The organism is Nostoc sp., from assembly GCF_036917935.1.
GTDB lineage: Bacteria > Cyanobacteriota > Cyanobacteriia > Cyanobacteriales > Nostocaceae > Nostoc.
This window is the reverse complement of the sequence record NZ_JBALEL010000003.1, coordinates 1-57,671: the sequence shown is the minus strand read 5'-3', so window position 1 is coordinate 57,671 and position 57,671 is coordinate 1. Positions and strand designations below refer to the sequence as shown.

At 41.6% G+C, this 57,671-nt stretch carries 48 protein-coding genes, 1 other RNA gene and 1 pseudogene (1 of these 50 running past the window's edge); 29 read left to right on the top strand and 21 right to left on the bottom strand.

The window, feature by feature from the left end:
- Positions 1 to 297 carry the start of a glycosyltransferase family 2 protein gene (locus V7K62_RS03070; RefSeq protein ID WP_334861577.1) on the bottom strand. It extends 651 nt beyond the left edge of the window, so only the first 297 of its 948 coding nucleotides appear in the window; its start codon is at positions 295 to 297; the stop codon falls past the left edge of the window.
- Positions 298 to 928: 631 nt separating this feature from the next.
- Between V7K62_RS03070 and V7K62_RS03065 the strand changes: the two genes are divergently transcribed.
- The 4 genes from V7K62_RS03065 (at position 929) to V7K62_RS03050 (ending at position 5,654) form a co-directional block, all read left to right on the top strand.
- Positions 929 to 2,374 carry a DHA2 family efflux MFS transporter permease subunit gene (locus V7K62_RS03065; protein WP_334861575.1) on the top strand — a complete coding sequence of 482 codons (1,446 nt, stop codon included), beginning with the start codon at positions 929 to 931 and terminating at the stop codon, positions 2,372 to 2,374.
- Between the two features lie 93 nt (positions 2,375 to 2,467).
- Positions 2,468 to 3,217: an SDR family NAD(P)-dependent oxidoreductase gene (locus tag V7K62_RS03060; protein WP_334861573.1), complete on the top strand. Its 750-nt coding sequence runs from the start codon at positions 2,468 to 2,470 to the stop codon at positions 3,215 to 3,217.
- A 63-nt stretch (positions 3,218 to 3,280) separates the two neighbouring features.
- Positions 3,281 to 4,747 (top strand): xylulokinase, encoded by a 1,467-nt coding sequence (xylB, locus tag V7K62_RS03055; protein ID WP_334861571.1) that lies wholly within the window; start codon positions 3,281 to 3,283, stop codon positions 4,745 to 4,747.
- 211 nt (positions 4,748 to 4,958) lie between these two features.
- Positions 4,959 to 5,654, top strand: coding sequence for a gamma-glutamylcyclotransferase (locus V7K62_RS03050; RefSeq protein WP_334861570.1), 696 nt, complete (start codon positions 4,959 to 4,961; stop codon positions 5,652 to 5,654).
- Positions 5,655 to 5,904: 250 nt separating this feature from the next.
- On the opposite strand, the gene V7K62_RS03045 is transcribed toward V7K62_RS03050, so the two are convergent.
- From V7K62_RS03045 to V7K62_RS03035, 3 genes are all read right to left on the bottom strand, one after another.
- The gene (locus V7K62_RS03045; protein WP_334861568.1) at positions 5,905 to 6,555 is read right to left on the bottom strand and encodes a TetR/AcrR family transcriptional regulator; all 651 of its coding nucleotides are present in this window, start codon (positions 6,553 to 6,555) and stop codon (positions 5,905 to 5,907) included.
- A 112-nt stretch (positions 6,556 to 6,667) separates the two neighbouring features.
- Positions 6,668 to 7,315 (bottom strand): GNAT family N-acetyltransferase, encoded by a 648-nt coding sequence (locus tag V7K62_RS03040; protein WP_334861566.1) that lies wholly within the window; start codon positions 7,313 to 7,315, stop codon positions 6,668 to 6,670.
- A 6-nt stretch (positions 7,316 to 7,321) separates the two neighbouring features.
- Positions 7,322 to 7,480 carry a hypothetical protein gene (locus tag V7K62_RS03035; RefSeq protein ID WP_334861564.1) on the bottom strand — a complete coding sequence of 53 codons (159 nt, stop codon included), beginning with the start codon at positions 7,478 to 7,480 and terminating at the stop codon, positions 7,322 to 7,324.
- A gap of 318 nt (positions 7,481 to 7,798) precedes the next feature.
- On the opposite strand from V7K62_RS03035, the gene V7K62_RS03030 reads away from it, so the two are divergent.
- Entirely contained in the window at positions 7,799 to 8,296 is a 498-nt protein-coding gene (locus V7K62_RS03030) for a protein tyrosine phosphatase family protein (RefSeq protein WP_334861561.1), read from the top strand.
- Between the two features lie 430 nt (positions 8,297 to 8,726).
- On the opposite strand, the gene V7K62_RS03025 is transcribed toward V7K62_RS03030, so the two are convergent.
- A complete protein-coding gene (locus V7K62_RS03025) occupies positions 8,727 to 9,050 on the bottom strand; it encodes a hypothetical protein (RefSeq protein ID WP_334861559.1) in 324 nt (107 codons plus the stop codon).
- Between the two features lie 456 nt (positions 9,051 to 9,506).
- Between V7K62_RS03025 and V7K62_RS03020 the strand changes: the two genes are divergently transcribed.
- From V7K62_RS03020 to V7K62_RS02980, 9 genes are all read left to right on the top strand, one after another.
- Positions 9,507 to 9,671 (top strand): hypothetical protein, encoded by a 165-nt coding sequence (locus V7K62_RS03020; RefSeq protein ID WP_334861557.1) that lies wholly within the window; start codon positions 9,507 to 9,509, stop codon positions 9,669 to 9,671.
- Positions 9,672 to 9,767: 96 nt separating this feature from the next.
- The gene (locus tag V7K62_RS03015) at positions 9,768 to 10,292 is read left to right on the top strand and encodes a pentapeptide repeat-containing protein (protein ID WP_334861555.1); all 525 of its coding nucleotides are present in this window, start codon (positions 9,768 to 9,770) and stop codon (positions 10,290 to 10,292) included.
- Positions 10,289 to 11,479, top strand: coding sequence for a 5-(carboxyamino)imidazole ribonucleotide synthase (locus V7K62_RS03010; RefSeq protein WP_334861653.1), 1,191 nt, complete (start codon positions 10,289 to 10,291; stop codon positions 11,477 to 11,479). The genes V7K62_RS03015 and V7K62_RS03010 overlap by 4 nt, the downstream gene beginning before the upstream one ends.
- A gap of 60 nt (positions 11,480 to 11,539) precedes the next feature.
- Positions 11,540 to 11,723, top strand: a non-coding RNA gene (ssrS, locus tag V7K62_RS03005) — 6S RNA.
- Between the two features lie 136 nt (positions 11,724 to 11,859).
- Entirely contained in the window at positions 11,860 to 17,313 is a 5,454-nt protein-coding gene (locus V7K62_RS03000) for a trifunctional serine/threonine-protein kinase/ATP-binding protein/sensor histidine kinase (protein ID WP_334861553.1), read from the top strand.
- A gap of 167 nt (positions 17,314 to 17,480) precedes the next feature.
- Positions 17,481 to 18,746: a M16 family metallopeptidase gene (locus tag V7K62_RS02995; protein ID WP_334861551.1), complete on the top strand. Its 1,266-nt coding sequence runs from the start codon at positions 17,481 to 17,483 to the stop codon at positions 18,744 to 18,746.
- 87 nt (positions 18,747 to 18,833) lie between these two features.
- Positions 18,834 to 20,105: a M16 family metallopeptidase gene (locus V7K62_RS02990; protein WP_334861549.1), complete on the top strand. Its 1,272-nt coding sequence runs from the start codon at positions 18,834 to 18,836 to the stop codon at positions 20,103 to 20,105.
- A gap of 110 nt (positions 20,106 to 20,215) precedes the next feature.
- Entirely contained in the window at positions 20,216 to 21,259 is a 1,044-nt protein-coding gene (locus tag V7K62_RS02985; RefSeq protein WP_334861547.1) for a peptidoglycan-binding domain-containing protein, read from the top strand.
- A gap of 400 nt (positions 21,260 to 21,659) precedes the next feature.
- The gene (locus V7K62_RS02980; RefSeq protein WP_334861545.1) at positions 21,660 to 22,013 is read left to right on the top strand and encodes a phage holin family protein; all 354 of its coding nucleotides are present in this window, start codon (positions 21,660 to 21,662) and stop codon (positions 22,011 to 22,013) included.
- A 335-nt stretch (positions 22,014 to 22,348) separates the two neighbouring features.
- Here V7K62_RS02980 and V7K62_RS02975 read toward each other — a convergent pair whose 3' ends face one another.
- From V7K62_RS02975 to argS, 3 genes are all read right to left on the bottom strand, one after another.
- The gene (locus tag V7K62_RS02975) at positions 22,349 to 22,849 is read right to left on the bottom strand and encodes a cobalamin biosynthesis protein (RefSeq protein ID WP_334861543.1); all 501 of its coding nucleotides are present in this window, start codon (positions 22,847 to 22,849) and stop codon (positions 22,349 to 22,351) included.
- Positions 22,850 to 22,857: 8 nt separating this feature from the next.
- Positions 22,858 to 23,421 carry a Uma2 family endonuclease gene (locus tag V7K62_RS02970; RefSeq protein ID WP_334861541.1) on the bottom strand — a complete coding sequence of 188 codons (564 nt, stop codon included), beginning with the start codon at positions 23,419 to 23,421 and terminating at the stop codon, positions 22,858 to 22,860.
- Between the two features lie 131 nt (positions 23,422 to 23,552).
- Positions 23,553 to 25,307, bottom strand: coding sequence for an arginine--tRNA ligase (gene argS / locus V7K62_RS02965; protein WP_334861539.1), 1,755 nt, complete (start codon positions 25,305 to 25,307; stop codon positions 23,553 to 23,555).
- Positions 25,308 to 26,130: 823 nt separating this feature from the next.
- Between argS and V7K62_RS02960 the strand changes: the two genes are divergently transcribed.
- A complete protein-coding gene (locus V7K62_RS02960; RefSeq protein ID WP_334861537.1) occupies positions 26,131 to 26,967 on the top strand; it encodes a DUF4114 domain-containing protein in 837 nt (278 codons plus the stop codon).
- 83 nt (positions 26,968 to 27,050) lie between these two features.
- On the opposite strand, the gene V7K62_RS02955 is transcribed toward V7K62_RS02960, so the two are convergent.
- Complete coding sequence (locus V7K62_RS02955) at positions 27,051 to 28,319, bottom strand: tetratricopeptide repeat protein (RefSeq protein ID WP_334861535.1); 1,269 nt, start codon at positions 28,317 to 28,319, stop codon at positions 27,051 to 27,053.
- 210 nt (positions 28,320 to 28,529) lie between these two features.
- Between V7K62_RS02955 and V7K62_RS31445 the strand changes: the two are divergent.
- Positions 28,530 to 28,763 (top strand): annotated as a pseudogene (locus V7K62_RS31445) (hypothetical protein); the annotation flags it as partial.
- A 63-nt stretch (positions 28,764 to 28,826) separates the two neighbouring features.
- Here V7K62_RS31445 and V7K62_RS02950 read toward each other — a convergent pair.
- Positions 28,827 to 29,495, bottom strand: coding sequence for a 2OG-Fe dioxygenase family protein (locus V7K62_RS02950; protein WP_334861534.1), 669 nt, complete (start codon positions 29,493 to 29,495; stop codon positions 28,827 to 28,829).
- A 709-nt stretch (positions 29,496 to 30,204) separates the two neighbouring features.
- Between V7K62_RS02950 and V7K62_RS02945 the strand changes: the two genes are divergently transcribed.
- Both V7K62_RS02945 and sfsA read left to right on the top strand, forming a co-directional pair.
- Entirely contained in the window at positions 30,205 to 31,290 is a 1,086-nt protein-coding gene (locus V7K62_RS02945) for a site-specific integrase (RefSeq protein ID WP_334861532.1), read from the top strand.
- A 516-nt stretch (positions 31,291 to 31,806) separates the two neighbouring features.
- On the top strand, positions 31,807 to 32,526 hold the full coding sequence (gene sfsA, locus V7K62_RS02940; protein WP_442937214.1) for a DNA/RNA nuclease SfsA: 720 nt from the start codon (positions 31,807 to 31,809) through the stop codon (positions 32,524 to 32,526).
- 192 nt (positions 32,527 to 32,718) lie between these two features.
- Here the strand turns inward: sfsA and V7K62_RS02935 are convergent, their stop codons facing one another.
- The gene (locus V7K62_RS02935) at positions 32,719 to 33,120 is read right to left on the bottom strand and encodes a fasciclin domain-containing protein (protein ID WP_334861528.1); all 402 of its coding nucleotides are present in this window, start codon (positions 33,118 to 33,120) and stop codon (positions 32,719 to 32,721) included.
- Between the two features lie 760 nt (positions 33,121 to 33,880).
- On the opposite strand from V7K62_RS02935, the gene modA reads away from it, so the two are divergent.
- The 3 genes from modA to V7K62_RS02920 all read left to right on the top strand — a co-directional run bounded on the left by modA (position 33,881) and on the right by V7K62_RS02920 (position 36,481).
- Positions 33,881 to 34,735, top strand: coding sequence for a molybdate ABC transporter substrate-binding protein (gene modA, locus V7K62_RS02930; RefSeq protein ID WP_334861526.1), 855 nt, complete (start codon positions 33,881 to 33,883; stop codon positions 34,733 to 34,735).
- Positions 34,736 to 34,800: 65 nt separating this feature from the next.
- Entirely contained in the window at positions 34,801 to 35,427 is a 627-nt protein-coding gene (locus V7K62_RS02925; protein ID WP_334861524.1) for a DUF642 domain-containing protein, read from the top strand.
- Positions 35,428 to 35,803: 376 nt separating this feature from the next.
- Complete coding sequence (locus V7K62_RS02920; protein WP_334861522.1) at positions 35,804 to 36,481, top strand: PEP-CTERM sorting domain-containing protein; 678 nt, start codon at positions 35,804 to 35,806, stop codon at positions 36,479 to 36,481.
- 51 nt (positions 36,482 to 36,532) lie between these two features.
- Here V7K62_RS02920 and V7K62_RS02915 read toward each other — a convergent pair whose 3' ends face one another.
- Positions 36,533 to 36,796 carry a hypothetical protein gene (locus V7K62_RS02915; RefSeq protein WP_334861520.1) on the bottom strand — a complete coding sequence of 88 codons (264 nt, stop codon included), beginning with the start codon at positions 36,794 to 36,796 and terminating at the stop codon, positions 36,533 to 36,535.
- Positions 36,797 to 36,905: 109 nt separating this feature from the next.
- Here V7K62_RS02915 and V7K62_RS02910 point away from each other — a divergent pair, with 109 nt between their 5' ends.
- Positions 36,906 to 37,136 carry a hypothetical protein gene (locus tag V7K62_RS02910; RefSeq protein ID WP_334861518.1) on the top strand — a complete coding sequence of 77 codons (231 nt, stop codon included), beginning with the start codon at positions 36,906 to 36,908 and terminating at the stop codon, positions 37,134 to 37,136.
- Positions 37,137 to 37,260: 124 nt separating this feature from the next.
- A complete protein-coding gene (locus V7K62_RS02905; protein WP_334861516.1) occupies positions 37,261 to 38,436 on the top strand; it encodes a homospermidine biosynthesis protein in 1,176 nt (391 codons plus the stop codon).
- A gap of 52 nt (positions 38,437 to 38,488) precedes the next feature.
- Here the strand turns inward: V7K62_RS02905 and V7K62_RS02900 are convergent, their stop codons facing one another.
- From V7K62_RS02900 to V7K62_RS02885, 4 genes are all read right to left on the bottom strand, one after another.
- Positions 38,489 to 40,828, bottom strand: coding sequence for an adenylate/guanylate cyclase domain-containing protein (locus tag V7K62_RS02900; protein ID WP_334861514.1), 2,340 nt, complete (start codon positions 40,826 to 40,828; stop codon positions 38,489 to 38,491).
- Between the two features lie 831 nt (positions 40,829 to 41,659).
- Positions 41,660 to 42,805 carry a hypothetical protein gene (locus V7K62_RS02895; RefSeq protein WP_334861651.1) on the bottom strand — a complete coding sequence of 382 codons (1,146 nt, stop codon included), beginning with the start codon at positions 42,803 to 42,805 and terminating at the stop codon, positions 41,660 to 41,662.
- A 480-nt stretch (positions 42,806 to 43,285) separates the two neighbouring features.
- On the bottom strand, positions 43,286 to 44,326 hold the full coding sequence (gene speB, locus V7K62_RS02890) for an agmatinase SpeB (RefSeq protein ID WP_334861512.1): 1,041 nt from the start codon (positions 44,324 to 44,326) through the stop codon (positions 43,286 to 43,288).
- Positions 44,327 to 44,467: 141 nt separating this feature from the next.
- The gene (locus V7K62_RS02885; RefSeq protein WP_334861510.1) at positions 44,468 to 44,770 is read right to left on the bottom strand and encodes an acylphosphatase; all 303 of its coding nucleotides are present in this window, start codon (positions 44,768 to 44,770) and stop codon (positions 44,468 to 44,470) included.
- Positions 44,771 to 45,010: 240 nt separating this feature from the next.
- Here V7K62_RS02885 and V7K62_RS02880 point away from each other — a divergent pair, with 240 nt between their 5' ends.
- From V7K62_RS02880 to V7K62_RS02860, 5 genes are all read left to right on the top strand, one after another.
- Positions 45,011 to 45,388 (top strand): DUF1823 family protein, encoded by a 378-nt coding sequence (locus tag V7K62_RS02880; RefSeq protein WP_334861508.1) that lies wholly within the window; start codon positions 45,011 to 45,013, stop codon positions 45,386 to 45,388.
- A 304-nt stretch (positions 45,389 to 45,692) separates the two neighbouring features.
- Positions 45,693 to 47,351, top strand: a complete 1,659-nt coding sequence (locus V7K62_RS02875; protein ID WP_334861506.1) for an alpha-amylase family glycosyl hydrolase — start codon at positions 45,693 to 45,695, stop codon at positions 47,349 to 47,351.
- Between the two features lie 202 nt (positions 47,352 to 47,553).
- On the top strand, positions 47,554 to 48,612 hold the full coding sequence (locus V7K62_RS02870; protein WP_334861504.1) for a 3-deoxy-7-phosphoheptulonate synthase: 1,059 nt from the start codon (positions 47,554 to 47,556) through the stop codon (positions 48,610 to 48,612).
- 1,199 nt (positions 48,613 to 49,811) lie between these two features.
- Entirely contained in the window at positions 49,812 to 52,007 is a 2,196-nt protein-coding gene (locus V7K62_RS02865; protein ID WP_334861502.1) for a lytic transglycosylase domain-containing protein, read from the top strand.
- A gap of 292 nt (positions 52,008 to 52,299) precedes the next feature.
- On the top strand, positions 52,300 to 53,682 hold the full coding sequence (locus tag V7K62_RS02860; protein ID WP_334861500.1) for an MATE family efflux transporter: 1,383 nt from the start codon (positions 52,300 to 52,302) through the stop codon (positions 53,680 to 53,682).
- A gap of 120 nt (positions 53,683 to 53,802) precedes the next feature.
- Here the strand turns inward: V7K62_RS02860 and V7K62_RS02855 are convergent, their stop codons facing one another.
- The 4 genes from V7K62_RS02855 to V7K62_RS02840 all read right to left on the bottom strand — a co-directional run bounded on the left by V7K62_RS02855 (position 53,803) and on the right by V7K62_RS02840 (position 56,903).
- On the bottom strand, positions 53,803 to 54,843 hold the full coding sequence (locus V7K62_RS02855) for a D-alanine--D-alanine ligase family protein (RefSeq protein ID WP_334861498.1): 1,041 nt from the start codon (positions 54,841 to 54,843) through the stop codon (positions 53,803 to 53,805).
- Between the two features lie 39 nt (positions 54,844 to 54,882).
- The gene (locus V7K62_RS02850; protein ID WP_334861497.1) at positions 54,883 to 55,260 is read right to left on the bottom strand and encodes an SET domain-containing protein; all 378 of its coding nucleotides are present in this window, start codon (positions 55,258 to 55,260) and stop codon (positions 54,883 to 54,885) included.
- Between the two features lie 120 nt (positions 55,261 to 55,380).
- Complete coding sequence (locus V7K62_RS02845) at positions 55,381 to 56,535, bottom strand: KamA family radical SAM protein (RefSeq protein WP_334861495.1); 1,155 nt, start codon at positions 56,533 to 56,535, stop codon at positions 55,381 to 55,383.
- A 116-nt stretch (positions 56,536 to 56,651) separates the two neighbouring features.
- Entirely contained in the window at positions 56,652 to 56,903 is a 252-nt protein-coding gene (locus V7K62_RS02840) for a hypothetical protein (RefSeq protein WP_334861493.1), read from the bottom strand.
- Between the two features lie 215 nt (positions 56,904 to 57,118).
- On the opposite strand from V7K62_RS02840, the gene V7K62_RS02835 reads away from it, so the two are divergent.
- Positions 57,119 to 57,280, top strand: coding sequence for a hypothetical protein (locus V7K62_RS02835; protein WP_334861491.1), 162 nt, complete (start codon positions 57,119 to 57,121; stop codon positions 57,278 to 57,280).
- A 115-nt stretch (positions 57,281 to 57,395) separates the two neighbouring features.
- Here V7K62_RS02835 and V7K62_RS02830 read toward each other — a convergent pair whose 3' ends face one another.
- Positions 57,396 to 57,635, bottom strand: coding sequence for a hypothetical protein (locus V7K62_RS02830; protein ID WP_334861489.1), 240 nt, complete (start codon positions 57,633 to 57,635; stop codon positions 57,396 to 57,398).
- Positions 57,636 to 57,671 lie beyond the last annotated feature (36 nt).

Here is a 57,671-nt window from a genome sequence, read left to right as displayed (position 1 = left end):
TGCGATAAAATTGGGTGTTAGCCGATCGTCATCATCAAATTTAATAAAATATTCACCACTGGCAGCATCAAAGCCAGAGCGCATATTATTACTTTTACCAATATTTTCCAGATGACGGATATATTTAATCCGGTGGTCTGTGTACTGTGATATCAACTCAGGTGTGCGATCGCTAGAACCGTCATCACAAATAATTAGCTCAAAGTCTTGCTCAGACTGATTCAGCACACTGTCAATGGCATAAGGGAGGAGATGAACACGATTAAAAGTAGGAATGCAAACAGTAATTTTAGCCATACTAGATACTAATAACTGGGCAAGAAGGAAGCTATTTTGGTTAATTGGGATGATACTAATACTATGCGCTGTTTGTCTGCATTGGCAAAACCCGTGCTGTGGTATGGCTTTTCTCAAAAATGCCCCGTGCCCTTGAGCATTCCATTAAAACACATGGCGGTGTACCAGTAATGAGAGTGTCAAAGATACTTATTTACAGTTGCAGATGTGACTTTAATAATTGACATTTCCTATTCCCTATTCCCTATTATCTCTAGAGCTTGCTTCTTAAACTTGTCTATGATAATTTGCTAACTAGGATTAAAACAGTAAATCTATCAAGTTACCGTATTTTGTTGAATACTATCGTTGATATATCGCAAGGAGCGCGGAGTTAAGAGTATCCAGGTACTCTACCAAATATATGAGAAGTAGAAAAACCAGTCTTGAGGATTGAGAAGTCGATGCCTGGAATCAACTTTAATTTTCCAAGTGAGCCAGAGCATTTGTGATGAACGAAGCGCCTGCTGCGATCGCTGTCAACAAAATCGCCAACGTTAGGGATGGAAACTGGTAGTGAGGATAGCACCCTACAATGAATATACGTATGCAAACTATTCACAACCGTAAAGTCAAAGGCGGAGGCTAAACGTTGGCACAATTCCAAGCACAACCTCTGACTTTATCAGCCTCTCAAAAAAATTGGGTCTTACTCGGTGTCGGACTTGGGGTGTTCATGTCTACCCTAGATGTGGGCATCATCAATGTTGCTTTGCCCACATTGGTGAAAGCCTTTGGCACTAGTTTCCCTAAGACCCAATGGGCTGTATTGAGTTACCAGTTGGTCAGTTCCGGTTTAGTTTTGGGAGCAACGCGTCTGGGGGATATGTGGGGTAAGAAGTCCTTATACCAAGGGGGACTGGTTCTGTTCACTTTCAGTTCGCTATTGTGTGGTTTTGCACCTAGTATTGAGTGGTTGATCGGCTTTCGGGCACTTCAAGGACTAGGTGCTGTGTTCATCTCTGGGCTTGGTTTGGCAATTATCACAGAAGTTTTTCCCTCTTGGGAACGAGGTCGGGCTGTTGGCGTCATCGGTAGTGTAGTGTCACTGGGAATTGCTTTTGGCCCTTCTGCTGGCGGACTGCTCTTAAGCTGGTCAGGCTGGCATAGTATATTCTTCGTCAATGTACCCCTGGGGATCATAGCTAGTTTCTTAGTAGCTAGGGTAGTGCCACCTTCTGTACGCATTCAGGGCAAACAGAAATTTGACTTTTTTGGAGCCATATTTGCTTTATTGACTCTGGCTAGTTTTGGGCTGGGTATGACGCTAGGGCAAAGCGAGGGCTTTAGCAGTATCAATGCATTGGTATTATTAGCGATCGCCGCCGTGAGTTTCACGACTTTTTTGGTAGTTGAAGCGATCCTAGAGCAACCACTACTAGAGCTAAAGCTGTTTCGCAATCTTCAGTTGAGTATGGGTTTGCTAAGTGGCTGGCTAGCATTCATTGTTATTGGCGGTTCGCTACTGATCGTCCCTTTCTTTCTAGAGAGCGTCAAGCATTATCCGACGGTAAAAGTAGGGCTGTTACTAGCTGTGTCACCTGTACTGAGTGGATTAATTGCCCCCCTAGCTGGAATACTTTCAGACCGCTTTGGCGCTCGACTGATCAGTTCAATTGGGCTGGGGTTGATGATTGGTGGCTGTCTGGGCATTAGCACCTTTGATGCTCAAATTACTGAGCTAGGCTATGTATCACGCTATTTTATTTACGGCATTGGTCTGGGTTTATTCCAATCGCCCAACAACAGCACTGTTATGGGAACAGTACCGAGGGAGCGGCTAGGGATTGCTTCTGGGCTGCTGTCTTTGTCACGTACTTCAGGGAACACCGTAGGAGTTTCTCTAATTGGGGCAGTATTTGGAGCGTTAATCGCTAGCATGTCTGCGGGTGCAGATGTCTCTGTTGCCCCTCCTGATGCGATCGTTGCGGGGTTCCAAGGAACTTTTCGCTTTGCAGCCCTAATACTATGTGGGGCAGCAGTTGCATCCGTTTTGAGGATCAGTAAAAGGCAGGGGGTAGGGGAGCAAGAATTTTAGATTTTGGATTTTAGATTGAAATTTAATCCAAAATCCTCAATCCAAAATCGAATTGCCCCATACCCAATTATCAATTATTAAGGAGTTAGATAAATGACAGGTAAATTAGAGGGAAAAGTAGCAATTATCACTGGAGCTTCAGCAGGAATTGGAGAAGCAACTGCGATCGCCTTGGCTTCAGTTGGAGCAACAGTAGTACTCGCTGCTAGGCGTGGCGATCGCATTCAGGCATTAGCAGAACGGATAGAATCTAGTGGTGGCAAGGCATTGCCTATTGTCACCGATGTGACTGATGAAACCCAAGTAAATAACTTGGTGGCAAAAGCAAATGCAGAATTGGGAAGGGTCGATATCCTGATCAACAATGCCGGGATTGCCTTACTCGGCACTATTGAAGCTGGAAATAGCTCAGACTGGCGGCGATCGTTTGACCTTAACGTATTAGGACTGCTATATGCTACTCATGCAGTTTTGCCTCTGTTGAAGGCGCAAAAATCGGGGCATATAGTCAATATCTCCTCAGTGGCTGGCCGGACAGCGCGGGCGGGTGTTGGTGTTTATAATGCTACCAAATGGGGTGTTAATGCTCTCTCGGAAGCATTGCGCCAAGAAGTCCACAAGGACAACATCCGCGTTACTATTATCGAACCTGGTTTGGTGGATACGGAAATTGACAACCAAATTACCGATCCCGTTGCTAAACAACGGATTCAAGAACGACGCAAGTCAATTGAACCTCTACAAAGCGAAGACATTGCTGCTGCCATCGTTTACGCCCTCACGCAACCGCCGCGCGTTAATGTCAACGAAATCCTCATCCGACCAACAGGACAAGAACATTAAAATAAAAAATGCCAAAATTTGTTTTAGGCTCAGTCCGTGATGCGCTGCGCTAAGGAGGGGAAATTGACTGACATCGTAGTTGGTTTAGACTTAGGTACAGGAGGAGTACGAGCGATCGCAGTTGATCTGCAAGGACAAATTATCGCTCAGTCAACCAGAAGCTATCCCCTGTTAACTCCACAACCCGGTTGGACGGAACAGAACTCATTGGATTGGGTCGAAGCAAGTTTGGATGCTCTCTTTGATCTTACTCAACAGCTAGACGGATACCAAGCGATTGCCCTCGGTTTGTCTGGACAAATGCATGGTATGGTTCCTGTCGATGCAGAGGGGAAAGCGATTAGACCCGCAATTTTGTGGAATGACCAGCGCACAGGTAAAGCTGTTGTTGAGATTGAAACTGCTATTCCCCGTCAGGAGTTGATTCAGCGGACTGGAAATCCGGCAATTACAGGGTTTCAACTGCCGAAGCTCTTATGGTTGCGGACTGAAGAACCGCAAGCATACACTCGGTTGTGGCAAATTCTTTTGCCCAAAGATTATCTGGGATATGTGCTAACAGGCGAACCAGTGACAGAACCATCTGATGCCTCTGGTGTTGGCTGCCTGAATCTGGTGAATCGGCAATGGGATACAGATATTCTCCATACTCTCGATATCAATCCAGCATTGTTCCCCACAGTCATCGAATCTACTGCGATCGCTGGACGGCTAAAATCAGAAATAGCCGCCCGCGTGGGTTTACCTGTGGGATTACCTGTAATCGCAGGTGGAGGTGACAATGCCGCCGCAGCCATCGGTTTGGGCATCTCATCAAGCAACCTGAATCTGGGTAGTTTGAGTATTGGCACATCAGGAGTTATCTTTGCACCGTGCCATCGCCCAATTCCCGATCCCGAAGGTCGGGTACATTTGTTTTGTCATGTAGATGGTGGCTATCATCTGTTGGGAGTGACGCTGGCAGCAGGTAGTTCTCTGCGTTGGTATCGAGATACATTTGCACCGCAGATATCTTATACCGATCTGATGGATATGGCAGAGCGATCGCAGCCTGGTGCGCGTGGTGTTCTATTTCTACCCCACCTCGCAGGAGAGCGCAGTCCTCACCTCGATCCAGATACTCGCGGTGCTTTCGTGAATTTGTCATTAGCTCATACGCAAGCAGATATAACTCGTGCTGTGCTGGAGGGGGTTGCATTCAGCTTGCGGTCAGCATTGGAAGTCATCAGCGCGATCGCTCCCCTCGATCAACTCTTAGCAACGGGTGGAGGCGCACGTTCTCACATCTGGTTACGAATTTTGGCAGATGTTTTGCAAACAAAACTCATTGCTCCCAAAGCCGAAGAAGGAGCTGCTTACGGAGCAGCTATTTTGGCAATGGTGGGGATTGGTGTTTACCTGGATTTAGAAGCTGCACTCAATATCTTCGCGCCGGATAGTAATGTAGTACAGCCGCAGTCAAATCCTTTGTATGAAGCAGGGTTTAACCGCTACAAGCTACTTTACGATACCTTGAAAGCTGTTCGTTGATCATTAAATTATCTTAAAGTTAGAGTGATATCATGTCCGCTTGATTACTTAATTAAACCCGAAGAACCCCACCCCGCCAAAGCTACGCTTCGTCTCCCCTCCCCGCTTGCGGGGAGGGGATTAAGGGGTGGGGTGCTTGGGGTTTAGTAAGTAATCAAGCGGACATGATATAAATTACTGAAGATTTACAGAAAAATAAATAATCTATATTATGTCACTCAGTCGTAGCGACCTCGAAGGCGGAAACGTACAGACGAGACTATTAGAAGCATCACACTCTGGAATCAAGCTAACTACCCTGAGTGAAGATGAGTTACAGCGATCGCTTGATGAAACACTACAACAGCAGCCACCAAATTCTGATATTTGGATATTTGCCTACGGTTCGCTGATTTGGAATCCCTTAATCACATACGTCGAGCGCCGTGCTGGGATCATTTATGGTTGGCATCGGCGCTTCTGTACATGGATGATCCTCGGTCGCGGTACTCCACAGAATCCAGGATTACTCTTAGGACTTGATCGGGGCGGTAGCTGTCGTGGCGTTATTTATCGCATTGCTGCTGCTGATGTCCCATCTGAATTACTGCTGATTTGGCGACGGGAGATGTTAGCTGGTGTCTACGTTGCTCGTTGGGTGAAGGTATTTGACGGTACGCAGAAATTCCTCGCGATCGCCTTTGTTGCTAATCGCCAACATCCCAGATACGCTGATCAGATATCATTAACAACTACTGTTAATAGCATTGCCACCGCATCGGGAAAATTGGGTTCCTGCGCTGATTATCTCATGAAAACTGTTGAGGGATTAATCACCGAAGGCATTAAAGATAGACAATTACTCTTGTTACGCAAACAAGTGCTGGCAAAACAACAAGCGCTTTTAGTTAGTGGCGATCGCTTCTAAACCTAACATAGCTATATCAATGTCTTTTTTCCCCTTGCTCTCGGCTCCCTGCCTTATCCCAACGATAATTATTTACGCCGACCTACTTAATTTGGCTCATGGCTTAGAGGATGAATGAACAAGTCCTCTTCTTGGTAGCAAATACTTTGAGATCCCCCTAAATCCCCCTTAAAGAAGGGGGACTTTGAGAGAGGTTGCCCCCCTTTTTTAAGGGGGGTTAGGGGGGATCTAGAAGTGCCTAAAATCACAGCTAACCACTTTTCAAACATCCTCTTACAGCTGCATCAACAACTGAGAGGGGAGTGGCACTGATACCGGATACAAAAATATCTACACAGGTTTCGATATAGTCTTCACAGCTATAGCTGCTTGGATTGAATTTTACACTGCGGCATAGCATTCCAGCTAACAGCATTCCTGTAAACATATCGACAGCCGGAAATGGATCAATATCTGCTCTGACGGTGCCTAGTTTCTGACTCGATTGCAGGTAAGCTACCAGTTTTTCCCCTAAGGGCTTGACAGCTTCTTGAATCACTTGTTTGGCTGCCTCTGGATGACGTTTAGCTTCTCCAATGAAGGTACGAATTAAGTCCTCCTGTGTCTCTAGCATAGTATTGTAAAGATGGGCATACTGTCTTAAATCAATTTTTAGATCCTGCGTCCACGCTTCGGGGTGTGCAAGGGCTTCTGTCTGGAGTGCCAAGGCATTTTTCATTACTGCCCCTAGAAGTTGTTCTTTGCTAGCAAAGTGACGAAATAAAGTCACCTCATTCACACCAGCAACACGAGCTATTTCACGGGTGGTTGCTCCTTGAACACCTAAACTAGCAAATACCTGCAAGGCGGCTTCTATCAAACGTGTACGGGTGAGAGTTGATGAACGGATGCTTTTATTCATTTATGCTGGCAAGTACTTACTTACATCATAGATTATGTAGAAAAAGTGGTCGTAACTTGCCGAAAAATAATCTTGATGTCGGCATTTTTAAAGTTGTTGAAAATCTTTACCCTTAAATTGATTTTGGTGCAGTAGCTAATGTTTTCCTCATTTTAGTAACTGGAACAACTATCCCACTTCTTAAATAATGAGGCGCTCTTTGGATGGCAGTAAATCCCAGCCGTAAATAAAACCCTTCAGCATAAAGGCTAGCAGTTGTAATTACCTTATCTATACCTTGATTGGTTGCTTCGTCGCAAAAATGTTGAACTAAAGCACGGCCAATTCCTTTACCTTGATATTTAGGATGGACATACAGCCCAATGAGTTCATCAACAAAAAAACTAGCAAAACCGATAACAGCATCTCCCTCGTTCGCAACCCAGAAAGATTCCACTTTCATACGCTTCAAGATATTTGAACCATCAGGTTTGTTACGGTAATTACGCCAAGCTAAAAGTTCTTTTGGGGTGTAAAAAGTTGCAGGCAGAGCTTTGATAGCAGCAGTATGAATTGCATTCAGCACCCAGGCATCTGTTTCTTGGGCAGGTCGAAGAGATATTTCGTTAGCGCTCATAGGTTCAGGGCTGGCATTCAGATTATACCTTATACCATTTTGGATTTGAGATTGTGTACTCTTAGAAGCAAGCTGTCCTTTGTTCGCAGAGAAGCGAGAAGACCGCACTGGCTCCCCGTGGGGTGCAATGACTCTAAGAATCATAACTAATTACCGCGATCGCTCCAAATTGGTTCGAGTATTTCTACCAGCAGATATAACTGCGCCTTTGGCAAAGACTTCGTATGGCGCTGTGAAATCTAACTGCTTCACATTTGAGAACAATACTATTCCAATCGATAGAGAATAAACTTGTTCGATGACAGTCATTATTTATACCATTATTCCCGAAAGTCTCGATCAATTGCTCCCCCAACTTGCCCAATAGTATAACTCTTGAAGTATAAATTACGTTAATTCTATCGACAAAAAGTATAATAAACTCTAATCAACATTAAATCTATCGACAAACCGTATACTATGGATAAAGCAATAAAATAACTTGCTTCAAAAGACAAATTTTGAAGCAATCAAGCAATATATCGTGATATTTGGCTTATTTTGCTGTGTTTATTTAAAATATCTTCTCAAAGCTTGCTTAGAGTATTTACCAAGCTGGAAGACATTAGAAACTCAAAAGGAGTGAATGTGATCAACGCCATAAAGATTAACGAAAACTTGACAACTACAGGACAAATCGTACCGAAACAGCTTGAGCAAGCTATTCAAGAAGGTTTTAAGTCCGTTCTAAATCTGCGATCGCCTGATGAACTAGGATTTTCTAAGGATGAGCAAAAATTAGCGGAAGCATTGGGGCTGTATTATCAAAATGTTCCACTTAAGGTGGATCTGAAAAATTTGAATGAAGAGGTGATTACCAAAATCCTCACGACACTCGAACAAATCCCTAAACCAGCAGTTGTACATTGTGCCGCCGGGATGCGTTCGACTGGAATTGCGCTGTTGAGTATCGCTATCCAGGAAGGATTAACACCAGAGGAAACCTTAGCAAAAGCTAGGAATCTGGGCTTTGGATTCTTTGAACATACTGGTGTTAGTCCCCGATTGAAGCAATTGTTTGTGGACTACGTTAACAAACACGCGAAGGTAGCTGTACCTGCTATCGGAATCGTAAATTGTTTTTGAAAAAATCTCAGTAGTCTTGTCGGGTGTGTTAGCGGAGCGTAACGCATCAAAAGCTTGGAATAGTGCCATACTTTTTGCGCTCACACAACGCCAGTTGCTACAACGGATAGCGCAGCGTTAGCGAGTACTCGAGCGTCGGGAACCTCCGCAACGCACTGGCTCCCCTACGTGTATTTCAAAAATCAAATATTAGTCCTATAGCTGATCTTAGGTGTTAGTGATTTCTAATTGTTATGTCCGAATAGACTAGTACTGCAAAGCGGAATTCCAAATTTCAAAACTCAAAATTCAAAATGAATACAGCGTCAGCGTTTTATTGATTTGGAATGGGTGGTTTCTAGACGGTTGCTATACAAATCATTAAATTCAAAACTGCTCTTGCTGAAAGTAGACAAGAGCAGTTTTGAATAGCAAAGCCCAAAATAAGAATTTAGGCATCTTCAAGTTCAAATTGAGCCACCGTAACGGCGTTCAAAGCGAAAGCTAAAACTAATGGCATCGGCGACTGCAACCAAAAGGTAAAAAGAACAGCTAGGATTGTGCCAATTACTGCGGACATCGACCACAATCGTTCTTCAAAAGTCAGTCCCTTTTCCGCTTTAATCAATCTAAGAGCATGAACTGGAATTGGTTCCGGCATTACCCCACCCGGAGGGAAAGCCCAAAAGTTGTTACGTCGCTCGACAAATAAATCTGTCCAGCCATTTTCTTGGCACCATGCCTCAATCCATTGAAGTGAGTAATGATTCATCATCGGGTTTCGGAGTTTGATTTGTGGAAGTTGTGTACTTGGTGAATGTAAACTCTTAGAGATTCCTGAAGCACTAACTAATCGTTATAAAATTAACGCTAACTATCGAACTTTTAAGCTTTGTTAAGCAATTGAGACGCATATAATTACGCTCAAACCTTGCTTTCATTAATTAAAAGACTAACAGTTGATCGGGACTGTTGAATTTAAAAGACAATAAACTTTACTTGAAAAATGGAAAGTCAAGAATTGTAAATAAGTCGCTGAGTATTACTGCTCAATAAAACTTTTGATATTCGGAAATTGAAATCTAAAAATGAAGAATTGTGAACAAATCAACCAGCGTTACTGGATAGCCCATCGTAGACATTGCTTTATCCAGCTAAACCATTCCTTTAGAGTTGGGAGTTTCAAGTTTAAGCTTCATCAACAGCTATAGGTTCTGCTAAAGCTTGCCTGATGTCAAAAGTAACTTCTACTCAGTTATTTACATCAGTATTTGGTAATAACTTTCTTGATATATTGAGTGCGATCGCTCTTAATATTGCCGCTCTCAAGCTCAAGGTGAGAAGCGATGTCTACGACGGGTTACGCATCTACCCTTTTTGCGTTACAAAATATTAAGCTAGAGAAATACACATCTCCCAAGTCCAGTAGTAAGACTGCGAGTCTCAATTAGGATGATCCAGTCTTGCTAATATTTAAATGCGGTAAGCTTAAATGCAGCGATTAGACACCAAATTGGCTCTCGATAGATTTTGGCGGCAAGGGTTGGCGTTCCTTTTGGGAATTATTATATGGTGTGTGGCTGCTCCCGCACTGGCAGTAGACTGGACTCATCCACTGTCATTTAGCAATGCAGAGTTATCAAGACGTGATTTTTCTGGTGAAAGTTTGCAAGCTGCGGAGTTTTCTAACGCCAATATGGAAATGGCTAACTTTACAAACGCTGACTTGCGAGGAGCAGTCATGAGTGCTTCAGTGATGACAAAAGCAAATCTCCACGGAGCGGATTTAACGAATGCAATGGTTGATCAGGTAAACTTGACTAAGGCAGATTTGAGCGATGCAGTTTTCAAAGAAGCTCTTTTGCTCCGCGCTATCTTTAATGATGTAAATATAGACGGTGCAGATTTTACAGATGCAATTTTGGATCGGGCACAAATCAAAGAACTGTGTGAAAAAGCCAGTGGTGTGAATTCCAAAACAGGCGTGCAAACTCGTGATTCTTTAGGATGTCAATGAAGCGTGTTGGTGTAATTGGTGGTGGACAACTTGTCTGGATGATGGCAGATGCAGCACAGAAGCTAGGCGTAGAATTGGTAATACAAACTCCTAGTGAACACGACCCGGCCGTGTCAATTGCTCAGGAAATCGTTTTCGCCCCGGTAGATGACGCCAGTGCTACAGAAATATTAGCTAAAAAATGCGATGTCATCACCTTTGAAAACGAATTTGTTAACCTGCAAGCTTTATCTGTTTTAGCACAGCAAGGCGTTTGTTTCCGTCCCAGATTAGAAGCTTTAGCTCCTCTTTTAGATAAATATCATCAGCGTTGCTATTTACGCGATTTGGGCTTACCAGTTCCGCAATTTTTTGCCTTTGACGAGGTGGAAAATATCAAATCAAAAATAGAATATCTAGATTTTCCAGCAGTACTAAAATCCAGACGCCACGGTTATGATGGTCAGGGTACTTTCATAATTGAGGATTTTGCTACTTTAGAGCAAAAGCTAAGTGATGAAAGCACAACAAAGACTTTAAATCAATCGCTTTTCTTGTTAGAAGAATTTGTCCCTTTTGAAAGAGAACTAGCAATAATTGCAGCGCGTTCTGTAGAGGGAAAAATTGTCACTTATCCAGTAGTAGAAACCCAACAAGAACACCAAGTGTGTCGGCGGGTGATTGCGCCAGCCGAGATTACGCCCAATCAAGTAGCAGAAATCCAAGCGATCGCACATACTCTATTAAATAGCCTAGAAGTAGTGGGGATTTTTGGAATTGAGCTATTTATCCGTGCTGATGGCAAAGTCTTGGTAAATGAAATTGCGCCCCGTACCCACAATTCTGGGCATTTTTCTCTTGATGCCTGTGAAACTTCTCAGTTTGAGCAACACCTGAGAGCCGTTTGTGGTTTACCTTTAGGGAATCCGGCTTTGCAGTGTGCTGGCGCTGTGATGGTGAACCTACTGGGGTATGAAAATTCTCACAGCGACTACCAAAGCCAGCGTCAAAAAATAGCAGAGATTCCCCAGGCGCATGTTCACTGGTATGGGAAGACAGAATCACGTCCTGGGCGAAAGTTGGGACATGTTACCGTTTTGCTGGATAATCAGAATCAAGAGTTGGGAAGTGCGATCACCCTTGGCGTCGGCGCAGCCATCGCCAACGACATCGCCCACAGCATAGAATCTATCTGGTATCCCAGGTAAATATTTCAGAAACTTTCGATATTGAACACACAACATCTTTTGAAAAGCTATAATGAGTGAGTTGCACTACGACGTTGGTGACTGCCATCAAGTTTTTTGATCTATGCCTTTAATGACAAGGGAGTCAACTGTTCTCGTGGCAGTATACCGGGCATGTACCCGGAAACTTTAAACGAGGAATTTAGGTTCCCACCTGGATAAACCCAGGTCATAAACTTAGGTAAAACGGCGTCGCGGTGAACTTAAAATTATTAGCTCCCAAATTCAGTTGTAATTTGGGAGCTTTAATTATTTAATTTAGTTTAAAATAAGCGAACTGACAGTAAAGATTGCCATGTTTTTGGGAAACCTAGATACTGAGGTCTCAAGAATTAAGCTCTATGGTCAGCATTTCCGGATATCACGTTAGCAAAGAACTCTACAACGGTTCTCGAACCTTAGTTTATCGCGCTAATCGAGAAACTGACCAAAAATCTGTGGTGATTAAGCTGATGAAAACTGCTTTTCCCAGCTTCAATGAATTGGTACAGTTTCGCAACCAGTTCACCATCGCCAAAAATTTGAATCTGCCTGGAATCATCCAAACCTACAGCCTGGAACCCTATCAGAATGGCTATGTGTTAGTGATGGAAGACTTTGGGGGAATTTCTCTAAAGCAGTGGCAAGACAGAGGAGAGAATAGGAGAATAGGGGAAACACCACAAGCTCTCATTGAGTTTTTACAAGTAGCGATCGCTCTGTGCAATACATTAGATATTCTAATTCGTCATCGGGTCATTCACAAAGATATTAAACCTGCCAATATTTTAATTCATCCAAAAACTAAAGAAGTTAAGTTAATTGACTTTAGTATTGCATCTCTGTTGCCACGAGAAACTCAAAGCCTCATGAGTCCTAATGTTTTAGAAGGGACACTCGGCTATTTGTCTCCAGAGCAAACTGGACGGATGAATCGGGGGATTGATTACCGGACTGATTTTTATTCTTTGGGTGTAACTTTTTACGAATTACTAACAGGGCAATTACCATTTCAATCGCACGATCCGATGGAATTGGTACATTGTCATATTGCCAAACTTCCGCCTTTAGTAGATGAGATTAATCCACAAATTGCGCCTGTACTCTCATCTATTGTCAGCAAATTGATGGCGAAAAATGCCGAAGACCGCTATCAGAGTGCATTAGGGCTGAGATATGATTTAGAAAATTGTTTAGCTCAACTCAAGCAAACGGATAAGATTGAAAGCTTCCCAATTGCCCAACAGGATGTGTGCGATCGCTTTATTATCCCAGAAAAACTCTATGGCCGTGAGCATGAAGTTGAAACCCTGCTAAAAGCCTTTGAGCGCGTTACCAACCCCCCTGAATCCCCCCTTGGTAAGGGAGGATTCAGGGGGGTAGAACTAATGCTGGTGGCTGGTTTTTCTGGTATTGGTAAAACTGCTTTGGTCAACGAAGTTCATAAACCCATTGTCCGGCAGAGGGGCTACTTCATCAAAGGCAAATTTGACCAATTTAATCGGAATATTCCCTTCTTTGCTTTTGTCCAGGCGTTTCGAGACTTAATGGGGCAATTGCTGAGTGAATCAGATGAACAATTGTCAACTTGGAAAAATAAAATTTTACAAGTGCTGGGGGAGCAGGGTCAAGTCATTCTGGAGGTAATTCCCGAACTAGAACAAATTATTGGTCAACAACCACCTGCAACGGAACTTTCACCGAGTGCAGCCCAGAATCGCTTCAATTTACTCTTACAAAAGTTCATTCAAGTATTCACCACAAAAGAACATCCATTAGTAATTTTCCTCGATGATTTACAGTGGAGCGATTCTGCATCACTCAAATTGATGCAGTTATTGATCAGCGAGTCAGGAAGTGGATATTTACTTTTAATTGGAGCTTATCGAGATAATGAAGTCTCTAACGGGCATCCGTTGATGTTAACTTTAACGGAGATTTGCAAGGCTAATGCCACGATTCATAGCATTACTTTAGCCCCGTTAACTAAAGCCAGTTTAAATCAATTGGTGGTTGATACCTTGAGTTGTTCAGGTGAAATTGCCCAACCTCTAACGCAACTGGTCTATCAAAAAACTCAGGGAAATCCATTTTTTGCAACGCAATTTATCAAAGCATTATATGAAGATGGATTGATTACTTTTAATTTTGAGCAAGGGTACTGGCAATGTGATATTGCTGCTGTGAAAACACTCGCTCTCACCGATGATGTGGTAGAGTTCGTAGCGCTACAGTTGCAGAAATTGCCAGCAGCAACGCAAAATGTGTTGAAATTAGCCGCGTGTATTGGCAACCAGTTTGATTTGCTAACCTTAGCAATTGTTTCTGAACAATCGGAAACTGAAACGGCAGCATCTTTATGGAAAGCTTTGCAAGAAGGGTTAGTTTTACCGACTAATGAAGTTTATAAATTCTTTCAAGATAGTGGGCATGATTTAGACTCAAAACCCTTCAATTCCCATTTGCAAGTTCCCACCTATAAATTTTTACATGACCGAGTGCAGCAAGCAGCTTACTCTCTGATTCCAGGTGAGCAGAAACAATTTACCCATCTTAAAATTGGTCAATTACTCTTGCAAAATACCTCTGAGTCTCAGCTAGAGGAGCGAATTTTTGAAATTGTCAGTCAGTTAAATCGGGGAATATTGCTAATCACCCAGCCGACTGAACGTCAACAATTAGCTCAGTTAAATCTGAATGCTGGTCGAAAAGCGAAAGAAGCTACCGCTTATGGTGCAGCAATTCATTACTTCTATTCTGGAATGCAGTTGCTGACAATTAATAGTTGGGAAATCGCCTATGAATTGACTCGAAGTTTATACGAAGAAGCTGCCGAAGCTGCTTTTCTCAATCATGAATTTCAGCAGATGGAATCTCTTATCCAGGTCGTCATCCAACAAACAACCACCTTATTGGATAGAGTGAAAGTTTATGAAGTTCAACTCCAAGCTTATCAGGTTCAGGGTCAACCATTCCAAGCGATCGCAACTGGGCGTGAACTTCTCGCTCAACTTGGGGTAACATTACCTGAATCAGTCACACCTCCAGACATTCAGCAATATGTAGTAAACACGCTCTCTACCTTGGCAGACAAAAGTATTCAGGGCTTAGTTGATTTGCCATTGATGGATGATCCCAAAGCTTTGGTTGCTTTGCGGATTATGGCTAGTATCGCTCCCGCCATCCATCAAGCTGCGCCTTATCTGTTCCCAATTATTGCCTGCGAAGAGGTGAATTTATCTCTTAAATACGGCAATGCACCACTCTCTGCACCAGGGTATGCAGATTTTGGAATTGTACTTAATACTTGTAACCAATTAGAGTCAGGCTACGAATTTGGCAAGCTAGCTTTAATGCTTGTGGATAGATTTCAAGCAAAATCTGTTCAAAGTATGACTATATTTAAGGTGGCTGCATTGAATCAATGTAATAAACTACATGTTCGCACCTCAATTAGTTTATTACAGGAATCTCATAGTATTGGATTAGAGACAGGCGATTTTTTTCATGTGCTGGCATCGATGATTTTCAAGTTATTCTATGTCTATTTAAGTGGCACAGAAGTTTTGGAAATCCTGCGAGCAGATTTCAAAGCCTACGATTCTAACTTTGCCAAAAATCAGCGCTTATTAAATTGGTCTAGTATAGTCTGTCAAAGCATTAAAAATCTAACCGAATATAGCGATAATCCAGAGTGCCTCATTGGTGAAAATTGTCAAGAAGAACAACTCTTATCTTTGCTTATCAAAGAGAACGACGAATTAACACTCCATATATTTTTCTTAAATAAGTTAACACTCAGTTATCTTTTTGAGAATTTTCCTGCGGCTGTTGAAAATGCAAATCAGGGAGAGCAATACGTCAATAGTGCCGCAGGAATGTTATCTGTGCCTGTTTTCTACTATTACGATTCTTTATCTCGACTTGCTGTCTATCGAACGGCTGAAGCATCTCAACAAGAGAAATTACTTTTAAAGGTTGGCGAAAACCAGGAAAAATTGCAGTTTCGAGCCAAATTTGCACCGATGAATTTCCAGCACAAATTTGATTTGGTGGAAGCAGAACGGCATCGGGTTTTGGGCGAAAAGATGGCAGCGATGGAACTGTACGATCGCGCCATAACTCTAGCGAAAGAAAACGAATATATCCAAGAAGAAGCCTTGAGCAATGAACTAGCTGCCAAGTTCTACCTCGACTGGGGAAAAGAAAAAATCGCCCAAGCTTATATGCAAGAAGCTTATTACTGCTATGCTCGTTGGGGCGCTAAAGCTAAAACTGAGTATTTAGAAAAACGCTATCCTCAACTCCTGGCTCCCATCTTACAAGGGCAGCATCATCGCTTGCAACTGAGTTCAACCGTCGATGGCTCATCATTTCCCCATCAAACCATTCACACAAATCTTTCTAGCAGCAGTATTTCTGAAGCCCTCGATTTTGCCACCATCTTTAAAGCCTCACAAGCTTTCTCCAGCGAAATTCAATTAGAGCAATTACTCACTACACTTTTGCAAGTGGTGATGGAAAATGCTGGGGCACAAAAAGCTGCATTAATTGTACTCCAACAGGACAACTTAGTGGTTGAAGCTGTAGCCAGCATCAATGAAGGAATCACTCTGGTATCTGTACCATTGTCAACCAGCGAAGGCATTCCGATTACACTGATAAACTCAGTCAAACGCAGCTTAAAAACTGTTGTGCTGGATGATGCAACAGCACAAACTGATTTTATCGCCGATCCATATTTCATGCAGCAACAAGCTAAGAGTGTCTTGTGTACGCCGATGTTAAATCAGGGTAAACTCATCGGGCTGCTATATCTAGAAAATCCGCTGACAATTGGTGCATTTACTCGCGATCGCATCGAAGTTATCCAACTGCTATGCGCTCAAGCTGCCATCTCTCTAGAAAATGCCCGTCTTTATCAAGAATCTCAAAATTATGCCCAACAGTTAGAGCGATCGCTACAAGAACTTGAGCATACCCAATTACAAATGGTGCAAAACGAAAAAATGGCAACCTTGGGCAATTTGGTTGCTGGGGTGGCACATGAAATTAATAATCCGATTGGATTTCTCAAAGGGAGTCTCAATAATGCCGAAGAGTATATCCAAGACTTACTCGCTCATATCCAACACTATCAACAACATCATTCCACTCCTGCTTTGGCAGTCATTGAGCATGGCCAAGAAATTGACCTAGAATTCCTGACTGAAGACTTACCAAAGCTTATAAGTTCGATGAAGGTGGCTTCAGAACGGATTAAAGACATTAGCATCAGCCTCCGTACCTTCTCCAGAGCCGATACAGCCGAGAAAGTTGCTTGTAATCTCCATGAAGGAATTGACAGTACCCTGTTGATTTTGAAATATCGCCTCAAAGCTAACGAAAAACGTCCAGCAATTGAAGTCATCACTGAATACGGAAAATTACCACCTGTAAAGTGCTTTTTAGGACAGTTAAATCAAGTATTTATGAACATCCTCGCGAATGCAATTGATGCCTTAGATACTTCCAGTGAAGGGCTTTCTTTTGCCCAAGCGCAAGCTAACCATCACCAAATACTGATTCACACCGAAGTATCCAGTGACCAAAACACGGTGACAATTCGGATCAAAGATAACGGTCAGGGAATGCCAGAGGGGGTTAGAGCAAGGATCTTTGACCACCTATTTACCACTAAAGAGGTTGGGAAAGGAACAGGATTAGGATTAGCGATCGCTCGTCAAATTGTCGAGCAAACCCATGATGGGCGGTTGAGTTGCAATTCTGTGCTTGGCGAAGGAACAGAATTTGTCATTGAGATTCCAGTATTTTAAGTAATTTGCGATTTTCCTCTCAATGCATAATGCGTCCAATTTCTCGGTAGTGTGGACAACAGCGATCGCACAATTCTACAAAATCTGTATAACTTGATTCTAAATGAAGTATCGTTCAGAGTTAAGATGACACAATTGCCTTAAATTGTGGTTAAAGCTACAAAAAATTGTTAAAACAATTAACTAATACCGTATTTCCAGCCTCGGTCTTCCGACTAGAGAGTGGTTTAACATTTATTCATCAAGAAATTCCCACTACTCCCGTAGTTGTGGCGGATGTTTGGGTGCGTGCTGGAGCTAGCCTAGAGCCAAAACCGTGGTTCGGCATGGCGCACTTTTTAGAACACATGATTTTTAAAGGTACGGCGACGCTACCCCCTGGAATGTTCGATTCCAAAGTTGAAAACCGGGGTGGCGTGAGTAATGCAGCGACAAGCTATGATTATGCTCATTATTCACTCACCACCGCTGCCCCTTATTTAAAAGATACTCTGCCCTACTTGGGAGAACTACTCCTCAATGCGGCAATTCCAGAAGATGAATTTAGCCGCGAACGGGACGTGGTGCTAGAGGAAATTCGCTCTTGTCAGGACGATTGCGACTGGATCGGATTCCAAACTCTAATTCAAAGCATCTATCCACATCACCCTTACGGGCGTTCGGTGCTGGGTACTGAACAAGAACTGATGCAGCAATCGCCAGAAGCAATGCGTTCTTTTCACCGCACTCACTATCAGCCGGAAAACATGACGGTGGTAATTGCCGGAGGTATAGCCCAGCAACCAGCTTGGGAAATGGTAAATCATTCATTTGCTGATTTTGCCGAACGCTCGAATTGTCCGCAGTTTGAGAAAGTGGCAAAGCCAGTAATAACAGGAATTCACCGTCAAGAACTATGTTTACCACGCATAGAGCAAGCGCGATTGTTGATGGCGTGGCTGGTACCCGGAGTAGAAGATATTCGTACTGGCTATGGTTTAGATTTGTTGTCGGTGTTATTAGCAGAAGGGCGGACTTCGCGTTTAGTGCGTGATTTGCGAGAAGATTTGCAATTGGTACAGGGAATTTACAGTAGTTTTTCTTTACAACGGGAATCAAGTTTATTTACAATAACTGCCTGGTTGGAACCAGAAAATCTGGAAGAGGTTGAGTCCTTAATTTGCGCTCATTTGGATGATTTGCAGACTAGAGGAATTAGTGAACAAGAACTTGCCCGTATACGCAGACTTCTATGTAACGAGTATGCCTTTTCTACTGAAACCCCAAATCAACTGACTGGGCTTTATGGATATTACAATACCATCGCCCAAGCGGAATTAGCTGTGACATATCCCCAGCAGATTCAGTCTTTTGATGCCCAAGAACTGCAAAAATTAGCTAAACAGTATCTCTCGCCGGAGAATTACGCGGTTACTGTACTTAAACCGTGTTAGTCATTAGTTATTAGTCATTAGTCATTAGCAAAAGACGAATGACAAAGGACAAAGGACAAATGACAAAGGACAAAGGACAAAGGACAAATGACAACCTTGCTGCAAAAATCGCCCATCCATCGCACTGTATTGAACAATGGGATTGTCGTGCTGGTGGCAGAAAACCCTGCTGCGGACATTATTGCGGCGCGAATTTTTGTGCGTGCTGGTAGTTGTAACGAAAACCGGGAGCAAGCAGGGTTGGCACATTTGCTATCAGCAGTGATGACAAAGGGATGCGATGGACTTTCTAGCTTAGAAATTGCAGAAAAAGTCGAGTCTGTAGGAGCAAGTTTGAGTGCAGATACTGGCACTGATTATTTTTTGCTATCTTTCAAAACGGTAACATCCGATTTTGGGGAAATTTTAACATTGGCAGGGCGGATTTTGCGATCGCCGACTTTTCCCGAAACTCAAGTTGAACTAGAACGACGTTTAGCACTCCAAGATATTCGTTCCCAAAAAGAGCAACCGTTCAATGTCGCTTTTGAACAAATGCGGCAGGTAATGTACCAAAATCATCCCTACTCGATGTCAGTGCTAGGAGATGAAACCACCATGAGCCGCTTAACTCGTGCGGATTTAGTAGAGTATCACCAAACTTATTTTCGTCCAGATAATCTAGTAATTAGTATTGCTGGTAGAGTCACACCCACAGATGCAGTGGCATTGGTGAAAGAAGTTTTTGGTGATTGGCAAGCTACAGCCCAAGCACTGCCAATACTGAATTTACCTGAAATTAAGGTAGAACCGCAGGTAAAACTAAAGCCAATACAGACACAACAATCAATCGTGATGCTCGGTTATTTAGGAACATCGGTGAGTTCTGTTGACTACGCCCCATTGAAATTGCTGTGTACCTACTTGGGAAATGGGCTTTCTAGTCGCTTGTTTGTCGAATTGCGGGAAAAACGAGGTTTAGCTTACGAAGTGTCTGCATTTTACTCTACAAGGCTATTTCCAGCGTCGTTTGTGGTTTACATAGGTACAGCACCGGAGAATACCAGCATCGCCCTAGAGGGACTGCGTACAGAAGTAGATTTATTGTCTACCACCGAAGTATCTGAAAGCGCCCTCCAAGCTGCTAAAAACAAGATCCTGGGGCAATACGCCTTGGGTAAACAAACGAACGGGCAAATTGCTCAGATATACGGGTGGTATGAAACTTTGGGCTTAGGAATTGATTTTGACACCAAGTTTCAAGAATTGATTGCTCTGGTGAGTGCCCAGGATGCGATCGCTTCAGCTCGTAAATATTTAAAAGAGCCTTACTTGTCTTTAGTTGGTCAAGAAGAAGCAATTAATCGAGCGATCGCGTAACTGAGAATATGCCGCAGCTACGCCCGTCGGAGACATCGTTTTCTACAGCAGCTGTTTTTTAGACCAAGCGGCTGTACCATTAGCATGAGAATATTCTGGGAGTAAATTCCATGCAAAGCAGCCTGACAGAAAGTATTTTGAGTTACTTAAAATTACTAGACCCAACTGTAAATCGCTGTAGAATGGAAAAACGGCCAAAGGGTTGGTGGCCAAAGAGGTCTAAATCTTTATCAGCCATCGAAATACTCTTGTTCTCCACTACGCCCCTCTTGATTGCTTCAACCGCTGTAATATCAATAGCAGCACCACAAAAAATTGCTCAAGTAAATCCTGGAGATAGCATCAACCGCCCGATCCTGAAAGTTGGTAGCCAAGGCGAACGCGTGTCTGAACTTCAAGCAGCTCTGAAACTTTTGGGTTTTTACTCTGGTGCTGTAGATGGTACATATAGTGAGAATACAGCTAGCGCTGTTTCCCGGTTTAAACAAGCAGCTGGCTTGAATCCAGATGGCGTTGTTGATGCCAGCACTTGGCAACGACTTTTTCCTAATCAACCAGTTGCAGCATCAACCGTCCCTTCATCCCAGCCAAGATTTAACTCAGCGACAAATTTTCCTGTTCCAACCCAGGCTAACAACGTCACCAACGTTGTAAATTCTAACCCCCCAAAAAAAGCTGTAACCCAAGTTGCGACTAAACCTGAACCAAAACCTACTACCCCAAAAAAAGCTGTAACCCAAGTTGCGACTAAACCTGAACCAAAACCTACTACCCCAAAAAAAGCTGTAACCCAAGTTGCGACTAACCCTGAACCAAGACCTGCTACCCCCAGAAAAGCTACAACCTCCAACACACAGAAAACGCCGAAGCGTACTACCTCAACTACTCGAACTCAGTCAAACACAACTACTAAACGAACTCCTGGTATTCAATACACTTCAGAAGGATTGCCAATTTTGCGTATAGGATTACGTGGTTCTGAAGTTGTTAAGTTGCAACAACAACTGAAAAAGCTTGGTTTCTTGAAAGGTGAAGCCGATGGAGACTTTGGCGAGACAACCGAGACAGCAGTGAAAGCTGCACAAAAGCGCTATGGTTTAGAAGCTGACGGCGTAGTTGGTGGCTCTACCTGGGAGGTTCTTTTGCGGCGTTAACCGTATCCCTACTCTTCAAGCTTGGTACATGTAGCGTCTCACCCGCCCGTAAGGGCAAGACTTCGGCGTGAGCGCTCAGTCGAACGCGGACAAAACTAGATAATTTATTTCTTGGAAATCCCTAAATACGGAGGTTTCTCTAAGTCGAGAAACCTTTGTAGGGGTTTTGCGCTTCACACCATTTTTTATGAATTTAATGCGGTACATCCTGCAATACGATAAAGATATACCGATTAGAAGCAGCTCTCTTGCCAGCACTGAAAAATTACATTGCTTTTAGGCTGACGAAAGATGATGGCAACTTTAGAAGTCAAGCACAACTACACCTAATCGTGTTACAGATCACAACTGGCAATAGTGAAATTAATTAAACTGACTGCTAAATCCTCTAAAAAAACTTATGCAACACTTTTTATTAACTTGGCTAGGTAGTGCGGTGGCGTTATTTATTACTGCTAATATCGTTCCGGGATTCTTTATCAAGAATTTTCTGACTGCCTTAATTGCTGCCCTTGTTATTGGTCTGGTTAATGCATTTATTAGACCAATTTTGCAGATTTTGACGTTTCCGATTACCTTACTCACCTTTGGTTTATTTACATTAGTGATCAACGCCTTAACCCTTTGGCTGGCAAGTGCCCTAACTCCTGGTTATGGTTTTGAGATTCAGGGCTTTTTACCTGCTTTTTTAGGTTCAGTTGTGCTAGCTATTGTTTCTAGCGTAATTAACTATTTGTTGAGAGTTGTTGACTAGAAAAATTAGCTTAATAAGCAGAAGCCTCTCACCTACCCAAAGGGAGGTGATGAGATGAATGCGTGTGAGTTGAGTTGCGTAGCCTGAATTGTATTTGAGCGTAGCGAAAATAAAGTTGGCTACAGCGACGAAACGAACTGTTAGATTGATTTTATGTTATTATCAAAGAGTGGGTGTAATTAAATTAAATGCAGAAATGCAGCCTACAAAACAAAAAACAAATCTTAAAATCAAAGAACCGTGGGGCGCACGGTCTTAAAGCTCAGTCAATGTCTTCAAAGAAGAGTCCCTGAGAAGCCCACACTCACCTGAAAGGGAGTGTGTGGAGTACGTCACTAAATTGTAATATTAATATTTGAGGCTTGGGCAACAGCTAGTGTTACCACTCCTGTTTGCCCTTGTAGCTGGAAAATTTGTTTAGGAACTAAGAAACTTCCCCGCAATGCTTCTATGCTGGCAACAGGGAAAGCAGTCAACGATGTTAGTTGAGAGGCTGCAAGAATAGCAGCGGCCTCTGCTACGCTAGGTGTACCTACTTTGTGATTGGTAATTGTGGCAGGGTTGGGGACACACACAGAGCGAAGCATTTTGGCAGAAAAGGTTTTTAGCGGCAAATTGCGGAGGTGGCAAAGTTCTACTAAGCCAACTTCTAAGGCTTTAGTGTCAATGGTAGCAATACCTGCGATCGCACTTTGAAAAAGTTGATTTTCTCGAAATACTTGCTCAATTGCCCAATCAATCAACTGCCATGATGTTCCCCGTTTACAACCGATTCCTACCCATAAAACCTGTTGGACTTGGTGTATTTCCTTACTCAGTTCGTCACGGTTTGACATGCTTGGGTTTACTCCAACAGCCAACCAAATAAATCTCCTACTGTCAGCCTCAACTCACTTGCAAAATCTGGCACAGGAAGTAAAGCATCTAATTCATCCAACATGACTGGCTGTTGATTGCGGATGTACACAAATACCGTTTGTTCTTCTGGATCAATTAGCCAACCCATTTGTGTTTCATAATTCAGGCAATGTAAAATATTTTTTGTAACTTTCGTTTGTCTTTGGTCAGGTGATAGAATCTCGATAGTCCAATCGGGAGCGGCTGAAAATAAATTTGCTACCCTGCCATTTTCTTTGCGAGGTATTCTCTCCCAAGTAAATACCGCTACATCCGGGATAATTGATCTGCCACCAAATGTACACCGCAGTTCTGGATATGCTCGTGCAACTCTTTGGGGTTTCAAGACAGCATTAACAGTAATAATCAGTTCACCTTGAATAGTGCTATGTTCTCCCTGTGCTATTGGTTTTTGAATAATTTCACCATTGATGTATTCACTAGCGGGTTTCGTTTCTGGTAACATCAGAAACTCTGCCAAAGTTATGTTTTTAGATGGTGTCTGTACCATAAGCGATCGCCTCCAAATCCAACAAATTTTCTTAACAACCCGCAAAGGACACAAAGAAAAAATCAACCTTAACTTAACTCTTACTCTGCGTACCTTTGCGCTACCTCAGCGTAACTCTGCGTTAAAAAACATTACATCCTCTCCAATACTTGAATTCCCAACAAAGATAATCCCAACTTTAGGGTTCTAGCAGTCAAATCACATAAAACCAAGCGAGATGTTCGCTGCGGTTCCTCAGCTTGTAATATGGGACAGCGATCATAAAACTGATTAAACTTTTTACTCAGTTCGTACAAATATTCACATAAACGATTGGGCAGCAAGTCTTGCTCTACACTACTAATAACTTCATCCAGTTGAAGTAAATATTTCGCCAGCGCTAATTCTGTTTCATGCTGCAACAGGATGGCATTGTTTCCCAACTCTTTAAAGTTAATATCACCCTTGCGGCTAATTCCGTGAATCCGCGCATAAACATACAACATATAGGGCGCAGTATTACCTTTGAGATCAAGCATTTTGTCGTAGCTGAAGATGTAGTTACTGGTGCGGTTTTGGCTTAAGTCTGCATATTTAACTGCACTGATGCCAACTACCCTCGCAACTTCATTAATGAATTCTTCAGTTTCTTGCCGTTCTTCTTCTTGTACTCTAGTTTTTAAATCAGTATGGGTACGAGAAACAGCTTCATCTAACAAATCCCGTAACCGCACACTGTCCCCAAAACGAGTTTTGATTCTTTTACCATCTTCTCCTAACACCAACCCAAACGGCACATGCACTAATTCCACATCATCGGGAATCCATCCAGCTTTGCGTGCAACCTGGAAAAATTGGGCAAAGTGGTTTCCTTGTCCAGCATCGGTTACATAAATTATCCGCTTTGCTTGATCCTGCTGAATTCGGTAGCGCAGGGATGCTAAATCTGTTGTGGCGTAGTTATAGCCGCCATCTGATTTCTGCACAATTAAGGGTAAAGGTTCACCTTCTCTATTTGTAAACCCTTCCAGAAAAACGCATTTTGCCCCTTGATTTTCTACCAGTAATCCAGATTTATCTAAATCTTCCACAACGCCAGATAGTAAAGGGTTATAAAAAGATTCCCCGCGTTCAGTTAACTTGATATCCAGCAACTCATAAATTATTTGAAACTCCCGCCGCGACTGTTCACACAATAGTTTCCAAGCATGGAGTGTATCTTCTGCACCTGCTTGTAATCTGACAACTTCTTGGCGTGCTGTTTCTTGAAAAGCTTCATCTGCATCAAACCGCAGTTTGGCTTTGCGATAAAAAGAGACTAAATCACCAATATCTAAAGCATTAGCGGTGGTAAGGGCGTCTGGGTAAACTTCCCGCAGATAGGCGATTAACATCCCAAACTGCGTACCCCAATCACCTACATGATTTAACCGCAGTACATCGTGTCCTTGAAATTCTAAAATTCGGGCGATGGAATCACCAATAATCGTCGAACGCAAGTGTCCGACGTGCATTTCTTTGGCAATATTCGGACTGGAAAAATCCACAATTTCCCGCTTCGGCGTTTTCGCGGCTGGAACTCCTAGTCTGGGATCAGCTTGAATCGCGTTTAGTTGTGCTTCTAAGTATGCCGTTTTCAGTTTGAGATTGATAAATCCTGGCCCAGCGATTTCTGGCGGTTCGCAGATTTCGGATACATCTAGTTTCTCAACGATCGCACCTGCGATCGCTCTTGGTTGCTTTCCTAACTTTTTACTCAGGGATAAAGCCACATTCGCCTGATAATCGCCAAATTTAGGATTGCTAGCAAGAACCAAAATTGGATCTACTCCAGCGAAGTCAGCGCCAAAAGCTGCGACTAAAGCCTGTTCAACCTGATCTTTTAGTTTTTCTTGTGTAGCGTTCATATATAAATTTTATCTGTGAGAGGGGGAATGTAGCTCTGGAAAAGCTTGATTATTTTAACCTTAAAGATATTCATCAAGTCTAAGCAGGGACTGTCATTCTAAAGTACAACCACCCTAAATTGTCTCCCATCCTCGGCAGAACTTCCAGATTCTGACGATACCGCAGTGGATGTTGACAGACTACTACTAGTTCATCAAGTCAACGAAAGTATTCATCTAGTAAGCAAAAGTCCTGACTACAAACTTATTTACTCAGGTTTGGTTGACTTGATAGATTACCACGTTTATAGCGTTTCCTAATCACATGAGGTACGTCATAGCCCCCTCTCGAAGAGCGGGGAGGGGGTTGGGGGTGGGGTTTTTGTATCTCACTCAACTGAGAACCGCTATATTAACGTAAGTACGGAGTTGAACTCTGTTTGTATACCCGCAAATAACCTTCAACAAGGCTAAGTTTACACGCATGACAGCGCCCTCCTACTTATCTACCTCAGTCAAATGAAAATTCTTATAGATTAAGCTTTTAGCCTTTAATTATAGAAATTACACATCTTATTTTCATAAAAAGTCTAAAATTCTCGTCAAATTTTCATCATATATAACTTTAAATGCTAAGTGCTAATAACAGTGTCTTAGCCGATGGATAATAGTATTTTTCCGTACAAATACTTTAAATAAAGAGCTATTTAAATATACCAATAAAAGCCAACTTTTAGATTGACGTTGCAGAAGTGTAGCTGTTAGAAGTAAGAGACAACTTCAGACAGATATCTGCTAAAAACAGCATTATCTAAATTGTTTTCCCTACTTAATGACTTCTGATATGAAACTTACTTTATTGACTGCCTTGATTGCCGCTACAGCCACCTTAACCGGATTAGTTTCCAAAGTAGAAACTGCATCTGCTGCTGATTTTAATTGGAATAGTGCCTGGACTCAACCAACGGTATATAACAAGTCTCAAACTGGTTTTAACGACGCTCCTTTTCAACAATTTGTCCAAGCAGAAAGCGTTGCCCTCCCAAACAGCGGACAATTTAAATTAGACGTTAGTAATTTAAACTTAAAATACGACCACGATGTTTCTGCTTACTTTATCAATGAGGGTGCAGGTTATAGAAACCAGTTAGCCTTCGATGCCACAGGAACTACTAATAAGTCTGGGCTGCTTTTTAATGATATTTCCTGTCAAGGAAATGGGTGTGTTAGTGGTGACTGGGGTGGTAATGCCCTAAAACTGGGTGATGGCGTCAAAGTTGGTAATGTTACCGCAGGTACTCAACTCGACTTCTGGTTAAGAGCTGATGGTTTAAACCGTGGCAACTCTGCCAATATCTTTGGTACTGATACTGCCTCTAACGCTGACGGACTACAGCACGCAGTTGCTTATGCTTATAACAACTACATCCTCTTGGCATTTGAGGATTTATACGGAGGTTTACACGCTTCAGGGGTAGATTCTGCAACTGGTAAGTGGAACGAAGGCTCCGATCGTGACTTTAATGATGTTGTCGTCGTTCTTGATATCGGTGAAGCAAATGTTAGAGAGCTAATTGGTGCTACCGTTCCTGAACCATCTGTTACTCTATCAATGTTTGCGGTGGGAGCAGTTGGCATGTTTGGATTGCGTCGTCGCCGTCAAAGTCGCACTGCTAACTAAACTTTGAAAATAACAAGTAATTGAGCGCATTTTCACCCGTATCAGTGTACGGGTGAATTTACGTTTGTAGTGGCATTTATATTTTATCTATTGCGATCGCGTTCTAAATCATCAATCACTTTTTGCAAATACCACTCGTCTGACATCCCAGGATGGTAATCCTGATTTTGCTGAATCAATCGTTCGGCAATTTCCCAGTATCCCCCAACCATTCGCAAAAGTCGCTGACGTAGCAGGTGATATTTTTGCTTTTTTGACTCTGGACTAAATTTCTGGATTTTTTCTAGGCTACTTAAGACTTGTTGATAATTTTCCCAGTCTTCTTGTTCACAAAAGATACTCGCCGCCCGTTGATAATCTTCCACGGCGTTTTGGATTTCTTCTAAGCAAGTATAGGCAATGCCGCGATTGTAGTAAGCTTGAGGATCATCGGGATTGATTTGCAGTGCTTGGGTGTAATCTTGAATTGCACCGAGATAATTACCCGTTACCCGATAGGCATTACCTCTGGCAATATAGACTAACACATCTTCGGGTTGCATCTGGAGTGCTTGGTTAAGATCCGCGATCGCACCTTGATGATCTCCCAAGACAGAACGGGCTTTACCTCGGTTGCGATAGACAATGGCATCTTGAAAATTTAGTCGCAGTGCTTGATTAAAATCTGCGATCGCTTCTCGATAATTCCCCATTTTACAACGCACAACCCCACGACAGCAGTAAGCTTGGGCATCTTGCGGATCAGCTTTTAATACCCAGTTTAAATCGGCGAGTGCCTCTTGGGTGTCTCCCTTCTCAGCCTTTTCTAATAATTGTGTGAAATAATCATTGGTGGATAAAATTGGCGCATTGGTGGAACCTGATTGCTGTACAACAGGTTTTTCTTGGGGTTGTAGCTGTTTAATTAGTTCTAAACACAGACGACAATTCTCTTTGTCTTGTTGTTCTAGATATAATTGTGCAGCCTTTTTAAAATTAGCGATCGCATCTTGAATATAACCTTGTTTGCGCCGCACCATCCCCCGCAGATTATAAGCAGCAGCATAATTGAGATTGAGACGAATAGCGCGTTCAACATCGTCTAGCGCCCCCGATAAATTTTTCAGCGCTACCCTAGCCAATCCCCGACAATAATATGCCTCTACACTCTCAGGATTCAGCTTTATGGCTTCGGTATAATCTGAAACAGCTTTCAGGATTGCTCCTGAGTCATAATGTGCCAAACCCCGTTGCAAATAAGCTTCGCTAAAGTAAGGTGTCAGTTGTAAAGTATGGTTAAATTCCTCAATTGCTCCCGCGTAGTCTTTTCGCCTAGCCTTTTCCAATCCTCTATTGTAGAATTCGTCATTCATGGCATTTATTTGGTTGATGCAGTTAATTGAATTCCAGCGGGCTTGTTTCGTAGCCTAACCTATGCACTCACCTTCATATTTTAAGTATATTTCATAGATTTTGTGAAATAAAACCAACACACTACCTTAAGTTTTTATAAATGGAATTTACCCAATACAATATTGTACACGTCCAGATTTTAGAGTTAACTTTAGTGAAAATATCACTAATCAAATTTATTATTATATTCAGCAGTTTGTGGCTGTAAATTCAATCCAGTTGCGATTCCAGGTGATAGAACGATAGAAAAAAATTCTAGTTTTAATAAAAAAGCTGGGCAAATGACTACATTCAAATCCCCATATCTTCTAGATTATAAAATATTTACGGTTGACTATAACTCAGAATTTAGGAGTCAGAATAGTTCAAGAATCAGCAGAAAATTTCTGGAATCAATATATTAATAATACTGGATTTCTTCTTAATTCTGACTTCTGCTTTCTGGGTGCTGAATTCTTGCACTAAAATTATTCCGAAAGCAAGCTGGGAGAGGTCAAAACAAAAACATCCCAACTTCCTTCAGCGTCAGTTTGTGGTTTTATGGGATTGGCGAAGTGGAAAAATTCATGGTCATTGACCAATAATAGTTCCCCCGGATTTAGAACTTTACTAAACACAGGCTTTTCTTTTTTGGCAGTATACAGATATGTTTCTCCACCTTGAATATTCTCTCTATTTACTGAGAATATGCCAATCAAATCAGTGCCGTCTTGATGGATACCTTCAGGTGCTGGATTACCAAAATTTTCTGGAGAACAACTAATTCTAATTTGATGAACTCCGATTTCAGCTTCAGGATGAAGTTTACAAGAATCACTAAATGCTAAAACAAGATTTTTGAAAATATCAAGTTCTATGAGTGCATCATCTAATTCTGCAAACTCTCTTTTTATGTCACCCGCTAATCGATTATACTCTTTACTTTGAAAGAAGTAGCCATGAGGTAATTTGATTAACTGATTTTCAGAGACTGTGAACCGAGATAATCTTCTAGAACGATAATTGCCTTTGATATAAGGGTCAAGAGGCATATTACTAAAAAATGGCTTGAAACCTTCTAGACTGATCGAATTTACCTTTCTGAGAGTAAATAGAAAAGCATATTCTAATTCCGTTGCTGTCCAGACTTTTTGCATAGGATTTACCTCCTTGCACGTTGAAATTCTCCCGGATTTGTTTGGGAGGTTTGTAACACTTAGTATATGCTACTTTTTATTACTATGTTGTCAATTTGACTACAAAATTTGACAATCCATGATATATAAAGTTACTCAAATTCTGTCACAAGGCGGAGTAGCTGCTGAAAAGATTTGCTGATAGAGCTTCGGTGGGCAAAGAATCGACGTATATTTACAAGCAGCAACAAGGTTCCATAATGATAGATTGGCTTTACCGTTACCCACCTTTATATAACTGTAATAATATACAATGCTCTAATACCAGTCACTTAAAAACTGATTTTCACACTTTGAGCATTAATTGAGCATTATGGTAAATAGCAGCAAAACACCAACGGGTAAGGCTAAGAAGGGGCAAGTAGCGGTAAGGGTTGATTCATGTAGCGTCAAGGCTTGCTTCCCCAGGTCGTATTGCAACAAGGGGCAGATAAAGCTGGCTACGGGTATCTCGCTAGTCGATGGTTGGGAGAGTAAAGCTAGCCAGTTGCAAAGGAGATTACAAATTGAACTTGAGGATGGAAAGCTAGATGACGGTGAAGGGAACTTTGATTTAGGACGGTACAATGACATCCTAAAGGAGTATGGACTACAAGCAAGGCTGAGGTTAGTGAAGGGTGAGTCTGTTACCAGTGATGGACAGCTACCACCAAAACCAGGGTTATCCCTGATGGAAGTGTGGGATATGTATTGTGAGTATCGGAAGCAAGGGTTAAGGGAAACAACGTATGAGCGCAAACATCAAGGGCAATACAAAAATTTTATTGAGTCAGCAATTGAGGCTACCAAGTCTGAGGATGCAATCAAAATTAGAAATTGGCTAGTTGAAAATAGAAATTTAGAAACTGTCACAAGAGTATTATCTAATCTCTCAAAAGCCTATCGATTGGGAATGAAAAATAAACTATTAGCTCACAATCCCTTTGAAGGAATGGCTGAGGAGATAACTACTAGAGGGGTAAAGGGTAAAACTCAGGATGAAATTGACACAGAAAATGATGACGATGTTTTAGATAGGGGGAAAGCTTACGCATGGGATGAGGTGCAAATAATTCTTGAGTATGCTAAAAAAAAGCCACACTGGTTTAATCTTTTAAAGTTTAAATTCCTCACTGGGTGTAGAACTGGTGAGGCAATTGCACTGATGTGGTGTGATATTGAATGGGATAAGGAACGGATTTTAATTCGTAGAACTTATGATAGTAGAATTAAAAAATTCTACCCTTTGAAAAATGACAACAGCTATAAAGGTGATTTAACGCGCAAGTTCCCTATGCCTAAAAATGGTGAATTGTGGAACATTTTAAAATCTATTCCGCAAAGTGAATCTAATGATATTGTTTTTAAAAGCAAACAAGGAAAAATAATTGATGACAGTGTTTTTTATTTTTTTTGGAAAGGAAGTACGGGAACTATCTCTAAAAGAGCAAGCAAGGGAATTATTCCAACATTAATTGAGCTAGGCAAGCTTACCAAGTACTTATCGCCCTATAACACACGGCACGCATTCATTACTCATGCTGTTTTTGACTTAGGGATAGATGAGAAGATAGTTAGTAACTGGTGTGGTCATCAGATAGAAGTGTCGAACAAGCATTATCAGGATGTAGCTATCTTTGCTGGTAGAACTAACCCTGAGTTACCAGCTACCACTACTCAACAGGTACAGCAACAATCCAGGATGGAACAACTAGAGGAGCAGTTGAGACAACAACAGGAACTCATCAACAAGCTACTTCAGGACAGAGATAAATAAACCTTATCATTCAACCATTAATTACCCCTTGAAATAAGCAATCAAGGGGTTTTTAGTGTCTATCTATCAAGCATTTCAATTTACTGTGAGTATTACTGCAAGTAATTTGAGATACCTGAGAGATAGGAACATATTCACCCATTTATTCACCTTCATTAATCAGCTTCACTTATACACACTAAAAAGGGAGACAGTTATCAACTCATCTCCCTTACTTATTATTTATATATATAGTTATAGTTGAGATACGAAATTAATTGATAGCCAGCAACCCGAAACGCAATTAACGGGGGACTGGCTTTTCTATTGGGAGTGTATCTCAGATTACTCACAGTATTACTGCAAGTAAATTTGCACATAAGATAGAGAGAGATTTATCCCTGAAAAGATGAGCATTTATTGAGCATAACTGCTGAGTAGTAATTTATACCAGTTATTGATGCTCAAACGCTGAAAGTAGGCTAATTGAGCATTCTGTGAGCATTTTAAGGTGAATAATGGCTAGGAGTATTGATTTTGTATATATTTAAGTACCCACCTTTATATCCTGGTATTTTACTCAAGCGTTACAAGCGGTTTTTTGCTGACGTTCAACTTGCTTCTGGCGAAATAGTCACAGCACACTGTCCCAATACAGGGCCAATGACTGGAGTATCGACTCCTCAAAGTCCGGTACAGCTTTCTAAAAGCGATAATCTTAACCGCAAATTGGCTTACACTTTAGAACTAATTCAGGTACATGACAATGAGCCAACTTGGGTAGGCATAAATACTTTTTTGCCCAATCGGGTGGTAAAGCTAGCTTTGGCGAAATACCTTTTCCCGGAATTGGGCGACTACAGCCAAATTAAGGGCGAGGTGGTTTATGGGTTAGATAAAAAAAGTCGAGTGGATTTTTTCTTGACGGGGAGTGATGAGGAACGCCCGATTTATTTAGAAGTGAAAAATACAACTTTATCTGAGGGGAGATTAGCCCTATTTCCTGACACGGAGACTACAAGAGGACAAAAGCACTTGCGAGAACTAATGGCGCTGCTACCTCTAACTCGTGCAGTGATGCTTTACTTTATCAATCGCGGTGATTGTATCGAGTTTTCCCCTGGCGATCGCACAGATCCTGTATATGGTAAATTATTACGGGATGCGATCGCTCTCGGTTTAGAAGTCTTACCTTGCCGTTTTGATATTTCCCCCGAAGGTATCCGTTATTTGGGTTTAGCAAAACTAAAAATTTAATTACATCTAATTAAGAGAGGCTAGCAATTGCAATGTCTCTACACGTATAAAACAATAAATCCATCTAGACACGATCTAGATGGATTTGTTGGTAGTTGATGTTTACGAAAAAACATTCAACCAGACTGTAATGAAGAAACGACTATAGGTAGTCGCCGCCCCAGAAATAGCATTTGCTATTCTGAAGCTTGCTTATGCAGGAATCAAAACTGTGTCAATGACGTGGATGACACCGTTGTCAGCAGCAACATCTGCTGTTGCAACTGTTGCATCATTGATCTTAACGCCATTAGAAGCGTCAATTTTTACATCTGAACCTTCAACTGTTTTAGCTGTCTTCAGCTTAACGACATCAGCAGCCAGTACCTTGCCTGAGACAACATGATAGGTCAAGATTTTCTTCAGCTTTGCAGGATCTTTCAATAATGCGTCTACTGTACCTGCTGGAAGCTTCTTAAACGCTTCGTCTGTGGGTGCGAAGACGGTGAATGGCCCAGGACCTTTAAGTGTATCTACCAGACCAGCGGCTTGGATTGCTGCAACTAGTGTTGTGAAAGAACCATTGTTAGTAGCAGTGTCAATTATGTTGGCCATGTGTTTTACCTAGTTCTGTGTAACTTGTTACAAATCTAAACTATTTTTTCAATAAAATCTATCTATCATTAGGTGTATGTTAAATCATTTTGTTTATTGATATTATAAAGGTTTGTATATATTTTTATACAAATAAAGAATTATATGTAGATCGTCCTGGCGGATGAGTTATGAGCAATGCTGGATGCGTAGTTTACCGTCGCAGGCATCGCTCTTTTTTCGACACAGCGGTAGGAGCGATCGCTCTTCACTAATATCAATGCAGCACTCCCTTTACCAAAAAAATCAGTTAAATAGATAGCGCCAAGTATTTTGTTGGTATAGCCAGGGTTTTAGATGTTTAGGATCTATCTAGTATATTTATTACAAAACCTTTGACTGAAAAGCATTTTTGGGTTTCATCAGGATTTATAGTTATGTTTTTCCTAGCTTTTTGTCAGGATTTGCTAACCAAAAATGTTGGTAGTGGGCGTATTTAACTGATATTATTTCATCACTAAATACATTTCACTCGCTGTTTGTGTAATTCCACTTGGAAATCAGAAACGGCCCATCACACTAACTAATGCTTTTAGCAATTGTGATTGGCTGTTTATTTCCAAAATTTATGATGCGTGGGACTTACGCCAAAACCCTTTCTAGCTCCAATTTATCCATATTCTCAGCCATCTCTGTGGTTGCTTTTTCCGTTGCCTGTGTGTAACTCAGGTATGTCAACAATGAGACTTTTAGGTAATATTTTCCCCAAACTATAACTTTCATGAACAGAAGAAGACTTATTGCTTGGATTGCTACAGCAGTTAGCAGCATGATGCTGGTAATAGGCTTGCAGTTCGTCAATTTATCGCCAGCAAGCTCTGTAACCACACTTAACGTGTATGCGGCTGTCAGCTTAACAAACGCACTGAATGCCATTAAAACTCAGTACCAAAATGCTAACCCAGGCGTCAACATTGTTTATACATTTGGTGCTTCTGGTACCTTACTGAGCCAAATACAAGCAGCAGCGCCAGCAGATATTTTCATTTCTGCTGCTACCAACCAAATAGATGTATTGCAGAATTCAACCCCAAGTAAATTGGTTGCAGGTAGCCGTAAAAACGTTGTCAAAAACCGTCTAGTTTTGATTGCTCCTACGACACCTCCCGTTAGTGCTGGTAGTGCTGCTCTCACTAGCTTCAATGGTTTGACCAATGCCAACATTACTGGTATTGCCATCGGTGACTACACAGGTACTCCTCCAGTTGTGCCAGCAGGAAATTATGCCAAACAAGTTCTCACTAGCCGAGGTATTTTCACTACTCTCAGCCCTAAATTATACCGTGCTAGTAATGTGCGTAACGTTTTAACTGCTGTTGAAAATAAAACTCTTGTAGTTGGAGGTGTAAATAAAACCATCAACGCAGGTGCTGTTTACAAAACTGATGCTGCCATTTCTAACAAGGTAAGAGTCGTACAAACTGCCCTCACAACAGAGAGCGATTCGATTGTTTATCCACTGGGTATACTCACCAGAACTACAGTTTTATCGACGGCACAGAGTTTTTCTAACTACTTAAGTGGTAGTACTGCTCAGAATATCTTCAAAAATACTTACGGGTTTATTCTGCCTTAATACCACAAAGTAAATCAATCAAGTACTCATTGTCGTGAATTTTGAACTATTTGGAGTCATGTCTTGTGAAGTTCACTAAAAAACTCTCAATTATTGTTTGTAGTTTGACTACTGCTTTCCTTCATACTGCTGTGATTACCAATACTTATAAGTCAGTAGCACAAGCGGAAGGACAAGAACTGATTATCAACGGGGGATTTGAATACGACTCTCTCGTAGATCCTAATAATCCCGACACTACAAATCCTAATGTTACAGGATGGGTTAAATCTGGTGATCCTATAGATACATCAGGTATTAAAATTGACAATTTTCCTAATACTGGTAAGCAGGGATTATCCCTCGGTGGCTTTTCAGCCATTAGCTACATATCACAGACTATCCCTACACTTCCTGGTCAAGACTACAAACTTACTTACTATTTCGCATCCACAGAAGAAGCACCTGATCTGAAGAATAAATTTAAGGTTTTTGTAGGTGGAGAAAATGTTTCTGTGAAAAAGAATACTCCTTACCAACCCTATACGCAATACACGTTAAATTTTAAAGCAAAAGGAAGATCCACTGAGATAAAGTTTGGCTCGAAAGCCAAGTATGCGTTTTTATATTTGGATGATGTGAGTGTCAAAGCTACACCTTTACATCAAAGAAAAAAATATGGGAATGAAGTGATAGATGATGGAGATGAATAAATCATAGGTAGAAGTCTGTCAAGTTTAAATTGATGGGTAAGTAAGTTCTTACGTAAGGAATTTAGTCCTTTATAATCTAAAACTAAAATCTTTACTAAAACCCGAAAAACTAGCTTGATAAAGTAGTAAAAGTTCAAGCAGTGTCTGGCTCTATAGTATCGATAATACTACTAAAATTCATCTGATTAAAAAACTCCATTATGGGTTTATTGAGAAACATTGCCTTGGGTGTATGAATCATTATCCACATCTATAGATAACTCTTATAAACCAGAATAAAGTTTTTAATTTTATTGATACTACTTAGAGCCAGCATGGGTATAACTATCAACTTTTTTTAATTGTTGTCATGGGAAATTATTTGGAGTCAAGTTTCATGAAGTTAACAAAAAAAATCTCAATTATTATTTTTAGTTTCACTACTACCTTAGCTAGCACTGCTGTAATTACTGGTACTTATATTCCAGTAGCACAAGCAGAATATGATCCTAACTATGTCCTAGATCCTAGAGACCTTGTTTTTAACGGAGGATTTGAACTCGACCCCCTCGTAGATCCTAATAATCCCAGCATGACAAATACTAATGTTACAGGATGGACTAAGTTTGGCGATCCGATGGATACATCAGGAACTAGAATTAGCAATTTTCCTCAAAGTGGTAATCAAGGCTTATCACTTGGTGGATTTATAGACCTTAGCTACATATCACAGACACTTTCTACACAACCTGGTCAGCAATATGAACTTAGTTATTATTTAGCATCTATAGCTGAAGCTCCTGATCTTGATAATGAATTTCAGACATTTGTAGGTGGAAATAATATTTTTGATCAAAAAAACATTTCTTTTCAAGCATACACGCCATATAAGTTCAATTTTACGGCAGACGCATCATCCACAGAGTTAAAGTTTGGGAATGTGGATAGACACGCATTTTTATACTTGGATAATGTGAGTGTAAAACCGATACCTGAGCCATCAACTATTGGAGGAATAGTAGTTACTGCTGGTTTATTGGGAATATGGTTGAAAAAAAAGAAGGCAATTAGCTAGAAAAAATGGCTTTTTTTTGTCCCTTTTGGAAAACAACAGAGCGTAAATCCCTCAAACTTCTATACCAAGAATGCATAAGTGATCCTTGATTAGTTGTTTGCCTAAATGCATTATTTCTTGCTCTCTCTGCCCGGAGCGAATAACACATTTTTTTTCATGCAGCAATGTTGCCAAGAAACTAGGAATGGCTTGGAATCCCAGTCCTTTTTCAGCATTGATGTTTTGAATGAGCGTTTTTGGAGTAATAGGTTGCCAATTCCAATTAGTAGGAATTATGGCCATGTTTTCAAGAAAGCGATCGCAAACACTATTCACCTGATCTGCTTTCCCATTACCATCAAATTCCTTTGTCCACTCCTAGTTAAAGCAGCGTACCGCGATTTGTCTCAAAATAATGGCGAATTGAAGCAAGATCCTTAAAGATATGTCATTAATCCAAAGACTATCGCCGGAATTTAGGCAACACTGTGAAGCGATCGCAACTGAACAACGAAGCTTACTTCGAGTGCGATCGTTTGAGCCATTACCCGCAGACACTCTAGCAGCAAAGTTAGGAGCAACACTGTTTACACCCGATCGGGTGACAAATTTAGAGCCAGAGCAAGTAGCGTTATTACTTGCTAGCGATGAGTGGTCAGGAGCGATTATAAGCTGAAAAAGCTTTCTTTTCCTACTCCCCACTTGCTTTTTCAAGGTAGTGATCAAAAAGTATTGCTGTCACTTTGCCTGAAAGCTAGATAACATTAGATTCGGCGAGTTTACTGTTCGGGAGTACCAAAATGTCTAAACAGCTGGGTCAAAAAATCGCACCTACACCTATATCAAATGATATCAATGTGGTGGACTTGATTGATCAATATTTCACCGCTTACAACTCAGCGCGGTTGCGGGAAATCTGTCAACTACTGAGTCGTGATGTGCTAACGGAAGGTGTCACGGTGGGAGTTAGTCTTTCCGGTGCGATGACGCCAGCAGGATTCGGGGTTTCAGCGCTTGCACCCTTAATTCGCAACGGCTTTATTGACTGGATGATTAGCACTGGTGCAAATCTTTACCACGATATGCACTATGGTTTGGGTTTTGAACTCTTTGCTGGTAATCCGTTTTTGGATGATGTGAAACTGCGTCAAGAAGGCACGATCCGCATTTATGACATTATCTTTGGTTACGATGTGCTGCTAGAAACTGATGCGTTCATCCGCAAGATTCTGCAAGGAGAAGCGTTTCAGAAGCGGATGGGAACGGCTGAGTTTCACCATTTACTAGGTAAATATGTCCGAGAAGTAGAAAAGCAATTGGGTGTGCAGCATTCCTGCTTGTTAGCTACAGCTTATGAATATGGCGTACCGATTTATACGTCTTCTCCAGGAGATAGCTCAATTGGGATGAACGTGGCGGCTTTAGCGTTGGAAGGTTCGCAGTTGGTGATAGATCCATCAATTGACGTAAATGAGACAGCTGCGATCGCATATAATGCCCGTGAATCAGGTGGTAAAAGTGCAGCTGTAATTCTCGGTGGCGGCAGTCCTAAAAACTTTTTGCTACAAACCCAACCGCAACTTCACGAAGTCTTAGGACTAGAAGAACGAGGACACGATTACTTTGTGCAATTTACCGATGCGCGTCCAGATACAGGCGGTTTATCTGGGGCGACCCCATCGGAAGCCGTCAGTTGGGGTAAGATTGACCCGGAGGAGTTACCTAACACAATCGTTTGTTATACCGATAGCACGATCGCTCTACCACTGGTGACAGCATACGTCTTGAATAAGTGCCAGCCTCGTCCCCTGAAGCGTGTGTACGACAGGCGAGAAGCCATTTTGGAGAAACTGCAAAAAGATTATCTAGCAGCCAAAACCCGACCATCGGATCAGGTTCCAGCAGCGGTTGCTGAAAATGCTTCACAGCCAACAGCGACTTATCCCTGTGGGCGGTTGATTCCGAATACTCATTAGGGGAATAGGGAATAGGGAATAGGGAGTTTTAATATGCCCCACTCCCCTTTTCTCACTTCCGTCCAATCAACAAATAAGTTGTGATTTTCCCTTTGCCTTTAACTTCGATTTCGCCTCGTTTTTCAAATAAAAATTCATCACACAAGCACTTATAAGTATCTTCTGTAACCTGGATTTTACCAGCAATCCCTTGGGATTCAATACAGCTAGCGATGTTTACCGTGTCTCCCCAGAGATCATAAGTAAACTTGTTCACGTCAATTACTCCCGCCACTACGGAAGCACTATGGATGCCGATACGGATGCTGAAATTTTGGTTATTCTCAGTATTAAATAGAGCGATCGCAGTTTGCATATCCAGTGCCATCAGAGCGATCGCTTCAGTATGATCTGGGCGGTGTATGGGCAAGCCGCCTACTACCATATAAGCATCATTAATGGTCTTGATTCTCTCTAAACCATGTTGTTTGGTGAGGCGATCGAAAGCTGAGAAAATTGGGTTGAGTAAGTTCAGCAGTTGAATTGCACTCATAGAAGTAGCAATTTCGGTAAAGCCGACGATATCTGCAAATAAAACGGTGACATCAGCAAAGTCTTCGGCAATGCTAGCTGGTGGTTCCTTCAGTTCTTTAGAAATTGCGGCTGGCAAAATATTCAGCAATAAACGTTCGGTTTCTTTCTGCTGATGGCGCAACGCTTCTTCTGCTGCTAGTCGCTGGGTGACATTCCGAAAAATGCCGCGAGTCGCAACTGGATGACCTTCGACAAATTTACAGTTAATGTTACCTTCTAAAAAGATTGTTTGACCGTCTTTAGTAACGAATGCGGCTTTTAGTTCCCCCAACTTTTCTCCTGACAACACGCGATAAAATCTTTGCAAACAGTGTTGTTTAAACTCTGGATGTATAATATCGAAAACACTCATATTCGCAATTTCAGCTTCGCTATATCCTAAAGTTTCTCGCCATGCACGATTGACATACAAAAAATGACCAGATGGATTGACGGATTGAATCAAGTCATTAGCATTTTCAAATAAATCTCGATATCGTTCTTCACTTTCTACAAGAGCATTTTCTGCTTGTTTACGTTTGATAAACTGGGCAATTTGGCTACCAATAGAACCCATCATTTGCAATAAATCTTTATCTTTTGGTTGTAACTCCCGGCTAAAAAAAACCATCACTCCTAAGATTTCACTATCGTCTAAAATCGGGAAGCCAAAAGCTGCGTGCAATCCAGCCTCAGCAGCAGGTAGCGATCGCCTTTTATCTCCATCTACTGTGATATCTTTAATCCACAAGGGCAAACGTCTGATCCAAATTCGACCAGGTAAGCCAACACCAGGTGTATAGGTAGCTTGCCAGGTGATTGCTTTAAACTCTCGCGCCGAAATTACTCGACTTGACCAAATTTCCACACACCTTAGTACTGCATTGAGGCTATCTCCCTGTACCGAAGTGCCAATATATTGGCTTGCTGTCCAAAGTTCGCCTAAATCCCATCCCAAGTTTTGACAAATCGACTGCAAAATTTGTGGAATTCCCTGCTTTATGCTCTGTGATTCTGATAATATGCGAGTAATAGCATACTGGGCACTTGTACGCTGTTCCCGGCGTTGCCAAGCAGTAATATCCCGACCAATGTAGACAATATCTTCTAGTCCTTCTGTTTTTTTCACAATCACTGAGCAAGAAAAAGCAATCAACAACTTTTCTCTAGTTTTTGTTCGACAAACTACTTCTATATTCTGTGAACTTCGCTTCAAATAAGAATGTTGATAAATTGCGTTTATTAGCAGTTGTTCATCATCAATTATCAGTGATATTGGTTGATTAATTAATTCTTCTTCCCGAAAACCAAATAATTCTTGAGCAACACGATTGACTTTTTTTATTTTTCCTAAATTACTGGTTACTAACAAAGCATCTGCCATTGAAGTAATTACTTGTTCAATGTAATTTTTGTATGAGATTAAAGCACTCGATAGCAGATTAGTTTTCTTAGTTTGTTGTGCTAATTTTTGCTTTAAAACAAGCCTATCTGTAACATCTTCAATCAAGAGTATTAATTTATTTTCCTGCTGTTCACCGATAATATATATATCTATATATAGATGCAATTTATGCTCAAAATATCGTTCAATTGCTTGTAATTCAAACAGTTTTTGCTCCCCTTGTAGGAGAGCTTTTAACATATCTTCAAGTCCGATCAACTCTGGAAAACTTAGCCGGATATCTTTTCCCCGTAGCACCTCATCAGGATATTCTGCAAACCGTTGTACTTGTTCGGATGTATCTATGATGCAGAAATTATCATCCAGTTCCAAGCGTTCAAACTTAAGGTAAAAAGAAGGTTTGTTAAAAATCCGATTTAGTACTTGGTCTTTCATTATGGTATAGAAACAGGCTTTAGACTTATCTTTAAAAGGAAGATTCTCAGGAAAGAGAAGATTTTAAGCGATAGGAAGATAAAACCTCTAATTTTTGCTAGATGACGCTATCATCATAGTGAAAATTAATAACTCAGCATAACTAACAATTAATAATTTAGCACTACTAGTGATTATTTTAGCTATTCTTTCAAATGTTTGATTAATATACAAGCCTGTTTGGCCAAAATTTGTAGAAGTTATTATTACTTAGTTTTTTTACTAAAATTGATATTAATTGATTAAGTTTGCTATTTTTTCACATCAATCCACTATGGTTGAGCGAAAACGACTAGTTCACTATGGCGGAAGTTTGCCTACCTTTAACAAGTTGTTTAGAGCAACTTCTCTGGTTAATTAAGATGGTAGCTGGATTTCCGTCGTGCTGTACTAGTACTTTGTCAAGCTAGTTTTGAGGGTTTTTAGTCCTTACTAAAAACTTGCTTACCCATCATTTTAAACTAAATAAGCTTGATTAATATTTTTAATATACTTCTTTTGGAGGATTGACAATTAAATACAATATTGATTTTTAAGCAGCTTATATTTAATAGTTGTCTTCATCTTTAATTTTAATCCTATGTGGTATTTTACAAAACGGCGAATTAGGTTATAGCAATTCTCTGTGAAGCTGCACATTATTTTCGCTATCTTGAAAGTTCATCTTTCAAGATAGCGCGATCGCCACTAGGAAATTTCAAACCCGTCACTTTGTAAGAGAGTGGCGAGTCTGTAGCAAGATCCCGCAGAGTATCCTCCACTCTTTGTATTCTTAAATTCCATCAATAAGGTTTATGATTGGGCGCTGGCTACGATTTGATTCCAAGCTTTAATTGCTGTCTGTAAATTCTTCGGCAGGTTATTTTGAGAAATATCGTTGTACTTAACCGTACCTTCTTGGCTGGTGAGGGTGTAGGTGATATAATCAGCAGCACCACTGGGGGCTGGGTAACTCAAATTCCGAAATTTACTAAACTTAGAACGTTCTAGCGATCGCACAAATTGTTGTACTTGTTGCACAGAAACGCGGCGAACACTACGTTCAGAATCATTAGCATCACCAATCCGCACGCGAATCAGTCCCCCATCTTTGAGTAAAACAGTCTGGTAGGTTCTGCCAGCAAAACCCCCACTGGAAATTTGGCGAAATACTATATCTCGATCTAACGGTGGTGGTAACTCACTAGCTGGAATTTGTACAGGGGCCAGTGTATTTTCGTTAGCCTTTTGATTCAGCCTGAGTGCGGAACCTGTTTGATTGGTATGATAAACTAAGGTTTGGTCAACCGCACCAACAACCACCCGCCAGCCTGATACTAAAGCTTGGGTACAGAATTCATCAGCATTAGCTAATTCTAAACAGCTATCTCTCCAAGTTTGCTGTTGAACCTCAATAATGGTTAACTGAGAAATTGGCTGTTGCAAACGTCTGGATGCGGCTTGTAAAACCGCATTTTTTACAGATGCAGGTAATTTATCTGGCAGATTTTCTGAGGGAGTATTTGCCGAAGCTAAACGTAGCGATCGCCCATTGTTATTGGTATGATAAATCCAGTTTTCTTTGCCATTAGATACTACAATCCGCCAACCAGTAACTAACGCTTGCGTGCAGATTTCATCAGCTTGAGGCAATTCCAAGCAACCATTGCGCCAAGTCTGTTGATTGTAATCAATAATTTGCAGTTGTCTAGTAAAAATTCCCTGTCTGCGGGCTAAATCTCGCAGTACGGCGTTAGCTACTGGACGTGGCAAACGGTTTGGTTTAATATTGTCTTTGAGAACTTCATTGCTTGTTTCTAGGGAGAAATTCGCAGAAGCGCCCGTAGCACCTTTGACAAGTGTTAAACCGCTAGCAACAGACAAAATTCCAGTCAAAATCAAAGCAGTGAAAATTCGCGCTTGATTGGTGTTAAAGTAGTTTTTCAGCATGATTTTCATAGTAAGATAGAACAAATAAATAGTATCCAGCCACTAATAGACAATAAAGAATATAATTCCAAAACTTCAGCAGTTAGAATTAGTTTAGTATTTGTGTTCGGAAACAGATACAGCGTTTCCTAATCAGATGAGATAGATCATAGTCCCCTCTTCGCTTGCGGGGAGGGGGTTGGGGGTGGGGTTCTTGTACCTCACTCAACTGAGAACCGCTATATATAGACAGACGTTGATGTACTGATTGTTTGTTCCTTATACAAATACTGGATGAAAATGCACTCAATCAAAACGCCCTATAGTCCTACGGCAATCAACTAAGAACTCAGAAGCTCAGGCTTCACTAAGTAGTTGGATTGTCCAACTCATCAACCTGCAAAAGCTTTACCTCGAAAACAATCAATTGAGCAGTTAGCCCCGTGCTTAAACCCGTTTATTTTTCCGCCAATCTGATTCCAATTCACTCTAAATTCTGACTCCTGACTCCTAAATTCTGTTTGATAAATCCATCAAATTTGCCAACTTGTAAACTACCCGCGCTCCTACATTACCATCCCACTCCGCATCACCGACTTCGCAGATATCAAAGCCAATAATTTTTCTCCCACTATTGACCAATTCCCGGAACAGACAAAATGTTTGCTCTAATTCCAACCCACCTGGAACAGGAGTACCTGTACTCGGACAGAGTTTTGGATCTAAACCATCTACATCAAAGCTAATATAAACATACTCAGGTAAATGACTGATAATTTCTCGGCATAAATCAATCCAAGTTATGCCAGAGTAAAGCTTTTGCTTAATAGCTGGGTCGTAATAAGCAATAATGCGACTATCAGATTGGTCAATCATTTGCACTTCATCATGACTAATATCACGCAAACCTACCTGCACTAACTTAGAAATTTGCGGCATTTTCATCGCATTAAACATAATCGATGCATGGGAAAACTCGAATCCCTCATAAGCATCGCGTAAATCTGCGTGGGCATCAATGTGCAAAATGCCATAGTTTGGGTATTTAGCTGCTAATGCTTGGAAATAACCTAAAGGCGAACTGTGATCTCCACCAATGACTGCAACTCGCTTACCATTATTTATTGCTGCCTGACAATTTTCAAACAGCCATTGATTAACCTGTTTACCAGCCTGATTAATTTCTGTCAGGACAGATGTTAAATCTGGTGTATCTGAGAGTTGTTTACCTTGGGCTAATCGCTCGATAATTTTTGCTGCCAAAGCACGGTAGTATGTGTTCTTCTCTAAAATATCTTGGGGAATTTCCTCCATGAAAATTCCCTGCTTCCAACCATCGGGGTTATCAAAATCGAACAAATCTAGTTGAGTCGAAGCATCTAGAATTCGCTGTGGGCCATTAGCAGTGCCAGCACCATAAGAAACAGTGACTTCCCACGGCACACCAAAGACAATCAAGTTTGCAGACTCATAATCGCAAGGCAAACCTAAGAGGTTGCCATTTATTTCACCTACGCCACTGGGATTGTAGTCTTTTAATTGATTACTCATTTAGTATCTTCTGGATTTACCTGGATAGACAGCACGCCATCTAGTGGACATCTGCATTGTAATCAAAATTTTTCACAGGCGGTTAACTGCTTCAAGGGATCAGTAGGAAAAGTTTTTCTTTCCTGTGCCCTTGTTAACTCCCTACTCAACCCGCTTAACTTCAAATCCCCGCAACCCTTCCGGTACTTCATATTCAACCACAACATTTTTAACCACAGCAGCCGGTGGCCCAGAGTGACACCAGCGAACCATGTTATCTACAATCTCTCGCCCCCCTTCAAAGATTGCCTCTACTCGACTATCGGGAAGATTCCGCACCCAACCGCTTAATCCCAACTGCCTAGCTGTATCTACAGTGGCGTAGCGATAGCCCACTCCTTGGACTCGGCCAGAAATGAATACATGGGCACGAATGATCTTTGGCAGTGCTGTGGAATTCTGCATAGACTGGTCTAATCTTTACGATTTCCAGTCTACCTAGTTTGTGTATACACAATCTGTTTTTAACTCCAACTCGCGAAATTAATCCCGATCTTTCTTACTACCTACTAACTTTTGTACATTTCTAGCGCTTTTCAAGTAATTGAAATACACCACTCCCCATCTAAGTTGTAGTTTAAATACCTAAAAACTGCTGTAATTTAATCAGTAGTCAGTTTTTCCACTTGGAATTTTGAATTGTTTATGTCTAACCTGCCACCACTTAATACAGAAACAATTTTGGCAATTCTTGACGATAAACTTAATGATGCCACAGTCAACCAGTTGCTATGGCATTATTTAGGCTATCGCTATGACTCCTCAATTGCACAATGGGACACTAGCCAAGTTGCACCAGAATGGCAGAATGAGTACCCACAACCACCAGATTTCATTGAATCTCGCCCCGCAACTGTCAAGTTGACTCGTTCCATTCCTGTTGAAAATAAACAAATGCTAAAAGAAAAACTGGGTTTCAAAGGTTACAAAATTGGGGAATTTGGGCCGCGGCAAACTCGTAGGGCAACGGCGGCGAATTGGTTGTTAAGTTATTTGCAACAAACTAACAACAAGAAAGAGTAATTTTATAGTAGATATTTGGCAAAAAAATATCCTATTTTTACCGAATATCTGCTGTATTATAATCTTATAAAAACTATTAGTTTTATAGTAATGTTTTTAATATAGTAAATCTGCACTTTAGTCAACAAAAAAATGCTATAAACAGCCAAAAATCAAAAAACTATGGTTAACTTTTATAAAAAAATTATAAGTTATTCCTGAAGATAGAAGCACTCTCGAGCTAATTATTTCTCTAGAGCTATTTGCAAATTCAATTGAGCATCAGAGAATATATCTATCAACCCTTGATCTTACAAACACTTCTATGGCAAAGCCGATTGAATTTAATTTATTTGCACCTTACAACAAAGGAGCCGCATTAATTGGTTCTTTTTCTGATTGGCAAGAAATTCCAATGGAAAGAGGTGATGATGGTTATTTCCGCACAAGTGTTGAACTAGAAGATGGCGTTTATAAATATAAATTTCGCATCCAGTCAAATTCATGGTTTTTTGAACCAGAACAATGGGTTGATGTTACAGATCCTTATGCAACTGATATAGATGAACAAAGTGGAAAAGACGATGGTGTTATCCGGGTTAAAGATGGGAAAAAGATTACGGATACTTATGTTTGGCAACATGATGATAAACCTTTACCTGCTGACCACGAATTAGTAATTTATGAATTGCACGTCGGTGACTTTTCTGGTGGCGAGGATGATCCTTATGCACGAGGTAAGTACAAACACGTCATTGAAAAGTTAGATTATTTGTGTGAACTAGGAATCAACGCTATTGAGTTGATGCCACTTAAAGAATATCCTGGTGATTATAGCTGGGGTTATAATCCGCGCCACTTCTTTGCAACAGAATCAAGTTATGGTTCTACGGCTGAGTTGAAAAATTTGATTGATGAGTGTCACGGCAAAGGTATTCGTGTAATTCTTGACGGTATTTATAACCACTCAGAAGCATCTGCTCCTTTAACACAAATTGACCACGATTATTGGTATCATCATGAACCTCGTGATCCTGATAATAATTGGGGGCCTGAGTTTAATTACGAACATTATGATGAAAAATTAGATATTCATCCAGCCTGGAAATTTACTGGTGAGGCAATCCGTTTTTGGATATCAGAATATCATCTTGATGGTATTCGCTATGATGCCGCGCGGCAAATTGCTAACTACGACTTCATGCACTGGATTGTTCAGGAAGCCAAAAAAACTGCTAGCATGAAGCCTTTTTACAATGTTGCCGAACACATTCCTGAAACTACCAGCATTACCAATGTAGATGGGCCAATGGATGGTTGCTGGCATGACAGTTTTTATCACTGTATTCTAGAACACATTTGCGGTGATACATTTGATTTAGAGCGTCTCAAAGATGTCATTGACTGCAAACGCCAAGGTTTTTTGGGTGCCACCAATGTAGTAAATTATCTCACCAACCACGACCATAACCATGTCATGGTTGAACTGGGGAACCGTGAGATTTTTGACGAAGAAGCCTTTAGGCGGGTTAAATTAGGAGTAGCCATTCTAATGACTGCTGTTGGCGTACCTTTGATTTGGATGGGAGAAGAATTTGGCGAGTATAAACCTAAACAACCTGAATCATCCAAAATCGATTGGACGCTGTTAGGGAATGATTTAAATCGGAGTTTATTTGAATCCTACAAAGGTTTGACCAACCTGCGTAAAAGCAATCATGCTCTCTACACGGAAAATATTGATTTTATCCACGAAAATGCAGAGGCAAAAGTATTAGCTTATACTCGTTGGAATGATGAAGGTTCTCGTGTAGTCGTAATAGCAAATTTCTCAGAAAACTTGCTAGCAGGCTATCATGTTCCTAACTTTCCTAGTGCTGGTACATGGCACGAGTGGACAGGCAATTATGATGTCGAAGCTGGTGACGATGGCATCATAATTGACTTGGGGCCATACGAAGCCAAAGTATTTGTATGGCAGTAATGATATACACTACCACTCACTCAGTAGTCCGATAGCAAAGAAAAGGGGAAAATATTTCCCCTTTTTCAGTTATTATATTATCTTATTCACTTACAGTCTAATTAGAAATTTGTCAAGCAGAAAATAAGCTATTTTAAAATCTCATGGGTTTGTGTTACACTTTTGAGTTGAAGTGCGTATATAGAATTGCCAGAGCATCCCCATGCACAACAAATTATTTAATAGTAATATCGACAACGCTAACATTGAGAACGATCGCATTTTATTAACTCCCAATGAAGTCAAGTCAAAATTACCTTTAACACAATTAGCCGAGCAAAGAGTTTTAGCATATAGGCAGGAAATAGAAGATATCCTAGATTTTCAGGATCGCAGGAAATTTATAGTAGTTGGCCCATGCTCAATCCACGACCCAAAAGCAGCACTCGAATATTCTGAGAGGTTGAAAATCTTGGCCGAGCAAGTCAAGGATAACCTGCTACTAATTATGCGAGTGTATTTTGAAAAACCAAGAACAACTGTAGGCTGGAAAGGGTTAATTAACGATCCAGATATGGATGATTCTTTCCATGTCGAGAATGGTTTATTAATTGCACGAGAGCTACTATTAAAAATTACAGAGTTGGGATTACCTGCTGGCACAGAAGCCCTAGATCCAATCATACCTCAATACATCAGTGAACTGATTACATGGTCTGCCATTGGCGCACGCACAACTGAATCACAAACTCACCGCGAAATGGCAAGTGGGCTTTCGATGCCTGTAGGTTTTAAAAACGGTACTGACGGTAATATTCAAGTAGCTTTGAATGCCCTAGAATCAGCTGGAAACCCGCATAATTTTTTGGGAATTAATCAAAACGGACAGGTCAGCGTCTTTCAAACTAAAGGTAATGGCTATGGTCATGTAATTTTAAGGGGTGGTAGTCAACCCAACTTTGATCCAGCAAATGTCAAACTGGTAGAAGAGAAATTAAAAAAGGCAAATTTACCACCGAGAATTGTGATCGACTGTAGCCACGGCAATACTAATAAAGATTACAAATTACAAGGTGCTGTCTTAGAAAATATTATTCACCAAATAGTGGATGGTAATACATCAATTGTTGGCATGATGCTGGAATCGCATTTGTATGAAGGTAGTCAACCAATTACTGGTAAACAAGAAGAATTAAAATATGGTGTTTCTGTAACTGACAAATGTATTAGCTGGGAAGAAACCGAAAAAATTATTTTGGCTGCTCACGAAAAACTTAAATGAGAAGTCAGAATTCAGAATAAAATCAATGGGGGATTTCGAGGATGTTTGTCAAGTCTTAAAGTATACTAAAAACCCCGATTCCATTAGACTTCTTGCAGAAATCAAAAAAAGCACCCCACCCCGCCTTTGACTTACGTCAAAGTCTCCCCTCCCCGCAAGCGGGGAGGGGCTGGGGGTGGGCTGTTAGGGGACTTTTGCAAGAGGTCTATTCTTTTGCCTGTTTAGGCTACGGTGTACACACAAATCGGAAAACCTGCTCCACATTAGCTTTAATTTGGTAGGGTGCATTAGAGGATGTTTTAAAAGTATTTGGCTGTGATTTTAGGCACTTTGATCCCCCCTAACCCACGCCAGTCGCTCCACTTGGGGAGACCCCAAGACCGCGCTGGCTCCCCTTAAAAAGGGGGGCAACCGGAATCAAAGTCCCCCAATTTATCGGGGGATTTAGGGGGATCTAAAATGTTTTGATACCGACAAGAGGACTTTTAAAACATCCTCTTAGGACTAAAGTCCTAACGCCGCGAAAATCTCTGACGGTGCGTTACGCTGACGCGATAACACACCCGACAAAATGAGATTTGGGATAATTAAATCATTTATTTGTGTGTACACCGTAGCCCCGTTGCGAGGAGAGGCTTTGAAATCCCCCTTTAGGTGAAAGCGCAGCAGCTAATGACCTGGAAATTGCGCCCAAGTGGTGGCAACGAATTCCATTTATTGAGGAAGGGTTTAAGAGGATGTTTTAAAAGTCGTGATTAATGTATCAAATATTTTTACCCCTCCCTAACCCTCGCCTTTACAAGGGGAGGGAACCGGATTTTTCTTGTTTCCCCCCTTTACAAGGGGGGACTAAGGGGGGTAACAACGCAATTAAAATCACAGTCAAACACTTTTCAAACATCCTCTAAGACTCGGACTGTTGCCTCAGCTTCCCGCAGGGGTACGAGAGTTCAGTAGTTCCAAATCCGTAGGAGTCAAATCCCCAAGTGAAGAGCTACCTCCTACAACCTTGAAGATATATCCAAGTATAGATGTAATAGTATCTAATATGTGCTAATTACTCAGTACTACCAATTGTAGGATTGAAAATTAGTATTTTTCTACATAAAATTAAAAATCTAAAATTAAAAATTGGTAACACTGATGGTTAGGAGTGCTAGAGTTTCAAGAAATTCACCGGAACTTTTCAGCGGGTATTCATGCTGAAGAAACTACAGAAAAAGCAAATTTCGATAATTGTGGGTGCAGCACTGTTTGCCTTTTTAGCTGGGGCAATGGTATCAGCACCTGAGATTGGCAAGTCTCTGGGTAAATGGCTCAAACTGAGTCAGAACAAAGCAGAGCAAAGATCAGACGGTAGTATTGCCCAATCAGTCGTCTTTGGGCTGATATCGCAATCGCTGCCAGAACGGGCGGCAAAACTAGCAGCGATCGCCCAAGAATCGCGCTCGCCAGACCGAAATCGCGCTCGTTATCTTTTGGCGAGTGATTATATTGAAAGAACCCAAGGGCAAAAAGCTCTAGTTTTACTCCAAGGACTAGAGAAAGACTATCCCATCCTCGCGCCCTACATTTTGCTGAAACAAGCCCAGGCAGAGGATATGCTGGGTGAGGACGGCAAAGCTTCGGATCTTAGGCAAAGGGTGCTGAAACAGTATCCCAAAGAAGCGGCCGCCGTGAAAGCGCTATATCTAATTGCTCAACCGAAGCAACAAGAAACCGCGATCGCTCAATTTCCTTCCAATCCTCTGACTTGGGAAATTATCCGCAAACGCTTGCAAGAAAATCCCAATCAGCCACAATTACAGTTGATATTAGCTAAATATGCCTACGATCAACCGGGTATAGTGGGTGTTTTGGATCAGCTAGTAAAACAGCCCACGCTCAAACCCGAAGACTGGGAACTCATTGGTACCAGCTATTGGGAAAATAGTCAATTTCCGAAAGCGGCGGATGCTTATGCCAAAGCACCCAAAACATCGCGCAACCTTTACCGTACTGCCCGGGGCTTACAGGTAGGAGGCAAAGATAAAGAAAAAGCGATCGCCACCTATAAACAAGTGGTGCAGCAATTTCCCAATACTGAGGAAACTGGGAATGCTCTACTGCGGTTAGCAGAAACCGCAAAAACAGCTAAAGACGGCTTACCCTATCTCGATCAGGTAGTTAGTAAATTTCCCAAACAAGCTGGTACTGCACTGGTACAAAAAGCCAAAACTCTCCAAACTCTCAAGGATCAAAAGTCAGCTAGCGCGGCGTGGCAATTACTCATAGCCAAATACGGTAATTCTGATGAAGCAGCAGAGTACCGCTGGAAAATCGCCCAAGATAAAGCCAATGCCAAAGATTACGTCGGTGCTTGGCAATGGGCAGAACCAATTGTCACCAACAACCCCAATAGTATTTTGGCTCCAAGAGCAGGTTTTTGGGTAGGGAAATGGGCAGCTTCACTGGGGAAACAGCAAGAATCTAAAACTGCTTATGAGTATGTGATTAGCCAGTTTCCTTACTCTTACTATGCATGGCGAGCCGCGACAATGTTGGGGCTAAATGTCGGCAATTTTGACAATGTGCGCGTCATGAACCCGGAAGTAATCACACCCCAGCGCCCAGTACCGCCTGCTGGTTCTGAAACTTTCAAAGAATTGTATCTGCTGGGTCAAGACCGCGATGCCTGGTTACAATGGCAAACAGAATTTCAGAACAAAATTCAGCCAACGGTAATAGAGCAATTTACTGAAGGGTTGATCCGACAGGCTAAGGGAGAAAATCTCATCGGAATTGACAAAATTTCTAAATTGGAAGACCGGGAAATACCAGCGGAACTTGCCCAATATCAGACTCTGAGTAAACAAATCACCTACTGGCAAGCCCGTTATCCAATTCCCTATCTCCGAGAGATTGAAAAGTGGTCTACTGAGCGTCAACTCAATCCTCTGCTAGTAACTGCTCTGATGCGTCAAGAGTCACGGTTTGAGCCAAAAATCAAATCTGTCGCTGATGCTACTGGCTTAATGCAGCTGTTGCCGAGTACAGCTAAATGGATCGCCCCACAAATCAAGGTGGATTTCAAAACAATAAACTTAGAAAATCCCAATGATAACATCATGCTGGGTACATGGTATTTGGGTCATACCCACGATCAATATAACAATAACTCATTGCTGGCGATCGCCAGTTACAATGCTGGCCCTGGCAACGTCTCCAAATGGCTGCAAACTCTAACTACAAAAGATCCAGATGAGTTTGTTGAAGAAATTCCCTTTGATGAAACTAAAAATTATGTGCGGCAAGTATTTGGCAATTACTGGAATTATCTGAGGCTTTACAACCCGGAGATTTCCGGCATCGTCGCCAAATATTCGACTACACACCCAAAACTACCGAGCCAGTAATTTCTGCTGTATGAGGGTAGAAATGAGGAGGTAGGGAGTGGGGAAGATTAATAACTCCCTACCTGCACTCACACGTGGGCACTCCTGAATTCTCCTCTTTTACGGCTAAAAGGTAATATTTTACACGTAGTCAATCTGAAGCGATGCCGACGGCGGGCTGCGCCTACGCAATTTTTTATATTCAGAGGGTGAGGCGATCGCTAATAGCTTGAGTTGATTGCACCTGTGGCCTTAATATATCTTAATGTATTAAGTGTTACCTTTTTAGCCCCTTCCTTAATTTTTGTGCCCAATGGAGTTAACTTCAAAAGAATTTAAGTCAGAACTGATATTAGAAGTCCAAGCCTGTCTGCAATTGGCAGTTCCTTTGGTAATTACTCAAATATTAGAAGCGGGCATTCCTTTATTGGATGGGGTAATGATGGGCTTACTTAACAGCCAAGCTTTAGCTGCGGGTGCTTTAGGTGCTGTTGCCTTTTCTACTCTAGCTTCCGTTTGTCGTTCTATTCTTTCAGCTGCGGGTGTGAATGTCGCCAATGCTTTTGGTGCAGGAAAAATAGACCAAATTAGCCGTGCTACCGGTCAAGGGATTTGGTTAGCTGTGACAATGTGCTTACCTGTGATGTTTATCATTTGGCACTTTGACTATATCCTGCTGCTGACTGGTCAAGAAGAAAGCAATGTATTATTGGCTCAAACATATTTGCGAGCTATTGTTTGGGCTTTTCCGGCTGCCCTCGGTTTTTGTATCTTAAAAGAAGTTAGCTCTGCCCTCAATCGCCCCCAATTCTTAACAGTAATTACGGTGGCTGGACTATTATTAAATGCGGTTGCTAATTACGTCCTAATGTTCGGTAAATTTGGTTTACCAGCCCTTGGTTTAGCTGGTATCGGTTGGGCAAGCACACTCATTTTTTGGCTGAATTTTATCGCCGCCGCCAGTTGGATTTGCTTCGATAACTACTTTAAAGAATACCAACTTAATAGCGCTTTAGATAAATTTGATCGGGAGATGTTTGTAGATATCTTCCAAACCGGATGGTTTTTGGGGTTACAGTATGGAGCAGAAATTGGAGTATTCACTGCCACTGCTTTACTGATGGGGTGGTTTGGGACAGACACGTTAGCAGCCCATGAAATTACCGTCGAGACGGAAAGTTTTGTTGAAACGGTATCTATAGGTATTTCCTATGCTGTCACGATGAGAGTAGGGCAGATGAGGGGGCAAAATGATCTCAAGGGTGCAAGCAGAGCAGGATTTGTCTGCATTGCGCTTGTTACTCCCATTGTGAGCATTGTGGCACTAATTTTTTGGCTGTTTCCCAACTATATTGTGGCAATGTATTTGGACACCAGTAATCTGGATAATATCGAGATAGTTAAAACAGCAATTTCTTTTCTAGCTGTGGGGGCAATAGTCCAGATATTTTATTCTATTCAGACTATTGCTGCTGGTGCTTTAATTGGGTTGAAGGATACCAAAGTACCAGTGTTAATCACTATGTTCGCTTACTGGGGGGTAGGTCTAGGTGGCGGCTATCTGATGACATTCACTTTCGGCTGGGGTGCTATAGGTTTATGGTTAGGTTTAGTACTAGGGCTACTCATGGGTGCAGTGCTTTTAACTTGGCGTTTTTATCTTTTGACTTCTGAGAGTCTGGTTGAACAGTCCTAAAAACTTCAGCTAAAATAAATTTTAAGTGAGAAAAACTAAACAATTGATGGCTCGTAGTAAGGACTTTAGTCCTTATTTTCTAAGCACTAAAGTCCTTACTACAAACCCTCGCAACTAGCTTCAGCATTTGTACCTTTGCCATGCAGACTCGACTATTTCAGCAATGATTTCTGTGTATGTCACACCACCCAAACGTCCCATAATTGGCAAGTCTGAGCGGATATGATCTAGCCCTGGCAATGGGTTAAGCTCCATAAACTGCAACACACCATGAGCATCGCAGCGCAGATCCACGCGGGCAGCGTCACGGCAACCAAGAGTATGGTAAGCATCCAACGCTAGTTGCTTTGCCTGTGCTGCCAGTGCTTCGGGATCTATGAGTAAACGATAAGATACCCGTTCCAGATATTCATCTTTGTTGAGGGTGGTATAGGCAAAAGCTTCCGCAAGTCCTGTAAAAATTACTTCCATCACACCGATTACTCGTGAGTTGCTACCGTTGCCAACAATGCCCACTGTTACTTCTCTACCAGGAAGAAAGGTTTCTACGAGTACTGGTTGCTGAAAAAGTTCGTGTAACAATTGATAAGTATTTACTAGCTCCTCGCGTTCTTTGACAAGAGAACGTCCAGTTACCCCTTTAGAACTGCCCTCCGCTACAGGCTTGAGGAAAAGTGGCATTGGCAGTGACACAGCTGCTGCTTCTGCGGTAGTACTGACCACTTCAAAGGGGGCTGTGGGCAAACCGCGATCGCGTATCACCCTCTTAGCAAGCGCCTTGTCTAACGTTAAAGCGCAGGTAAGCGGATCGGAAAAGCTGTAAGGTTGAGCGAATAATTCGCAGACAGCCGGGACTTGGGCTTCGCGAGAACGGCCCTGCAAACCCTCAGCAATATTGAAAACCAGATCCCAGCGATCGCCTTTTGCCAAGCGCCCAGCAAGTTCTCTACCATTGCCGACACGTTCAATCTGATGACCTAACTGAAATAGTGCAGCTTCCAGCCCGATGATAGTTTCTTCATCGTCGAACTCCATCACCTCAGAGGCACTGAAACCAGCCTTAAGATAGTCTGCTTTCAGGTCATAACACAGACCAATTAATAACCCCATAGCCCGATAATTCCCAGCGAGAAAGCTTTCTCTGTTAGCTTTAATGTCCAAATTAGGTATCTTAATTAAGAAATTCCGATTACTAAATCCTTAATTAAGTGAAAATATCTCATCAACAACATCAAACCATATAGGAGATTTATCATCAGGAGAACCGTTGTAGTTGGCAGTAATTTCTTCTCCCGCTTCTATATCTCGATAGGCAATCAGATCCAACTCTCCCTCGGCGAAATTTTTCACATAATAACTATTGGGATGGTAAGAATGGTTGATCAAGGAAGATAAACCTAGAGCGATCGCCGCCGCTTTATCTTCCCAATCGTAGTAATAGTTACCCAAAGTTGTTTTATCTAGGAATTCAACCTGTTCTGCGGGTATAACAACAACTGGCACTCTCTCAATAATCTCTCCTTTGAAAAAGCGCTTCTGTGCGAAGACACCTCGACCTTTTAGGTTTGTATTACCCACAATCAACACTCTAACTACTCTCCTGCGATTACTTAGTTTTTTGGTTCGCCAAGAAGTCAACAGAACTATTCCAATTGGCTCTTTTAGATGATGGCGCTCAACTTATATATAGTGTTACCCCTACTCCACTGGATCTACATAAGTGTATGTCTTACCTGCCCAATTTCGTAGTGTAGCTGTACCCTTCTCGTAAGCAAGTAGAGTCTCAGCTTGAATTGGGATTTTGCCACCACCGCCAGGGGCATCAATCACATAGGTTGGTACAGCGTAACCAGTAGTATGACCACGCAATTTAGAAATTAAATCCAGCCCAGTTTGAACACTTGTTCGCAGATGTGCGGTGCCAACAACTGGGTCGCATTGGTAAAGGTAATAAGGTCGCACCCGCAGCTTGAGAAGACCGTGAAACAGATTCTTCAGGGCTTTTTCAGAATCATTAACACCTTTTAATAGCACAGTTTGACTGCCTAGAGGAATGCCGCCATCAGCTAGGCGATCGCAAGCTTGTGCTACTTCCGGGGTAAGTTCCCGCAGATGACAAAAGTGCAAAGATAGCCACACACGATGTTTCCGAAGTAAGGCAACTAGTTCCGGTGTAATTCGCTGCGGCAAGAAACTCGGCACACGAGAACCAATTCGGATAAATTCAATGTGCTTAATGGCACGCAGCCGCCCCAGCAAGTTGTCTAAAGGTTCATCAGCCATCAACAAAGGATCACCACCGGAGATTAGCACATCACGGATCTCGGTGTGTTCCTCTAGGTAAGTGGCGATCGCATCCAAGCGCCGCGTTACTGGGTACATCTCACCTTGGCTCACCAAACGAGAGCGGGTGCAGTAACGACAATAAGCAGCGCAAGTGTCTAGGGCAAGTAGCAACACGCGATCGGGGTAGCGGTGTACGAGTCCTGGCACTGGAGTGTCGTCATCTTCACCGCATGGATCTACCATGTCTGCTGGACTAACTATTAGTTCTTCTTGCCGTGGTATCACTTGTAACCGTAGTGGGCAAAGCGGATCTTCTGGATCAAGTAATGATGCAAAGTATGGGGTTACAGCTACAGCAAACTTATCTGGTGCGATTAAAAGTCCCTGTTCTTCGGTAGCACTAAGCCTTAATAACTTCTGAAAATGCTCCAGCTTAGTCAACCGATGCCGCATTTGCCAGCGCCAATCGTTCCAGCGTTCCTGGTTGTAAGTCTCTCCCAAAATCTGACAAATTTCTTCACACCGAACATCGGTTACTAGAGGATCTAGAGTAGTGTTTTTGATCATGATTAGAACTAAATTAAGCTGAGAATAATAAACCAATCACAGCCTAGTTTATTTACCTACATTCTTAGGTAAAGTAAAAAAGTATTGACAACTGCGACTAGTTCTGATAAGAATCATCAAACAAGTGATGACTGTTGTGGCGTAGAAATATAAATAGTTTGGCTTGTTTGATGCCAGAGATGATAGCTGCTTTTACCTCTGATAACTTCGATGGGAGGATTCAAGTCAGGATTTGGCATATCCTCAGTACACTCTGGGTAATGCTTAGGAGCGTTGATAATTACCTCAGATTTAGATGCCTCAGCCTTAGCAACGTGAATAGCTAGCTTATGAGGTGTAACTTTAACATCGACTTGAATACAGGGCATGAAAACAAAGTTGAAGTACTCTCAAAATGATACCAAAAGTTCAACAATAAGTATCTTCCTACACAGAATATGTTTATGCTGTCATGCTTGTTAATTTCATTATTGATTCCGCCACTCAACTTCAGAAAGGCGTAAACACTTCTTCGGCGAGTCAACAGACATCGCAGCGATCGCTTTTAACTTGAGTTATTTATCAGGCAAGAATTTTTTGGAATGTGATGGGCTATACCCCGCCAAGAGCGATCGCGCGTTCTGTGCCAATTCCACAAAATAGTGGCTTGATGAACGTTGGTTATTATACGAGAGTTGTCCGCAAGGTTCGCTTTAATCGGCGCAACGTAAGGCAAATCAAGGTCTGTGACTACTGTCAGTGGTAAGGTTAAAAACCTTCAAATCCTGTATCGACAACACATTCAATTTCTACTTCTGCACCCCTCGCAGGACAAATAATCATACTTATAACTGCCTGAAGCCCAACAACTGTTCCATGTATCACTTTGCTGTCCTGACCAACGTACCACCGACAGCATAAACAGCATCATAGCCAATTCGCTCTGTCCAAATGATTGCGTTTGGCTGTTTAGTTTGCAGCCGATAACAAGCCACGATGAAATCGTTATCGATTTCGTAATCACCTGTAGTGATGTTAATTGCAATGATTTTGCCGATATTATCAGTAAACCAAAAAGTTTTTTCCCAAGAGCGATCGCTAATCAAGTTTACGTACTTCAAAGTACTATATACTACTAAGTATATAATTAATGCTTA

What these genes read in the sequence shown, in the direction of transcription:
- V7K62_RS02945 (WP_334861532.1), top strand. Translation starts at nt 30,205, where the DNA reads ATGGAAGTGTGGGATATGTATTGTGAGTATCGGAAGCAAGGGTTAAGG.
- V7K62_RS02980 (WP_334861545.1), top strand. Translation starts at nt 21,660, where the DNA reads ATGCAACACTTTTTATTAACTTGGCTAGGTAGTGCGGTGGCGTTATTT.
- V7K62_RS02840 (WP_334861493.1), bottom strand. Translation starts at nt 56,903, where the DNA reads ATGCCCTGTATTCAAGTCGATGTTAAAGTTACACCTCATAAGCTAGCT.
- V7K62_RS03045 (WP_334861568.1), bottom strand. Translation starts at nt 6,555, where the DNA reads ATGAATAAAAGCATCCGTTCATCAACTCTCACCCGTACACGTTTGATA.
- V7K62_RS02865 (WP_334861502.1), top strand. Translation starts at nt 49,812, where the DNA reads ATGCTGAAGAAACTACAGAAAAAGCAAATTTCGATAATTGTGGGTGCA.
- V7K62_RS03020 (WP_334861557.1), top strand. Translation starts at nt 9,507, where the DNA reads ATGTCAAAAGTAACTTCTACTCAGTTATTTACATCAGTATTTGGTAAT.
- V7K62_RS02990 (WP_334861549.1), top strand. Translation starts at nt 18,834, where the DNA reads ATGACAACCTTGCTGCAAAAATCGCCCATCCATCGCACTGTATTGAAC.
- V7K62_RS02910 (WP_334861518.1), top strand. Translation starts at nt 36,906, where the DNA reads ATGTCATTAATCCAAAGACTATCGCCGGAATTTAGGCAACACTGTGAA.
- V7K62_RS02935 (WP_334861528.1), bottom strand. Translation starts at nt 33,120, where the DNA reads ATGGCCAACATAATTGACACTGCTACTAACAATGGTTCTTTCACAACA.
- modA (WP_334861526.1), top strand. Translation starts at nt 33,881, where the DNA reads ATGAACAGAAGAAGACTTATTGCTTGGATTGCTACAGCAGTTAGCAGC.
- argS (WP_334861539.1), bottom strand. Translation starts at nt 25,307, where the DNA reads ATGAACGCTACACAAGAAAAACTAAAAGATCAGGTTGAACAGGCTTTA.
- V7K62_RS03010 (WP_334861653.1), top strand. Translation starts at nt 10,289, where the DNA reads ATGAAGCGTGTTGGTGTAATTGGTGGTGGACAACTTGTCTGGATGATG.
- V7K62_RS02880 (WP_334861508.1), top strand. Translation starts at nt 45,011, where the DNA reads ATGTCTAACCTGCCACCACTTAATACAGAAACAATTTTGGCAATTCTT.
- V7K62_RS03060 (WP_334861573.1), top strand. Translation starts at nt 2,468, where the DNA reads ATGACAGGTAAATTAGAGGGAAAAGTAGCAATTATCACTGGAGCTTCA.
- V7K62_RS02905 (WP_334861516.1), top strand. Translation starts at nt 37,261, where the DNA reads ATGTCTAAACAGCTGGGTCAAAAAATCGCACCTACACCTATATCAAAT.
- V7K62_RS03000 (WP_334861553.1), top strand. Translation starts at nt 11,860, where the DNA reads ATGGTCAGCATTTCCGGATATCACGTTAGCAAAGAACTCTACAACGGT.
- V7K62_RS02985 (WP_334861547.1), top strand. Translation starts at nt 20,216, where the DNA reads ATGCAAAGCAGCCTGACAGAAAGTATTTTGAGTTACTTAAAATTACTA.
- V7K62_RS02875 (WP_334861506.1), top strand. Translation starts at nt 45,693, where the DNA reads ATGGCAAAGCCGATTGAATTTAATTTATTTGCACCTTACAACAAAGGA.
- V7K62_RS02860 (WP_334861500.1), top strand. Translation starts at nt 52,300, where the DNA reads ATGGAGTTAACTTCAAAAGAATTTAAGTCAGAACTGATATTAGAAGTC.
- V7K62_RS02895 (WP_334861651.1), bottom strand. Translation starts at nt 42,805, where the DNA reads ATGAAAATCATGCTGAAAAACTACTTTAACACCAATCAAGCGCGAATT.
- V7K62_RS02950 (WP_334861534.1), bottom strand. Translation starts at nt 29,495, where the DNA reads ATGCAAAAAGTCTGGACAGCAACGGAATTAGAATATGCTTTTCTATTT.
- V7K62_RS02845 (WP_334861495.1), bottom strand. Translation starts at nt 56,535, where the DNA reads ATGATCAAAAACACTACTCTAGATCCTCTAGTAACCGATGTTCGGTGT.
- V7K62_RS02870 (WP_334861504.1), top strand. Translation starts at nt 47,554, where the DNA reads ATGCACAACAAATTATTTAATAGTAATATCGACAACGCTAACATTGAG.
- V7K62_RS03015 (WP_334861555.1), top strand. Translation starts at nt 9,768, where the DNA reads ATGCAGCGATTAGACACCAAATTGGCTCTCGATAGATTTTGGCGGCAA.
- V7K62_RS02920 (WP_334861522.1), top strand. Translation starts at nt 35,804, where the DNA reads ATGAAGTTAACAAAAAAAATCTCAATTATTATTTTTAGTTTCACTACT.
- V7K62_RS02885 (WP_334861510.1), bottom strand. Translation starts at nt 44,770, where the DNA reads ATGCAGAATTCCACAGCACTGCCAAAGATCATTCGTGCCCATGTATTC.
- V7K62_RS02960 (WP_334861537.1), top strand. Translation starts at nt 26,131, where the DNA reads ATGAAACTTACTTTATTGACTGCCTTGATTGCCGCTACAGCCACCTTA.
- V7K62_RS02900 (WP_334861514.1), bottom strand. Translation starts at nt 40,828, where the DNA reads ATGAAAGACCAAGTACTAAATCGGATTTTTAACAAACCTTCTTTTTAC.
- V7K62_RS03040 (WP_334861566.1), bottom strand. Translation starts at nt 7,315, where the DNA reads ATGATTCTTAGAGTCATTGCACCCCACGGGGAGCCAGTGCGGTCTTCT.
- V7K62_RS03035 (WP_334861564.1), bottom strand. Translation starts at nt 7,480, where the DNA reads ATGACTGTCATCGAACAAGTTTATTCTCTATCGATTGGAATAGTATTG.
- V7K62_RS03025 (WP_334861559.1), bottom strand. Translation starts at nt 9,050, where the DNA reads ATGATGAATCATTACTCACTTCAATGGATTGAGGCATGGTGCCAAGAA.
- V7K62_RS03050 (WP_334861570.1), top strand. Translation starts at nt 4,959, where the DNA reads ATGTCACTCAGTCGTAGCGACCTCGAAGGCGGAAACGTACAGACGAGA.
- V7K62_RS02975 (WP_334861543.1), bottom strand. Translation starts at nt 22,849, where the DNA reads ATGTCAAACCGTGACGAACTGAGTAAGGAAATACACCAAGTCCAACAG.
- V7K62_RS02955 (WP_334861535.1), bottom strand. Translation starts at nt 28,319, where the DNA reads ATGAATGACGAATTCTACAATAGAGGATTGGAAAAGGCTAGGCGAAAA.
- speB (WP_334861512.1), bottom strand. Translation starts at nt 44,326, where the DNA reads ATGAGTAATCAATTAAAAGACTACAATCCCAGTGGCGTAGGTGAAATA.
- V7K62_RS02970 (WP_334861541.1), bottom strand. Translation starts at nt 23,421, where the DNA reads ATGGTACAGACACCATCTAAAAACATAACTTTGGCAGAGTTTCTGATG.